This window comes from Leisingera sp. ABM4_101, assembly GCF_056158725.1.
In genome coordinates this window covers 3168903-3223697 of sequence record NZ_JBSWTV010000002.1, presented here as the reverse complement: position 1 = coordinate 3223697, position 54795 = coordinate 3168903, and the positions used below count along the sequence as shown (strand labels likewise).

Here is a 54795-nt window from a genome sequence, read left to right as displayed (position 1 = left end):
TCAGGGTGAGGCTCTGCCAGAACGGCGGCCAGTCTTTGGGCGTGAGCCAGCGAACCAGAAGTTCGGTACCGACGTTGTAAGGCAGGTTGGCAGCGATGCGGATCGGCGGCGTCAGGTGTTCGAGCGGGTCGATCTCTAGTGCGTCGCCGTTGATCACATCAAACCGGCCAGGGTAGGCCGCGGCGATTTCCTGCAGTGCGGGCAGGCAACGGCTGTCCTTCTCCACCGCCAGCACCCGGCGGGCGCCTTCGGCCAGCAATCCGCGGGTGAGGCCGCCGGGTCCCGGGCCGATTTCCAGCACGTCGCAGCCGCTGAGGTCTCCCGCTTGCCGCGCGATCTTAGCGGTGAGGTTCAGATCCAGCAGGAAATTCTGGCCCAGCGATTTACGGGCCGAGAGCTGATGCGTTGCGATCACTTCACGAAGCGGGGGAAGAGAGTCGATAGCACTCATGTCATCTGGGCCTTGGGGCTGGGCGCGGGCGGTGCGCAGAGGTTTTTTTGCCTCCGGCGGGGATATTTCCCGCCAGAAGAAGAATCAAGGGCTGGCGGCCATGGTCTGCGCGAGCTTCAGGGCCTCGATCAGGCTGGAGGGGTTGGCTTGGCCGGTGCCTGCGATGTCAAAGGCGGTGCCATGGTCGGGGGAAGTGCGGATGAAGGGCAGGCCGAGGGTCACGTTGACGCCGCGGTCGAAATCCAGCGTCTTGATCGGGATCAGCGCCTGGTCGTGATACATGCACACCGCCGCGTCATAGCGGGCACGGGCGGCGGCGTGGAACATGGTGTCGGCGGGATGCGGGCCGGTGACATTCAGGCCGCCTGATTGCAGCTGGCCGATCAGGGCGTTGATCCAATCGAGTTCCTCGCGGCCCATGGCGCCGCCCTCGCCTGCGTGCGGGTTGAGGCCGGCAACGGCGATGCGCGGCGCGGCGATGCCGAATTGCTCCCGCAGGCCCGCAGCGGTGATTTCTATGGTTTCGCGCAGGGCCTCTGGCGTCAGCGAGGCAGGAACGTCGGACAGGGCGATATGGATGGTGGCAGGCACCACCCGCAACTGTTCGCTGGCCAGCATCATTACAACGCGGCTGCGACCCGCCAAGGCGGCCAGAAACTCGGTGTGGCCCGGATAGGCAAAGCCTGCGCCGTCAATCAGTGCCTTCTTGTGGATGGGGGCGGTGCAGATGGCGGAGGCCTCGCCCGCCTGAACCAGATTCACGGCGGTTTCGATTGCCTGGATCACCCCGGCAGCGTTGGCTAAATCGGCGGTGCCTTTTGCAGCGCTGCCGCCAAAGGCCAGCGGTAATACAGGGAAACGGTCCGCACAGACGGCGGTTGTCTCAGTCGGGGCGGCGATTTCGCAAACCGGTGTGCCGGCAGGCAGATGGCGCGGGTCGCCGATCCAGAAGAACGGGCAGCTGCCGCGCAGGGCCTGCCAGGCCTTGACGGCGATTTCCGGGCCAATTCCTGCGGGTTCGCCGCAGCTGAGTGCAATCGGCCCGGGTCTGCTCATTTGATGTCAATCCGCGCATCGGCCCGCAGCTGTTCCAGGTAGCTGTCGACCAGCGACGTCATCCGCTGCGCGGTCAGCGCATTGGCAACAGTTTCGCGCGAGGCATCCTCGCCCAGATCAGCGGTGCGGCCGCAGAGCATCAGCACCATCAGCGTCTCGCCGTTGTTGCGGGTGAGCGCAGTGGAGGTTTCGTTCGGATCCAGCTTGGCCAGTTCCAGGGCGATGTCGCGCGGGATCTCGGACGGCGGCAGGCTTTGCACGTCCAGAACCGAAGGATCCTGACCCTGGGCGAGGCCATAGAAATCATCGCAGGTGTCGACGCGGTCCATCACGGAGCGGGCGGCTGCCAGGCCTTCGGGCGTGCGGCCGCCGGGCACGTAGTAGGCGGCGTATTCGATCGCGGTATAGCGCGGGGCGGCGCCTTCGACCTCGCGCACACCGCGCATCTGGAACAGGGCAACCGCGCTTTGCAGCGGCAGGGGTTCGGAGATCTCACCCGGTTTCAAGGCCAGAACGATCTCTTGCAGCTGCGGCGGCAGTTTGGTCAGAGGCATCCAGGGCAGGCGGCCGCCGTCATTGCGGCTGGCAGCGGCGGAATACTGGGCGGCAGCAGCGGAGAAGCTGTCGTAGCCCTTGAGCCGCGCCACCTGTTCGATCAGCTCTTCGACCTGGGCGGCGTTCTGTTCGTTGATCGGGACAATGAACTCGCTCAGCAGCACCTGGACGCTGCCGGTGCCGGCTGCGCCCATTGCACGGTCGATTTCATCCTGGGTCGGGCGGGCGCGGGACAGGAAACGGGCGCGGGAGAATTCGCGCCAGCCCAAGCCGATCCGGGTGAAGTCCCGAAGCGTTTGCGGCTCGACCCCCTGCTGGCGCAGGGCTGTAAGAAAGTCATTCAGCGACAGGTTGGCCCGTGCTGCCAGCTCTTCCATGCCGGCGGTGACATCTTCGTCTGCCGGTGTGATCCCCGCCTGCTCCAGGACGGCGAGCTTGAGGCGGTCGTTGATCAATTCTTTGCGGGCGGTTTCCAGCGGATCGCCCGGCACCCGCAGCGCGGCCTGAAAGCGGGCGCGCTGTTCCAGCTCGTAGCGGGTGATGACCTCGTCATTCACGGTGATCGCTGGGGCGAACAGGTTCTGCGCCCCGGCCGGCAGGCCGGTCCAGGACAGCCCCGCGGCCAGCGCCAGCGCGGCTGCGGATTTGAGAGCACGGGAAAGGAAAGGAGCCCGGAACCGGGTATTCACGTCTTGCTGCATGACCGCCTGTACTGTTTGCTGCCGCTCTTTACGGAAAATCCGCTGAGTGAGATGGTAAAGCCGAAATCTGTTGTCGGCTCAACACTTGTTGTTGAGGTATAACGGCGGTTGACCGAAAGGTCGACCGTTACGCATTCGTTCCTGTAGGCCACGCCAAGGCCTGCGCGGGTGGCCTGGGCGCCAGAGATGTCATAGCGCAGCCGGGCGCTGGCCGACCAGCTGGGGTTGATGTCGTAGCTGCCGTTGACCCACAGCTCTGAGCTTTCCTCTGGCCGGTCCTCGTCCGGATCGGTGCCCAGCCACAGGTAGGTGCCGGACAGGCTGGAGCGGTCCGTGCGCCAGTCGCCGCGGAGCTCTGCCTTTGAGAAATTCAGGGAGCCGTTCAGCAGGCCGCGGGTGGAAATTGCCAGACCGTCGCCGAATTTGATCTGGCCTGCGAGAAGCAGGTCCGATGACGTGCCGCCGAGGCCGGAGCTTTTGGTGAAGCGGTTGTCGCCGTCGCTGCGCAGCACCTGGCCGATGGTGGCAAAGGCCTGCCAGCCTGTTGGCGCATACCGGGCCCAGTTTGCGCCGTAGACCAGGGTAACCCCGTCCTCGCGCGCGTCGGTCGAGGGGAAACGCGACAATGACAGCAGGTTGCCCTGGTCAAACTCGACAAAACGGCTTTCTTCGCTGACCACATTGCCGCCGCCCTCGTCGCGCCAGCCCAGCTGCAGAATCGGTTCCAGGTACTGGGTGGCACCGCCCGCCTCGCGGCGGCTCATCGGCAGGCGCAGGGTGAGCGCGGTGCGCGGGGTGAGGCGGGTGATTTCCTCGGTGAAGAACGCCTCGTCATAGGCGCGGAAGGCATCGGCGGCGGCGCCCAACTCCCATTCCGCCAGGATGCCGTTGCCCAGGCGCCAGCTGCGGCGCCAGTCGATGTCAGCAGAGAGCCGGGCCAGGTCGCGGCCGTTGCTGTCGGTTGCCGTGCCTTCCAGGCTGGAGCTGCGGCGGTGCCCATGGCCCTGAAGCGTCAGCCGCAGTTCGCCGCCGGTCAGGGCCGGGAAATGGCGGGTCTGATAGTAGGCCTCGGCAATGCCGGAAGGGATATCGGCCTGGTTTTCGCTGGAGCGCAGGGTCTTGTAATGGGTCAGCGAGGTGCGGAACAGGCTGTCGCGCTTGGCCCGGGACAGCACCGCCTCTGAGCGCAGGCGGTCCAGGTCCGGGAGGCCGTAGTCCTCAAGATAGGCATCGTCGGAGACTGCCTTCACGTCGAAGGTGAACCGGAAATCGCGCGGCAAATCGAACTGGCCCTGGCCGAAGATGTAGCCGCGGTCCTCGCCCGAAAACAGGTCATCGCGGGTATAGGCGCCGTTGAATTCAATCCGGCCGCGGCGGAAGGCCTGGCGGTAGCGCACGTCCAGCGTCTGCGTGCTGGAGGAGATATAGGGCGCCAGTGTCAGGTCGCGGTGCGGTCCAAGGGTAAAGAAATAGGGCACCTTGATCCCGGTGCCGAGGTTCGAGGTGGAGCGCAGCGACGGGATCAGAAAACCGCTGGCGCGTTCCAGCGAGGGGTCGGGCAGGCGGATGGCCGGAAAGTAGAACACGGGAACATCCAGCACCCGCAGCTGTGCGCTTTCGAAATAAAGCTGGCGTTCCTGCTGGTCGTGGGTGACCCGTTCCGCCCGGATCTGCCACAGTGGCGGGCGGCCATCTTCGCAGACGTGGCAAGAGGTTACCGCGGTTTTGTAAAGCTGGGTGTAGCGGCCGCTGACCCGGGTCATCTGCAGTGAGGCCAATTGCAGCTGCTGCTGGAATACCATGCGGGCGCCGGTCAGCAGACCGTTACGCAGATCGCTGTCCATCTCGGCGGCATTGGCCAGAATGGTGATATCGCCATCCTGATCGATGCGGATTGGACCTTCGATTTGCAGGGTGCCAGTGGTCTGATCAAAGGTGATCTTTTGGGCGCGCAGGCGGGTGTTGCCCTGAAATGCTTCAACGTTGCCTTCAGCGATCAGCAGGCGGTCCGGGGTGATGAAGACCTGGTCGGCCACCAGCATCGCAGGCTGCGAGGCATCCGGCGGCGCCGCGGTCTGCGCCTGCGGCGCCGGGGCGGACAGCGCCAGCCAGGGCAGCACGGCGGAAAGAAGCAGCGCCCGGCGCAGATTACCCGTCTTCGGCATGGAGAAGCAGTCCCAAGGTCAAAAGTATTGCGGCAGCAGGCGGCGCCCAGGCAGCCAAAGCCACCGGAATTTGCCCGTTCTCGCCAAGGATTTGCGCGAAATTGCGGATGAAATAAAGCCCGAATCCAAGCAGTACAGCCATCAGCACCGCCAGGCCGGTGCCGCCAAAGCGCGCATGCCGCATGGTAAAGGACGCACCGACCAGCACCATAGCGATCAGGAACAGCGGCCGGGCCAGTTCCGCCTGATAGCGGACCTCGTAACGCTTGGTGGTAAAACCTGCGGCGGACAGCTCGCGGATGGTGGCGGGCAGGTCATAGATCGAAATGCCGCTGGCAGTGCCCAGCGTGTCGCGGATCCGGTCGGTGGTCAGCGTGGTCGGCAGCCGCAACTCCTGATGTTCCGCCGCGCTGGCTTCGGGGTTGATGCCTGCCGCCAGGGTCCAGGACTTGGCATTGGCCAGCACCCAGTTGCTGCCGTCCAGCCGGGCGGTTTCGGCGATGATCCGGCGCACCGGGCCGCCTGCATTGGTATAGGCGTGGATGGAGACGTCAAACAGGGTGATGTCGGCGGCGTCGCCGCTGTAACCTTTGGCATGGATGACCGATTGGCCGCGGGCGCCTCCCTGGCGCAGCCACAGCCCTTCACCGCTGAGCGACAGGGCCGAGGGGCCGCCATTGTGATAAGTCTCTGCCAGATCCTGGTACCGGTTGGACGTGGCCGCTGCGATCGGGTTTAGCATGGTAACGGCCAAGCCGCCGATCGCGGCGGCTGCCAGCACCGGCGCTGCCAGCGCCCGGATGCCGGAGCGGCCGATGGCGCGGGTTACCACCAGTTCGCTGCTGCGGGCCAGGCCGACAAACAGCACAATGGTGCTGAGGATCATGATCAGCGGCAGGAACTCGCTGAGGGCCGCCGGAACATTCAGCAGCGTCAGCCCCACGAGCTGCGCCAGGCTGAGGTCTGCGGCCTCGAACCGGCGGACCTGTTCGTTCAGGTCGATCAGCACTACCAGCGTCATCAGAACCGCAACGATGACCATGAACCATTGCAGAAAGCGGCGGGCGTAATAGAGATCCAGCTTCATGCCGCGGCCTCCTCAGCGCGGGCGCGGATGCGCTTGGGGCGGGCGGAAAGGATCAGGAAGATCAGAGCGACCGCAAGCCCCAGCAGTGTCGGGACATAGATCAGCGGCCACAGGCTGGCATCCTGCAGCACCGGTTCGGATACCACGCCGCGCAGGCCCTCGACAAAGATCAGAATGACAAAGGCCAGCATCGCCTGGCGCCAGACCCCGAAGCGGGAGAACGTGCCGAGCATCAGCGCCGAGAAGCCGATCAGCGTGACTGCAATGCAGACAAGCGCGCGGGCAAAGCGCAGGTGCAGCTCTTCGGCCTGGGCGCCTGCGGAATAGCCGTCGCTGCGGGTGATGGCCGCGCTTCGGGTCATCAGCTCCAGGCTGGGGATGGCGCGGATGTTGCGGGTCGGGTTTTCAGCTTGGCGGGCCAAAGCGCTGATGTCATAGGAAAAATCAGAAAAGAACGTGGTCGACAGCCGCTGGGTGTTATGGTCCAGCCGCTGTGCCATGCCTTCGACCATTATCAGATGGGCGCTGGTCTCATCCCGCACCAGAAAGGCGCGCGCGCCGGTATAGGTCACCGTCAATTCCGGGTCGCGCCGGTCCGACAGGAAGACATCGTTCAAGGTGCCATCCGGGTCGATCTGGCGGATATAGAAAGTGACGCCATCCGCCGGGTGCAGAAAATCGCCCTCACTCAGCAGTTTGGCGGTGATGTTGCGGGATACCTCGCCTTCGCGCACCTCCAGCTGGCTGATCGAGGCGGGCAGCAGATAGTGGGTCAGCGCCGACATCATCAGCGCCGTGATGACACCGAAAACCAGCGCTGGCCGCGCCATCTGCCAGGGGCTGGTGCCAGTGGCGCGCAGCACGGTCAGCTCGCTTTCGCTGTTGAGGCGGTTGGTGACCCAGACCGAGGCGCCAAAGGCGGCAATCGGCAGCACCATGCGGATCAGGTTTGGCAGGGTGAGCGCCGTGAATTCGAGAAAGACCAGGGCGGACTGGCCGTTGCCGATCAGGCGGTCAAACAGCACAACGGCTCGGTTGACCCAGAACACGGCCACCAGAATCAGCGCGAAGAAGCTGAAGAAGAGCAGATACTGTGACAGCACATACCTGTCGTAGCGTGACACCCGATCCCCCCAGATCTTGCCATTGTTATTTTGCCGGACCTTAGTGGATTTGCCCGGCGGGGAAAACTGCATTCTCACAAGGGGCTGCGATCGGCGGCGGACCGCGGATATGGCCGCGGTGTGCCCAGGTCTGGTCAAGCGCTTCCGCGCAGGATACCTCTTAGGCAAAGAACCGGATGAAACCAGCAGGAGCGCACCGAAAATGAGCAGCCTTACCCCGATCCGTTTTGCTGAATACGACCCCAAGGCGCTGTCCGCGATGACCGGCCGCGTGGCGGTGATGGTAACGCCGGAGGGCAGCATGGATCAGGCTGCGCGCACGGCCAACAGGCTGAGCAAGGGGGCAATCGCCCGGCTGATCGATTCGGATGGCTTCAAAAAGGTCAAGGCGGGGGATGTGATTTCGCTGGGCTGGCCTGCGGGGATGCAGGCGGAGGCGCTGGATGTGCTGGTGCTGCCGCGCAAACTGACCCCGGTTGAGGCGCGCCAGGCGGGTGCAAAGTTGATCAAGGGCGCGGCAGGCAAGCGGCTGACAGTAATGGCCGGCAGTATGAACAAGGCTGCGGACCTGACCCTTGGTATCGCGCTGCGGGATTACGGATTTGAAAATCACAAATCGCCCAAGGACGAAAAACCTGAAGGCGAAGTTGTGATTGCCTCCAAATCACCTGCGGATCTGGAAGTCGCCTGTGCGCCGCTTTTGGCGGTCGCCGAGGGCGTGCATATGACCCGCGATCTGATCAATGAACCGGCCAACGTGCTTACCACCACTGAATTCGCCCGCCGTATCGAAGAGATGAAGGCGATCGGCCTGGAGGTCGAAGTGCTGGAAGAGGCGGAACTGGAAAAGCTGGGAATGCGCACGCTGCTGAGCGTGGGGCAGGGTTCGGACAGCCCCTCTAAGGTGGCGGTCATGCAGTGGAAAGGCGGCGCCAAGGATGCGGCCCCGCTGGCGCTGGTCGGCAAGGGTGTGGTGTTTGACACCGGCGGCATCTCCCTGAAGCCGGCAGGCGGCATGGAAGAGATGACCATGGACATGGGCGGCGCAGGTGTTGTCACCGGCACCATGAAGGCGCTGGCGCTGCGCAAGGCCAAGGCGAATGTGGTGGGGCTGGTGGGTCTCGTTGAAAACATGCCATCAGGCAATGCCACCCGCCCGGGCGACGTGGTGAAGTCGATGAAGGGCGACACGGTGGAGATCATCAACACCGACGCTGAGGGCCGGTTGGTTCTGTGTGATGTGCTGTGGTACGCGCAGGAGCGGTTCAAGCCTGCAGGCGTGATTGACCTGGCCACCCTGACCGGCGCCATCATCATCGGCCTGGGACATGAGAATGCCGGTGTATTCTCCAATGACGATGATCTGTGCAATGCATTCCTGAAGGCCGCCAAATCCGAGGATGAGGGCGCCTGGCGGATGCCATTGGGCAAGGCCTATGACGACCAGCTGAAATCGCGCATTGCCGATATGAAGAACGTCGGCGGCCGTCCGGCAGGCTCGATCACCGCGGCGCAGTTTCTGCAGCGCTTTATCAAGGACGGTATGCCCTGGATCCATCTGGACATTGCAGGTGTGGCCTCCGTTAAATCCGATACCTCTTATGCGCCGAAGGGAGCCACCGGCTGGGGCGTGATGGCGCTGAACCGTCTGGTCGCGGATAAGTTCGAGACGGAATAACATCTGATGGGGGCTGCCTATTTCTATCATCTGACGCGCAGGCCGCTGGAGGAGACCCTGCCGGTTCTCCTGGATAAGGCGCGCGGGGCGGGCTGGCGCATTGCGGTGCGCGGGTGTGATCCTGAGCGCATGGCCTGGCTGGATGACCGTCTGTGGCTGGGACCGGAGGAGAGCTTTCTGGCCCATGGTTTGGCAGGCGGCCCTCATGATGCGTTGCAGCCCATCCTGCTGACGGCAGGGCCGCAAGCCGCCAATAACCCGGAATGCGTGATGGCGGTGGATGGCGCCGCCGTCAGCGCAGAGGAGGTGCAGGCGCTGAGCCGTGTCTGCATTCTGTTTGACGGCACTGATCCGGAGGCCGTTCAGCACGCCCGGACCCAGTGGAAAAGCCTGACAGAAGCGGGATGTTCGGCCCAGTACTGGTCCGAGGAAAGCGGGCGCTGGGAGAAGAAGGCAGAGAAATAGCCTGCCGTTTCAGCGCTTTCGGCGGTTTTTTGCCAATCTGCTCCGGATTTGTTTCAACTCTGCAGGAAATTCTCGCGCGGCGGCGCATTTCGCAGTATTGCTCCCGGCCATAAGAAAAGACGACCGGGGGATGGATCACCATGAAGCGTGCGTTTGCGCGGGCGCGGCGGTTGCCGCTTGTTGCAGCAGGGCTGCTGGTTTTGGCCAATTGTGCCGGGGCGCCGAACGGATCGGTGAGCCGGGCGGAGGTCGAGGCAGAGCGGCTGGAGTTTGCAGTGAGCCAGGTGGAGAACCTGCAGTCCAGCGGCAAGCGTGTCTGGTGCGTGCCCTTTGCCCGTAACGCCAGCGGTATTGAAATATACGGCAATGCTAAAACCTGGTGGGCGCAGGCAAAGGGGCAGTTCGCCCGCGGCAACGAACCGCAAACCGGGGCGGTGATGGCCTTCAGCGCCACGCGCTCCAACCCGCTAGGGCATGTCGCGGTGGTCTCCAAGGTCGAGGATTCCCGCCACATTGAGGTCAACCACGCCAATTGGCACCGCAACAGGATCTCGCTGGGGATGGCGGTGGTCGACGTCTCCCAGGATAACGACTGGTCCGCCGTGCGCCTGGAAAGCAATCCGGGCGCCTTTGGCCGGGTTTATCCCGTCAACGGGTTCATCCTGCCGTCCCAGGACGAAGGCTGAGGGCTGTCCGGTCCGCGCTCAGCGGTCCGGAATATTGCCGCGCTGGATCATCCGGCTGGAGATTTCCCCAAAGGCCCGGCGCCACAGTTTTTCCAGCTCCGGGGTGAGGCCGCTGCCCAGCGCATGGCGCAGCGTGTCAATCAGCGCTTCCTCCATCGGGGCGAAATGGGTGCTCAGCACGCCGAGGCTGGTATGCCGCTTGCCGAGCTCCTGAAATTGCGGATCAACGGCGGTTTCATCGTCCAACCGGGCCAGAATGACCCCCAGCGTTGTCATAAATTTCATCCCCTGGCCCTCAAGATCCTCGCGGAACATCTGGCGCAGGCCGGGTGCATGGCGGAACAGCGCATCATAGAAATACGTCGGCGTGCGGCCAGCGTCTTCTGTCAGCTTGCTGTAGCTTTCTCTGAGTTGTTCAAGTTCTGCTTCGGTCACGGGTTTGCCACGCTCCTTTCTGAGTGGAGTGATCCCCTCCAGACTAGGCACAGCGCCGTGGCGCGTCCTTGATCCGTCTCAAGGACTGCTGCCCGGGAAGGGCGGATCAGCGGGTCAGCACCAGCGCGCCGTTGCGGATTTCGATGCTGGACCAGCGCTGAAGGTAGCCCATGCCAAGCAAGGATTGATCCAGTTCCCCCTGGTTGACCCAGACGCGCACATCGGTGTCGGTAATCCCGCCGAGTGACATTTCATTGACCCAGACAGAAGCAGTACGCACTTCGCCGTTGGCCGTTTGCGCCCGGCCAAGGAAGGCGAGGTTTCCCGTATCAATGCCCGCGCGCTGGGCGTCAGCCGCATTCAGCACCACCTGGCTGGCACCGGTGTCGACCAGAAACTCGATGGCGGCGCCATTAACGTCCAAAGTCAGGTAATAGTGGCCGTCAGGCGCGCGCGGTACTTCGACCCGGCCTGCATCCAGGGCAACGCTTTGCTGCGGGCGGACGGTCTGGCGGATGTCGTCCCACAGCCCATAGGAGGCAATCACGCCAAGGAAGATGAAACCCCAGACGGCAAACATCTGCAGCGTTTTTCCGATGCTTTGGCGGTTCTGGACAAAGACCCAGGACCCGACCGCCACCAGCAGGATGATCAGATAGATAAACCGCCCGATTTCATATTCGCCCATATGCTCACCTCCTGATTATAATGTAGGCGGGCCGGGGCGTTATGCTAGCTGGCAAAGCCAAAAGCGCGCAATCCGTCCAGCACGAATTGTACCGAAAGCGCCGCCAGCAGCATCCCCAAAAGGCGGGTGACAACGGTAATGCCGGTCTTGCCCAGAAGCCGTTCAAACAGGCCAGAGAACAGGCACATCACCAGCAGGATCGCCAGCACCGCGGCCACCACACCCATCACCATAAAGAAACCGGCAATGCCGGGCTTCTGGCCGGACAGCAGAATGACGGTGGCAATCGACCCCGGGCCAGCGATCAGCGGGATAGCCAGCGGGAAAACGGACGGGTCGTCAAAATCATCTTCCTCGCTGCGGTCTTCACGGCGTTTGTTGCGGCGCTCAAACAGCATGTCGAGCGCGGTCAGGAACAGCAGCACGCCGCCGGCCACCCGGAAGGCGGGCATGGAGATGCCGATGAAGCCCAGCACCGCCTCGCCCAGGGCGGCGAAGATTGCCAGCAGCACAGCCGCCGTGATCGTCGCCCGCAGCGCGATGGAGCGGCGGCGCGCCGGGGGCGTGCCCTGCGTCAAGGCAATGAAGACAGGCGTCAGCCCGATCGGGTCGACGATGACAAACAAGGTCACAAAGGATGTGATCAGGAATGCGGTGTCGATCATTGTGCCTCTGCCTGCTCCAGCTTCTCCAGCGCGTCCATCCACAGGCCCTCGGCCCGCTCCAGCGCCTCGATGCATTCAGCGTGTTTCTTTTGCCAGACTTCGATATCGCCAGCCTTGCCCGGTTCGTACAGGCTAGGGTCGGCCAGCTTTTCGTCAAGCTTTTCACGCATTTCGCTGAGCTTCTCGACCCGAGCCTCGGACTTGCGGACCTCTGAGCGCAGGGCAATCAGCACCTCGCGGGAGGCGCGCTTGGGCTTGGCCGGCTTGGGCGCTTCCGCCTTGGCCGCGGGCCTGTCGCGTGCCAGCAGCAGGGCGCGGTAGCTTTCCAGATCACCGTCATAGGGTTTGACGGTGCCGTCCGAGACCAGCCACAGCCGGTCTGCGACCAGGCTCAGCAGATGCATGTCGTGGCTGACCAGAATGACCGCGCCGGAATAGGCGGTCAGCGCCTCCACCAGTGCCTCGCGGCTTTCGATATCCAGGTGGTTGGTCGGCTCGTCGAGGATCAGCATATGCGGCGCGTCGATGGTGGCGATCAGCAGCGACAGCCGCGCCTTCTGGCCGCCGGACAGACGCCCGACTTCGGTCTCGGCCTGTGCGGCGCCAAGGCCAAAGCCCGCCAGCCGCGCCCGCCATTTGGCAGGCGCCTCATCCGGGCGCAGGCGGCGCAGGTGGTCGAGCGGGGTTTCATCGACATAAAGCTCATCCACCTGATGCTGGGCGAAGTAGCCGATGCGCAGCTTGGAGGACCGGGTCATCTTGCCCGCCATCAGCGGCAGCAGGCCGGCCAGCAGTTTCGACAGGGTCGACTTGCCCTGGCCGTTCTTGCCCAGCAGAGCGATGCGGTCGTCCTGGTCAATCCGCAGGTTCAGCCGCTTCAGGATTTCGGTGTCGCCATAGCCGGTGATGCCGCCCTCGATATGGATGATCGGCGGGGACATTTCCTCTGGCTCCGGAAAGGTGAAGGCGCGCAGGGCGGCCTCTTGCGGGGTGGTGATCGGCTTCATCTTGGCGATCATCTTGAGGCGGGCCTGCGCCTGTTTCGCCTTGGTCGCCTTGGCGCGGAACCGGTCAACAAAGCTTTGCAGGTGGGCGCGGCGGGCCTCCTGCTTCTTGGCTTCCGATTGAGCCGCCAGAATGCGGGCGGCGCGGGTTTCGGCGAATGTGTCGTAATTGCCCTGGTAAAGGGTGAGTTTCTTGTCTTCCAGGTGCAGGATAGCGCCCACCGCGCGGTTCAAGAGGCCGCGGTCGTGGCTGACAATCACCACCGTGTGCGGGTATTTCGCCAGGTAGCTTTCCAGCCACAACGCGCCTTCAAGGTCGAGATAGTTGGTCGGTTCGTCCAGCAGCAGCAGGTCGGGCTGGGCAAACAGCACTGCTGCCAGCGCCACCCGCATCCGCCAGCCGCCGGAGAAGGCGGAGCAGGGGCGTTTCTGGTCCTCATCGTCAAAACCCAGGCCCTTGAGGATCGAAGCGGCGCGCGCCTCAGCCGACCAGGCGTCGATGTCCGTCAGGCGGGTTTGGATTTCGGCAATCCGGGCGGGATCAGTGGCGCTGTCCGCCTCTGCCAGCAGCGTGGCGCGCTCAGTGTCGGCAGCCAGAACGGTGTCGGTCAGCGACACGTCGGAGGAGGGAACTTCCTGCGCAACACCGCCGATGCGGGCCTTGGAGGGCAGAGATATGCTGCCGGTCTCCAGCGCCAATTCGCCCCGGATCAGCCGGAACAGCGTGGTCTTGCCGGTGCCGTTGCGCCCGACAAGCCCGACCTTGTGGCCGGTGGGAATAGTGGCGGAGGCGCCCTCGATCAGGGGGCGGCCTTCAACCGAATAGGTGATGTCCTGAATGCGTAACATGGACGGAGCACTGCGGCAGTGCTGCGGTGTTGTCAATGGGGGAGGGCGCTGGCGGCGGCTGGCGGCCCCGACAGGCGCAGGAATTAGTTCAGATGCTGCGCGATGTCGTCAAAGGAATAGGAGGCAAAGCCGACCAATGGGTTGCCGTCTTCACGGCTGAAAGCAAACACATGGATCTCGTCATGGCGCAGGGTTGCGCGGCAGAAGGTGTCCGGTTTGGCAAGCTGCGGCGGGCAGCTGTCCAGGTCGGTGTGGGCTACGGCTGTTTCGAATAGCCCGTAGGTCATTGGCAGGGGCGTTTCAGCGGCATAGGCCGGAGCAGCTGCGAGGCAGGCGATCAGAGCAAGAGCAGGTTTCATCATTCAACCTTGTTTCGAGTTTCAACCCTGTTCGCGCGCAATTACCTGATAATAATGGTCGGGCAATTGCAACCCCGAAACAGCAGCTGCGTCAAAGCTGCGCAATCCCCTCTTTATCCTGTCACAGAGCCATGCTATCGGGGCGGCAATTCGTAACGGGCCGGGCATGACGTCCGGCTTTTCAGCACAGGAGTTTGCCCCATGGCACTGGAACGCACTTTCTCGATCATCAAGCCCGATGCAACCCGCCGCAACCTGACCGGCGCAATCAACGCCAAGTTTGAAGAAGCAGGCCTGCGCGTTGTTGCGCAAAAACGCATCCACCTGACCAAGGCGCAGGCGGGCGAGTTCTACAAGGTGCACGCCGAGCGTCCGTTCTACGACGAACTGTGCGAATTCATGGCCTCCGCTCCGATCGTTGCTCAGGTTCTGGAAGGCGAAAACGCCATTGCCAAAAACCGCGAAGTCATGGGCGCCACCAACCCGGCAGACGCAGCTGCTGGCACCATCCGCGCCGAGTTCGCTGAATTGGTTGGCGAAAACTCCGTGCACGGTTCCGACGCACCGGAAACCGCTGCTGTGGAAATCGCCTACTTCTTCTCCGGCCTCGAGCTGGTCGGCTAAGCCGTCAGCTTTCCGGATGAATTGAGGCCGTCCCGTTTCGGGGCGGCCTTTTCTTTTGGGGCGGTCAGCGCGGCGCGGGTCCGGAAATTCTCAGATCCGCAGGTGTGGCGCGCACGCCGATGGCATCCAGTTCCGACAGCAGTTTCGAACTGTGCTGAGGGCGGACATCGGCCTTGATCATGTCGAACCGCTTGCGCAGCTCTTCCTTTTCCTTGCCCTTGCAATCGTTCCACGGCCGCCCCTGCAGCGCCATCACCAGCACGTAATAGCCGATGAAATGCGGCCGGGTGCCGGTTTGCAGCAGCCTGGCATAGGCCGCATCAGCGCCAATGGCGCGTAGGTCCTCGGCCGAAGTGATCCCGGCCCTGTGGCAGGCTTCCTCATAGGCGGGGCCAAGGTTGCGGATGGAGGAAATTGCTGTGTTCATGGTTTGTTTCTATCCGCGCGGCGGACGCATGTCACGCAGGAATCCAGCATCGCCGTAAATCTGCAGCCAAAGACTGACGCTGGGTTCCGGGGCGGCATGGGCAATTGACAGTCGCATTTGCGGCGGAAACGCTGTCTTGCGGAACCGGTGGGAGGATGACGGATGAACGGTGGAGCGCATGCGCTTGTAAATATTGAGGGATTTGATCTGGAAAACCCGCCGGAGGGCTTTGTGGAGGATCCTATTCCCTTCTACGACGCCTTGCTGCGCGGCGCTCCGGTGCTGCCGCAGCCGGACGGGTCCTTGCTGGTTTGCCGTCACGCGGATCTGGACAGGATTTACCGTGATACAGCTTTGTTTTCCTCGGACAAGAAACGGGTGTTTGCGCCCAAATACGGCGAAGGCTCCCCGCTGTTTGAGCATCACACTACTTCTTTGGTGTTTTCCGACCCGCCGCTGCACACCCGGGTGCGCAAGATCATGACCTCGGCGCTGACACCGCGGGCAATTGCGAAGATGGAACCTGGGCTGATTGAAACCGTGGATCACCTGCTGGCGGCGATGGCAGGCAAGGTCAGCGCGGATCTGATTGCCGATTTTGCCTCTACGATTCCGATCCAGATCATTGGCAATCTTTTGGATGTGCCGATGGAGGAACGGGCGCCGCTGCGGGATTGGTCACTGGCAATCCTCGGCGCGCTGGAGCCTGCGCTGTGTCCGGCGCAGCTGGCGGCAGGGCATCGCGCAGTGGAAGAGTTCAAGAGCTATCTGCAGGAGCTGATTGCACGGCGCCGGGCCAGGCCGGGGGATATCGAAACCGACGTGCTGACGCGGCTGATCCGCGGTGAGGGCGCGGACGGGGCGCTTAGTGAGATTGAGCTGATCCAGAACTGCATTTTCATCCTGAATGCAGGCCATGAAACCACCACCAACCTTATCGGCAACGGGCTGGCACTGCTGCACGATTACCCGGAGCAGCGGCAGCGGCTGCTGAAACATCCGGAGCTGATCAAGCCGGCGGTGGAGGAAATCCTGCGGTTCCGCTCCCCCAATCAGCTGGGCAACCGGGAAACCACCGCCGGGACCCGGATCGGCGGTGTGCGGATCCCTGCAGGCACTAACCTGCACCTGGTCATAGGGGCCGCGAACCGGGACCCGGAGGTGTTTGAAAATCCGGAGGTCTTCGACATTGGCCGCACGCCAAACCGGCATCTGGCCTTTGCCGGCGGGCCGCATGTTTGCGTTGGTTTGACCCTGGCACGGCTGGAAGGGAGAATTGCGATAGAACGCTTCCTGCGCCGCTATCCGGGCTACCGGCTGCGTTCCGGCAGGGTGCCGGGCGGGCGCATCCGCTTTCGCGGATACGCGGCGCTGCCCGCGGATCTGGGCTGAAGGCCGGGGCTGCGCCCGGGCGGATCAGAACAGCCCTGCCGCCTTGGCAGTCAGCGCGGCCTGGGTGCGGTTCTTGGCCTCCAGCTTGCGGCACAGCGTGCGCACATGCAGTTTGATGGTCACCTCCTGCAGCTCCAGCTCGCGGGCGATTTCCTTGTTCGAGAGGCCGCGGCACAGACCGTCCAGCACCTCGAGTTCGCGCGGGCTTAGCTTTTCGGCCAGCGGATGGGTGCTGGCGGCGGCTTCCTCGCGCATGAGGTCGACGGGCACGTAGATTTCGCCTGCGCTCATGAAACGCACGGCATTCAGCAAAGATTGCGCCCCCATGGTTTTGGGGATGAAGCCGATGGCACCGGCATCCAGGGCATCCTGGGCGGTGCGGGCCGGCGCGCTCCCCGACAAGATGGCGACGCCTTTTCCGCCGTTGGCCTCCAGCGCCTTGGCCAGGCCGTCCAGCCCCATCATGCCTGGCATGTTGTAGTCCAGCAGCACCAGGTCGAATGGCCCCTGCTCGCCAATCTGCGATAGGGCCCCGGGAAGATCTGTCGCCAGGGAAACCTCAGCGCCCCCTTCAGACTTAAGATAAGCGGAGATGGTTTCGCGGACCATGTCATGATCGTCTGCCAGCAGAATACGCATAAAACCCTTGGACCTGTTTCTGAATTCCCTGTCCCAGTCTACCGCGACAAGTGTTTCAAAACCGTCAACCCTCGATTGCGTTTTGGCAGCAGGCATCATCATAGCGGGCGTCTCCTGAAATCCGTTAGCATTTTTCAGATAATACCGCGGTGAATATGAGCCTGGTAAGCCAACATTAGGGTGCTGGAGCTACTCTGGCGGTTGGGCGCCCTATACGGAAGGTTAGGAACCTATCCTCCGGTGCCGGTTTCCGGGCGGCGCGGATGTGGCATTCTGCGTCCGGTTGTTGATGTTTGGCATGAAAAAAGGAGTGCCGGGATGAGAGGATTGATGTCGCGCACCGCGGTTTCGGCAGCGGTTGCGGTGCTGGTTTGGGCCGGGGGCGCGCTTGCAGAAGATCAGCCGGTGCTTTTGTCCGTGTCAGTTGAGAACGGTACTGAACCTGCTGCGGAATACACAATAGATGATCTCCGCGCTCTGGCTGCCGTCACCTTTGAAACAGAAACCATCTGGACCACCGGCCCGCAGCAGTTCACTGGCGTGCCGCTGGCCGCCCTGGTGGGGCAGATGGGGGCCGGCAGCGGCCGGATGGTGGCCCATGCGGTCAATGACTACTCGGTGGAGATTCCGGTGTCAGATGCGGTCGAGGGCGGCCCGATTGTCGCGTATGAGCGCAATGGTGCAGAAATGTCGCTGCGCAATAAGGGGCCGTTGTGGGTGGTCTACCCTTATGACAGCAACCCGGATTACCGGACCGAGGAGGTCTATTCGCGCAGCATCTGGCAGCTGGATCGGATCGTGATCCAGCCGTGAGCTGCCGTCGGGAGCGGTCCGGGTAGTGCTGCGCGGGTTTCCATCCATGCCGCGCTGGGTGCTGGCGCTGGTTCTGGCCATCGTAGCGGCGCTGGCGGCGCAATCCGTGCGGCTGGGCCACCAGGTGCTTCAGCAGCTGGACGGGCTGTCGACGGCTGCGACCGATAATATGCAGTGGAACCTGTCCCAAGCCGAAGTTGAGCATCTGAAGCTGGAAGTTGCAGTTCAGGCTGCACGCGCGCCGGGAGATTTGCGGCGCCTGCGGCGGCAATTCGATATCTACTACAGCCGGATTGCCACCTTCCGGGAAAGCCCGCTGTTTCGCGATCTGCGCAGCAGCGCGGCAGGGGCGGGCCTGCTGCAGCAGATGCAGGACCGGCTGGACCGCATGGCCTTGCTCATCGACAGCCCGGACACTGTGCTGCTGGGCGGATTGACGGAACTGGCGCAAGAGCTTTCAGGCAACAGCGCGGACGTGCGGGAACTGGCCCTGTTCGGGGTGGTCTTGCAAGTCGAGGACAGCAAGGAAAAACGGCTGAAGCTCTTCACCATCCTAAGCCGCCTGGGCTGGGTGGTTTTGGCGCTGGTACTTGCACTTGCGCTGGCGGCGCTGCTGCTCGGCCGTCTTTACCGTCAAGGGCGCAGGCTGGCGATGGAACGCAGCCGGGCCGCGGCGCGGATGGAGGCCATGATTTCCTCTTCGCTGGATGCCATTCTGGTGGTTGGTGCGGACGGGCGCATTCAGGCTTTCAACGGTGCCGCGGAATTGGTATTCGGCTACAGCCGCGCAGAGGCAATCGGGCAGCCGATGGTCAGCCTGATTGTCCCGGACCACCTGCAGGAAGCGCATCAGGCGGGTATGAAACGCTTTCTGCAAACCGGTGAAACCCGGGTCGCGGGCAAGGGGCGGCTGAAGCTCGAGGCCCGGCGTAAGTCCGGAGAGCTGTTCCCGGTGGAACTCTCGGTTTCGATCAGCCAGTCAGGGACGGAGATGGTATTTGTCAGCTTCCTGCGCGACATCTCCGAGCGGATCGCCGTGGAGGAGGAGCTGCGGCGGGCGCGGGATGATGCGCTGGCGGGGGAGCGGGCCAAGCAGAACCTGCTGACGGTGATGAGCCATGAAATGCGCACGCCTTTGACCGGGGTCTTGGGCGCCATCGACCTGATCGAGGGCACCGCGCCAACGCCCGAGCAGCGCCGTTACCTGCAGGCCATGCGGGTGTCCGGCGAGCTGCTTTTGCACCATATTAACGACGTGCTGGAGCTGTCGCGGCTGGAAGCAGGCGCCGAGTCCGAAAAACTGCGGATCTTTGATCTGGATGAGCTGGTCAGCGGCCTGGTGGAAAGCCAGCAGGCCAGTGCAAAGGGGCGCGGCATAGAGCTGTCGCTGCATTGCAGCCTGGGCGGCAAGCCGGTGGTGGCGGGGCGGCCGCGGGCGGTGCAGCAGGTGCTGCTGAACCTGATCGGCAACGCCCTGAAGTTCACCAGCGAAGGCGCCGTAAGCGTGGATGTGATGCGGCTTCCGGATGGTGAAACCGTTGAATTCAACGTCGCCGATACCGGCCAGGGGATCGGGCCGGAGGACATTGAGCGGATCTTCGAAGATTTCATCATGCTGGATGCCAGTTACCGGCGGGGCAGCGAGGGCACCGGGCTGGGCTTGTCGATCACCCGGCGCCTGGTGCAGGCCATGGGCGGCACAATTGCCTGCGAAAGCGAGCCGGGCGAGGGCAGCCTGTTCACGATTTCACTGCCGCTTCCGGCAGCCAAGCCGCCGCCGCGCCAGGCAGAGCAGGGCAGGCCGCGGAAAAGCGGCGCCAGCCGTCTGCTGATTGCGGAAGACAATGATATCAATCGCGAGCTTCTGGCCACCATGCTGCGTCAGGAGGGGCATGAGGTGTTGGCGGTGCCCGGCGGTGCCGAGGCGGTGCAGGCGGCCTCGGAAAACCGCTTTGATTTGATCCTGATGGACATCAGCATGCCGGAGGTGGACGGCATCGAAGCCCTGCGCCGGATCCGCAGCGGCCAGCTGGCGGAAGGCACCGACATCGTGGCGCTGACCGCACATGCCGCAGCCGAGGACCACGCCCGTATCCTGGAGGCGGGGTTTGCCGAGGTTCTGACCAAGCCGGCCAACAAGGCCGGGCTTGCCGATGTGATCGCGCGCCGGGCCGGCGGCGGCGTTAAGGTGCTGCCGCGGACACAATCTGACATTCACCAGTTCTTTGAGGCGCTTGGGCCGGAGCGGGCACGCAGTTTCCTGGCGTCGTTCTGCAATGAGGTGAACCAGCTCCAGGATGAGCTGCAGCAGGCGGGGCCGCTGGAAGACGGCCAGCGCAAGGAGGCGCACCGGCTGGCGGGGTCGGCTGCGGTTCTGGGACTGTCCGGCCTGCGCGCGGCCTTGCTGGCCATCGAAACGGCGGCGGGCCCGGAAAGGCCTCCGGATGCCCCATTCCGGCAGGCCTGGTCCGATGCAGTGGCAGCTTTGGCGCCTCATCTAAAGGGATAGCGGCTCTGGCCGGCCAAGGGGGGACTTCTGCCCGATCATCCAGCTGCCATAGCGCGGCGGAAAACGGCTGGCAGCGCAGCTCAGCGCTTGAAACTCGTCCGGCAATCGATGCCGTCGGCCGCCCGTCCCGGGAGAGTGCCGCCTCTGTTCCGATCAAGATGCTGTTTTTGCGCCGATTTATCGCCCCATGATTGGGGTGGTTAAGGCACTCTTAAGGAAGACGGATAAACCTTGGCGTGTGTAATTTTCGGTGAGGGCGCGCAATGAACGAAGTCATTTCATCTACCATCCAATCGCCGGGTGAAGGGCTGCGCGAGGCCTGGAGCTGGTTCGATATCAGCCAGGATGACCGGGCGCGGGTGTCGGATATGTCTTCTTTGGCAGAACAGAACGTTGATGCCATTCTGGAGGCGTATTACCGCCGCGACGGCGGCTTTGACGTTCCCGGTAGCGAAGATGCCCGGCACCGGATGGCGGAAGTGCGCGGCGAACAGCGGCGCCATCTGCTGGAACTGTTTGACGGCGGGCTGGACCAGAAGTTTTTCGAAGGCCGCAAGGAAGCTGGTATTTTCAACGAAAACTACGGCGTGTCGCCAAGCCTGTATTTAGGGTTCTACAGTTTCGCGATTGACCGGATCTGCGATCTGATCCGGGAGACCTCAGACGATCAGGCAGAGGCGCAGGCGGTTGAAGGTTCGCTGCGGCGGGTCGCTGTTTGCCATCAGGCGATCACGCTGGAGGCTTTTACGGCGGCCCGGTCCGATATGATTGAACAGCGGGAGCGTGAGATGAGCGAGCTGCCGACACCCGTTTTGCGGTTGCAGGAGGGGCTGTTGCTGGTGCCGGTGGTGGGAATGCTGGATAGCCATCGCTCGCGGCTGCTGACCATGCAGATTCTGGACGCGATCCGGGATCAGAATGCCCGCGCGGTGGTTCTGGACATTACCGGTGTTGCGGCCGTCGACAGCGCTGTGGCGAACCACCTGATGCAAACGATGACCGCTGCCCGCCTGATGGGGGCAAGTTCCGTGCTGACGGGCATCACATCGGAGGTTGCCCAGGCCCTGGTCAAAATCGGCGTGACTGGAGAGGCCTTGAACCCGGCCGGCGATCTTGAGCGGGGTGTCGCCACGGCCTGCAAGCTGCTGGAACGCTGAAGTGGCCCGGCGTGTGCCCATCATCAGCCAGGGTGATCTGCTGATCGCCTCGGTGCAGGAGGAGCTTTCGGACAGCGATATCCTTGAGATGCAGCGCAGTATCCTGGACGAGGTCTCCCGGCTGTCCGCGCAGAAGGTCATTCTGGATGTCAGCCTGCTGGATGTTATCGACAGTTTCGGAACCCGGATGTTGAGCGATATAGCCGCCTCGGTTGCCTTGCGCGGTGCGCGAATGGCGATCGTTGGCATCCAGCCGGAAATCGCCATGGCGATGGTGCTGTTGGGATTGCAGCTGAACGGCATTCCCACGGCCCGGGATCTGGAACACGGCATGGCGGTTCTGCAGGTGGAGGCATGAACGCTCCGGCCCGGGACACTGCCATGCTGGTTCAGCCGGTCCGGCGCGACAGCGATGTCGTGGCTGCGCGGCAGCAGGCGCGCCAGCTGGCTTCTGATCTGGATTTCAGCAGGCCTGATCAGGCCCTGGTTGCTACGGCGGTGTCGGAACTGGCCCGCAATATCGTAAAATACGCGCAGGAAGGGGAGATTGAGCTTGGCACCGTGACAGAGCGCTCCAGGACCGGCATCCGCATCACCGCCCGGGATCAGGGGCCTGGGCTGGAGGATGTCGAATTGGCGCTGCAAGACGGGTATTCCACGGGCAACAGCCTGGGGCTTGGGCTGCCAGGCACCCGGAGGATTGTTGATGCTTTCGAAGTCAACTCGGTGCCCGGTGAGGGGCTGGTTGTGATGGCGGTGAAATGGCGATGAGGGCAGATAGCGGGATAATTGCGTTTGACGCGGCGGGTGCGCGGCTGCACTGGGCCGCGGCACAGGCCGCGAAGATGGCGGCAGCCGATTGCGGAGACGGCTATCTTTTCAGGCTCGCGGGCAACCGGCTGCTGGTGGCTTTGGCAGATGGGGTCGGCAGCGGCGGTCCGGCCAGCGCCGCGGCCAGCGCCTGCCTGCAGGAGTTGTCTGCAGCGGACAGCGATGATCTGGAAACCTTGTTCGAAGCAGCGCACCGGCGCCTGCGCGGAACCCGCGGGGCGGCGCTGGCTCTTGCCCTTGTCGATCCGGCCCGGGAAACCCTTGGCTGGGCAGCACTTGGGGATGTCGAAGGGGTGATTTGCCCGCTTGACCCGCAGGGCCGCGACAAGGCCGGCATCATGCAAAAGGGCGGAACCCTTGGCGTGCACTACCCGGGAATTCATGTGCAGCAGCAGCCTTTCCCGCCGGATCACATGCTGATCCTCGCATCTGACGGTGTTTCGCGCAGGTTCCGGGATGCGGCGCTGTATAGCAAGCTGCAGCCGCAGGATTTTGCTGCGTCCTGTCTTGAGGTTTACGGCAAGTCGCATGATGACCGCACTGTTCTGGCTGTGACCCACCGGCGGAGGCTGTTGTGAACGGTTTGAGCGCGCCCCCCTTGCGTGCGGCGAAATCCCAGGCCGCCCAGCAATACCAGGCTGCCTTGCTGGCTTTTATCAAAAGCGGCCACGCCGCCCACATGGGCAAGGCATACGATGTTGCACGCCTGCAGTCGGCGCTGAGCGCCTATGTCGGTTCCGGCGAGGCGAGCCAGCTGAGCGAAGCCTATGAGGTTGCCCGGCAGGCGCTGCAGGCCAATGTGCCGCTGGCGGATTTCGGTGTTTATCATTTCAGCGTGCTGCGCGACTGCCTGAAAACGGGTATGCAGCCTACTGCCAGCCTGCGCCGGGTGGAGGATTTCTTTCTGCAGGGCATGGCGGTTTATGACATGGCGCTGCGTGGCTATGTCAGCACGATGGAAAGCCTGAAAAAGGAAGTCGCTGAGCGCCGCCGTGTTGAGCAGGAATTGCGCGATATCACCTTTGAACTTGCCCGCCAGCGGGACGAGCTGGATCAAAAGGTTCGCCAGCGCACCTCGGAAATCCGCCAGCGCGCAGATGAGCTGGAACTCATGAACCGGCAATTGATGCAAAGCAATCAGGATCAGTCCAACTTCAGCTATGCGCTGTCCCACGATCTGAAGACGCCGATCAACACCATTCAAAGTTTTCTTGAGGTTCTTCTGGAAGACCACGGAAACAGCCTGGACCCACAGGCGCAGGAACTCATTGGGGATTTGATTGGCACGTCTCAGCGGATGCGGCAGCTGGTCGACGACGTGCTTGAGTATTCCAAAGTTGTAAAACACCAGTTCACGCCTGAGCAGGTCGACCTGGATCAGATGGTGCATCAGATCCTAAAGGACATGGACGCGCTGATTTCCGGAACCGGCGCGGAAGTGCATGTGGACCCGCTGCCAGTGATCCTGGGCAGCCCGTTTCAGATGCGGGTCCTGATCACCAATCTCCTCTCCAATGCTCTGAAATACAAACAAGAAGGCGAGGCGGCCCAGGTGCGGCTGGAGTGCAAACCAGCAGACCGCAAGGGAATGGTGCGCCTGTCTGTCAAAGACCGCGGGCTGGGGATCCCGGAGGAGCTTCAAGAGCGGATATTCGGCTTGTTCAAACGATTGCACCGGCACGACGAATATCCCGGTTCGGGCATCGGGCTGGCCCTGTGCAAGCGGGTCGCGGAAAATCATGGGGCCCGGATCGAAGTTGTCTCTGAGGCGGGCCAGGGCACCGTTTTCAGCGTCGACCTGAAGGCAGTGAGGAAAGTATGAGCAATAAGGACAAGGTTGTCTATGTGATCGACGATGAAAGGATGGACAGAAAATATGCAAAGCGCATCATCGAAAAGTCCAACCTGTTTGGCCAAGTGGAACTGTTTGAGGGGCCGCAAGAGGCGCTCGGCCATCTCGCTGCCGGCGGCACCCCGCCCGGCCTGATTCTGCTGGACATCAACATGCCGCCGGTTACCGGCTTTGAGTTTCTTGAAAGGCACGGCGAGCGGATCAGTGCCTTGGATCCGGTGCCTGCGGTTGTGATTGTCAGCACGACGGTGAACCCTGCTGATCTGGAGCGGGCAGAGGCGATGCCGCTGGTCAAATCGTTCCTGTGCAAGCCACTGACACAGGAGCAAATGGCGCAGTTGGCGGCCCTCTCAATTGCCTAGATCCCGGGAACCGCTGGCGCGGCCGGCGCACGGCGGCAATTTGGGACCAGGCCCGCAGCTGCCGCGGGACGGCAGGGCGGAATACGGATGCAGATCAGGCAGGGCTGCCTCAGCCTGCCCGCAAAGGCAGCAGAGTTACAGGTTGCAGGGGGGGGGCGTCTGATACCGGATCAGGGAAGATTTTCCAACTTCTTTTAGGGAAGTTGGCTCCGGCGGTAGGGATCGAACCTACGACCAATTGATTAACAGTCAACTGCTCTACCGCTGAGCTACGCCGGAACGGTTTGTGCCGTATAGCGCCCTCCGGATTGGGCGTCCAGAGGGCGGGTGGCAATTTTCTGAAAAAAGTTCAGCGGCCGGTGCCGGCAAAGACTGCCCGGGCAGAAAGCGGCCCTTGAGGCTGGGCCAAACCGCGGCCCGTCAGGTCCACGAGATGGGCAAAAACATTGCGCTCGGCAGCCTTTAGCAGGGAGGCCGGCGTCTCGGTGTAAATCTGCCGGGCCAGATCAGCGGCCGTGGCCGGGGCCCGGGCAAGGGCCTCGAGAATGGCGGCCTCGCGGGAGCACCTGTGCGCAATCAGCCAGTCGAGACGGGCAGCAGGATCCAGGACAGGGGCGCCATGGCCGGGATGGAAGACGCGCCACTGGCGCTGGCGCAGGCGGCGGCAAGAGGCCATAAAATCTGTCAGGTCGCCATCCGGCGGCGACACCAGCGAGCTGGCCCAGCCCATGACGTGGTCGGCGGTGAAACAGGCATCGCCCCAGGCCAGTGCAATGTGGTTGCCCAGATGCCCGGGGGTGTGGATCACGTCCAGCTGCCAGCCGTCTCCCTGGATGGTTTCACCGTCTTCAACGGTGATATCCGGGGCAAATCCGGTGTCTATGCCTTCGCCGCCCCCGGCCAGGCCGTTCGCCGCGAGGTGAGACATCACCGCGCTGCGTCCCGCTTCCGGCCCGCCAAAGGCATAGACCGGCGCGCCGGTGGCCCGGCTCAGCCCGCGCGCCAGCGGCGAATGGTCCAGGTGGCTGTGGGTCACGATGATATGAGTGATCTGCTGACCGGGCTGCACGGCCGCCAGAATCGCCGCCAGATGATCCTGTGAGTCCGGCCCCGGATCAATCACGGCAAGCCCGGCAGTGCCCAGCAGGTAGGTATTGGTGCCGCGGTACGTCATCGGCGAGGGATTCGGCGCCAGGATACGGCGCAGGCCCGGCTCCAGGCCCTCGGCAGACCCGGCTGGCGGATTAAAATCATCTGGTGCTTGCATAGTCTTGCTCCGCTGCTGTTTTCCAGCCTGTGTTTTCCGGACCTGTGCGCGCCCGGAGCGTCTTCCTTCTTTCCCAAGCGCCCTATAGGCTTAGCCCATGTTCTTCAAATGGCTCAAACGATATATGCCGCGCAGCCTCTATGCCCGTGCGGCACTGATCCTGGTGGTGCCCATCGTGGCGTTGCAGATCGTGGTCTCTGTCGTCTTTATCAAACGCGATCTGGAGGATGTGACGGTGCAGATGACCGCCACCATCCAGCGGGAACTGGAGCTGCTGCGCCAGGTTGCCGACGGGACGCCGGACCAGGCGTCAGCGCTGGCGCAGATGGCGCCGCTGCTGCAGCCATTGAACATGCAGGCGCGCTATCTGGCGCCGGGAGCGCCGCTGCCGGAGGATCAGTTCAGCCTGATTGAGTTCTCCGGCCGGGTGGTGCGCGAGGAGCTGGAAAAGACCCTGCCGGGGTTCCTGGCGGCGCGGTTTCCCGCAGACCGGACGGTGCAGGTTTACTTCGGCACCCGGCATGGGTTGATGGAACTGAGTTTCGACCGCCGCCGCCTGACAGCTGCGGCGCCGCATCAGCTGATTGTCACCATGCTGCTGTTCGGCTTCTTGATGATGCTGATTTCCTTTCTCTACATGCGCAACCAGCTGCGTCCGATCAAGCGGCTGGCCAATGCGGCAGAGGCGTTCGGCAGGGGGCGGGCGGTGCCTTATTCTCCTGCCGGCGCGATGGAGGTGCGGGCAGCAGGCAGCGCCTTCCTGGACATGCGGGCGCGGATCGAACGGCAGATCGAGCAGCGCACCCTGATGCTGTCCGGTGTCAGCCATGATCTGCGCACGCCGCTCACCCGGATGAAGCTGGAGCTGGCCATGCTGGATGAGGAGGACGCGGCGCCGATGCTGCGTGACGTCGATGAAATGCAGGCGCTGCTGGACGCGTTCCTGGATTTCTCCCGCGGTGCAGCAGTCAGCGAGCCGGAGCAGGTGGACCCTCAGGAGCTTGTCCGCACCATCGTCGGCGACTGGCAGCGCCAGGAGAAACTTGTCACGCTGGGGGAAGTGACTGGCGCGGGCGAGGTCATGCTGCGGCGCCAGCCGATGCGCAGGGCCGTGGAAAATCTGATCTCCAACGCGGTGCGCTATGGCTCCCGGGCGCGGGTGTCTGTGGCGGTGACGGACCGTTCAATGCGGATCCGGGTGGAAGATGACGGCCCGGGCATACCCGCAGAACAGCGCGGCGATGCAATCCGCCCCTTTACCCGGCTGGACCCGGCGCGCAACCAGAACCGCGGGTCTGGCGTCGGCCTGGGACTGGCAATCGTGGCCGACATTGCGCGCGCCCACGGCGGCACCCTGCGGCTGGGTGAAAGCACCGATCTGGGCGGGCTGAAAGCGGATATCGTGATTGCCCGCTAGGCCCGGTGCGGGCCGGATCAGGGTGTTGCGCGGCAGCGGTGAGCGGCGCACGCCGCCTTTGCCGGATCTTCTTACTTTGCGGTTATAACTCTGTCCCCGGGCAGCTTGTTCTGGACTGAAACTCTGTTGGGAGACCTTTCATGCCTCAGATTGATCCTTTCTCCAGCCACCGCCGCGGATTGGAAAGCCCTGCCACCCACCATCTGGCGATCACGCCGCAGGATGGTGTCGACCTGCCGGTCCGGCCGCGGGTTTTGCGGGTGCTGAGCTCGGGCGACTTGTCTTTGCGGGATGAGGCCGGAACCGTCATCACCTATTCCGTGTCAGCGGGCGATGTGATCGGCCTTTCCGTCGCGGGGGTCGAAGCGACCGGCACAACCGCAACCGTGGCGGGGTGGTACTGATGCCGCGTCCGGTCCATCCAATCTGCAGCGGGGAGGTGGCGCCGCCACAGCCTCGGAGCAGGATAGGGCGTGGCGTTTTGGTAGGCCCGGCAGGATTCGAACCTGCAACCAAAGCGTTATGAGCGCTCTGCTCTAACCGTTGAGCTACAGGCCCGCCACTGGTTTTTGGTTAGGAAATGAGGCAGGCGAGGTCAAGCGGTGATTGCGGGCAGGAAGGCTGAATTTTCCTGGCGGCTTTTGGCGGGACGTTCAGCCTGGACATATTGGCCTGCCGGTCAGGCCAGCAGCGGTTTGAAAATGCGCTCTGGAAACCCGCCCGGTATGGCCCCGGGGGCTGGGATAGATTCCCTTGTTTCCTTCTGATGCGCCTTGCGCTAAAGGCTGCGCAACCGAGTTGAAGGAGCCAAGTGATGACCAGCGGCAAGAACGGCCTGACCTATGCAGACGCAGGTGTGGACATTGATGCGGGCAACGCCCTGGTCGACCGGATCAAGCCGGCCGCCAAGCGCACCAGCCGCTCTGGCGTGGCCAGTGGCCTGGGCGGATTTGGCGCCCTGTTCGATCTGAAGGCTGCCGGTTACAGCGACCCGATCCTGGTGGGCGCCACCGATGGTGTCGGCACCAAGCTGCGGATCGCCATCGACACCGGTGTGGTGGACGGCGTTGGCATCGACCTGGTGGCGATGTGCGTCAATGACCTGGTCTGCCAGGGCGCGGAACCGCTGTTCTTCCTGGATTACTTTGCGACCGGCAAACTGGAAACCGATGTCGCTGCCCGCATCATCGAAGGCATCGCCGAGGGCTGCGTGCGCTCTGGCTGCGCGCTGATCGGTGGCGAGACTGCGGAGATGCCGGGCATGTACCCGGAAGGTGATTTTGACCTCGCAGGCTTTGCCGTAGGCGCGATGGAGCGCGGCACCTCGCTGCCCGATGGCGTGGCAGAGGGCGACGTTCTGCTGGGGCTGGCGTCCGACGGCGTGCACTCCAACGGTTATTCGCTGGTGCGCAAGCTGGTGGAAGTCTCGGGCCTTGGCTGGGACGCGGACTGTCCGTTTGGCGAAGGGTCGCTGGGCGCTGCGCTGCTGACCCCGACGCGCCTGTATGTGAAGCAGTGCCTGGCCGCGGTGCGGGCAGGGGGTGTGCATGCGCTGGCCCATATCACCGGCGGCGGCCTGACCGAGAACCTGCCGAGGGTGCTGCCCGAGGGGCTGGGCGCCGATATCGACCTCAATGCCTGGGACCTGCCACCCGTGTTTAAGTGGATGGCGGAAACCGGCGGCATTGCCGAGGCGGAAATGCTGAAGACCTTCAACTGCGGCATCGGCATGATCCTGTCGGTCTCCGCCGACCGTGCGGATGAGCTGGTGCAGGTGCTTGAAGCGGAGGGTGAAACCGTGTCCCGCCTGGGCACCGTCACTGCTGGCGAGGGCATGCGCTACGCGGGCAAGCTGCTGTGAGCCACAGACGGGTTGCCATCCTGATCTCCGGCGGCGGCTCCAACATGGTGTCGCTGCTTGAGAGCATGACCGGGGATCATCCGGCGCGCCCCTGCCTGGTTTTGTCCAACACCTCTGATGCGGGCGGACTGGCCAAGGCGGCTGCGGCGGGCGTGGCAACGGCTGTTGTGGACCACCGGCCGTTCGGGGGCGATCGCGAAGCGTTTGAGGCAGAGCTGGTAAAACCCATTCTCGATGCAGGCGCGGATATTGTCTGCCTGGCCGGGTTCATGCGGGTGCTGACAGCAGGCTTCGTGTCGAAATTCGAGGGGCGGATGCTGAATATCCACCCGTCGCTTTTGCCCAAGTACAAGGGCCTGCACACCCATGCCCGTGCGCTGGAGGCCGGTGACGCAGAGCATGGCTGCACCGTGCATGAGGTCACCCCGCTGCTGGATGACGGCCCTATTCTGGGCCAGGCGCGGGTGCCGGTGCTGGCGGGCGACACGCCAGAAGTGCTTGCCGCGCGGGTTCTGGTTGAGGAGCACAAGCTCTATCCGGCGGTGCTGCGCCGCTTTGCCGCGGGAGATAAGACGCCGGTTCAGCTGGGCTGAGGCCCGGTTGTTTGCATTGCCCGGGACATGCGCGTATCACGTTCCGGCCCACATGAGATTGAAAAGCCGTAGTTGATGAAAACTCTGACCACCACCGAAGACCTGCAGGCCTTTTGCGAAACCGCAGCACAGCACCCCTACGTCACGGTGGATACCGAGTTTCTGCGGGAGCGGACCTATTATTCCAAGCTCTGCCTGATCCAGCTGGCCTATGCCGGGGATGGGGAAAACGACGCGGTCCTGGTCGACCCGCTGGCCGGCGGCATTTCGCTGGAGCCGCTTTATGCTCTGTTCCGCAATGAAAATGTGGTCAAAGTGTTCCACGCCGCGCGGCAGGACCTGGAGATCTTCTGGGTTGATGCGCAGGTCTTTCCGAAACCGCTGTTCGATACCCAGGTGGCAGCAATGGTCTGCGGCTTTGGCGAACAGGCAGGTTACGAGACCCTGGTACGCAAGATCGTCAAGCAGGGTCTGGACAAGACCTCGCGCTTTACCGACTGGTCGCGCCGCCCGCTCAGCGAAGCACAGAAGACCTATGCGCTGGCGGATGTGACGCACCTGCGCAAGATCTATGAGTTCCTGGCGGCTGAGCTGAAAAAGAGCGGCCGTGCCCATTGGGTGACGGAGGAGCTGCAGGTGCTGACCGATCCGGCAACCTATGACATCCGGCCCGAAGATGCCTGGAAACGGGTGAAGACACGGACCAATTCCGGCAAGTTCCTGGCCGTGGTGCGTGAGCTGGCGGCCTTCCGTGAGATCTATGCGCAGACTAACAACGTGCCCCGCAACCGGGTGTTCAAGGATGACGCGCTGGTGGAGCTGGCCTCGACAAAACCGCGCAGCACAAGTGAGCTGGGCGGCTCCCGTCTGCTGCTGCGCGAGGCGCGGAAAGGGGCCATCGCAGAAGGCATCCTGCAGGCGGTTGCCAAGGGCGTTGCCTGCGCGCCGGAAAATCATCCCAAGATGGACCGCAGCAAGGAAAAGCTGCAGGTGAACCCGGCGCTGGCTGACCTTTTGCGGGTGCTGCTGAAAGCAAAGACCGAGGCGGAGGGTGTCGCCGCCAAGCTGATTGCCCCCAGCGCTGATCTGGACGCCATAGCAGCGGGGCTGCGTGATGTTCCGGCCCTCAGCGGTTGGCGCCGCGAGGTGTTTGGGGCTGATGCGCTGCGCCTGTGCGAGGGAAAGATCGGTCTTGCTGCCAAGGGCCAGGATGTGAAGGTGGTTGAGCTCTAGCTCTGTGCTGGAGCTGGACCTGGAAGCAGAAACGCCCGCATCCGCGGGCGTTTTCTTTTTCAGCTTGATTTTCCCGGGGTCACCGGCGGCGGCTTTCCCGTGCGTTTTCAGCGCCGTTCACGCGCACGGTGCGAATGCCCTCCAGATCCTGGTTGCTGACCGTGTAGGCGGCATGGATGGTGCGGCTGAACTCGCTGCCGGTGGCGGTCCTGAATTCCGGGTAAACAACGCGGAAGTCAAAGGCCAGGACCTCGTCTTCGGCGCTTTCAACCGGGCGCAGCTCGACTTCATAGGCACCCTGGCGGCTGGCGACCGCGGTGGCATAGATGATCGCGCCGGAAGCTGTCCGTTCTATCCGCATGTCAGAGATCCGGCTGGCCAGAACCGTCAGGTCTTTGGGTTCCGGGCGGGCAAAGACGCCGCGGGGATTGCTGTCCTGCGGCAGCAGCGGATTCACATTCTCCGCCGCTGCGGTTTCGACCGGTTCGGAGCTGCCGAACCAGTTGGACGGGTTGAGCCGCGAGTTTTTCCAGCCGCACCCCGCCAGCACCAGCGCGCCGGCCAATGTGATCGCCAATGATTTCTGCATCTGTTCCCGCCCCAAACAAATTTCTTTGCAACGGATTACCCGATTGGGGGCGGCTTGAAAAGCGGTTGAAAAGGAACGGGCAGGGCCTTAGGTGCTGATTTGTCCGCAGCTGAGTGTTTGAGGAAGACCGAACCATGGCCACCGCCGCCTTTGAAGAGATCGTGGAAGACTTCGAGTTCATGGAGGATTGGGAAGACCGCTACCGCCATGTGATTGATCTGGGCAAGGCGATGGAGCCGCTGGATGAGGCGCTGAAGGTTCCCGCGACCAAGGTGGACGGCTGCGCCAGCCAGGTATGGCTTCACGCCACGATCGAAGGCGGCGCGTTCCGCTTTGACGGGGATAGCGATGCGATGATCGTGCGCGGGCTGATCGCGGTGCTGCGCTGTCTTTATAACGGGCTGAGCCTGGCCGATGTCACCGCGGTGGATGCCAAGGCAGAACTGGGCCGCCTGGGGCTGAACGAGCACCTGTCTTCGCAGCGCTCCAACGGTTTGCGGGCAATGATCGAGCGGATCCGCGAAACCGCGATGGCCCAGGCCTGAGGCGGGCGGGCCCTGAGGCAGGCGGGCGAGGGGCCGGCCCCTCGCGCTCCCCGGAGTATTTCTGGAAAGATGAAAAGAGCTACCGGGCCCAATTGGTCATGGCCGTTTCCAGATCACCATAGCCGGTGTGGCGGTGTTCAAACGCCAGCCCCATACGGTCTGCGCATTCGCGGGCCTTTTCAACCAGCTTAGGGTCGCTGATCTGCGACTGGTAGACCAGCTTGGTGTAGTTCCCGAACACCATGTCCCGGAGTTCGGGATTCTTGTCGAGGCCCATCGGGCGCCAGACAAAGGCATCGAACTGCTTGACCAGGAAGTCGGTCAGGTAAAAGGCGGTGATTTCGCCCTCATCCGCATGGCGCGCAAAGGTCTCGTTGCCCTCGAAGAAGGAATAGCAATGCGGGCCTGCCACCATTTCGACACCCAGCTCGGCGCATTTGCGTTCCAGTGCGCCGCCGGTGCCGCAGTCCGCATAGACCACGAAGATCTTGTCGTAGGCCGTTGAATGCTTGGCTACGGCGCCGTCGACGGCGTCAACGATCTGCTCTGGGTAGAGGTGCAGCTTGGCGGGCAGGCAGGTGAGGTCGATATGGTCCATGCCGTTTGCGTCCTTGATGGCAAGGATCTCGCGCGCAAGTGCGCCGCAGGCAATCAGCAGGATGCGGCCGGTTTTCTTTTCAGGGGCGGCCAGGCCCTGTTCGGTGAGGGAGCTTTCCTCGAGCGTCCGCCCGGTCGGGGGGCGGAAGGCAGCCCGCTCAGTCAAGCGGGCTGCACGTCCTTTGCGTGCCAAATCAGGCGCTCATCGAGTTGTGCTTGCGCGCAACGAAGTCTTTGGCCATTTCCACGGCCACGGCTGCGTCGCGGCAATAGCCGTCGGCGCCGATTGCCTTGCCGAACTCCTCGTTCAGCGGCGCGCCGCCAACCAGCACAATGTAGTCGTCGCGCAGGCCTTGCTCGACCATGGTGTCGATCACCACTTTCATGTAGGGCATGGTGGTGGTCAGCAGAGCCGACATGCCAAGGATGTCCGGCTTGTGCTCTTCCATGGCTTCCAGGTAGTTCTCGACCGGGTTGTTGATGCCGATGTCGACAACCTCAAACCCTGCGCCTTCCATCATCATGGACACCAGGTTCTTGCCGATGTCGTGGATGTCGCCCTTGACGGTGCCGATGACCATGGAGCCGACGCGCGGGGCGCCGGTTTCGGCCAGCAGCGGCTTCAGGATGGCCATGCCGCCCTTCATCGCGTTTGCGGCCAGCAGCACTTCCGGCACGAACAGGATGCCGTCGCGGAAGTCGGCGCCGACGATGGTCATGCCGCCAACCAGTGCTTTGGTCAGAATGTCGTAGGGCACCCAGCCGCGCTCGAGAAGGATGTTCACACCTTCTTCGATTTCCTCTTTGAGACCATCATAGAGGTCATCAAACATCTGCTGAACAAGTTCCTCGTCATCGAGTTCAGAGAGGATGATGTCTTCTTCGTCCGACATTCGCTTAATCCTTGCTTACAGGGCGGGATGCCCCGTGTTGGCCTAGTTTTGGAACTTTTGTGACAGAATGCCGCCCTGGGACTGCATTATTTGCGACATTGCTGCTGTCCGAACCGACGTATAGGAGGAAATTCGGGAATTTGATACTGCAGATTTCGCATGAAAATCTTCGGTTCTGCACATTTGTTCTTTATTTGTTCTCATCGGCGGCGCATAATCCTGCCATGTCTTACCATGATGGTTCCGTCCCGATGCGGCGCAAAGCGCGCGCAAGTCTCAGCAATGCGGCAGGGCGCTATGAAATGGCGCGCGATGCGGCGGATGACGGCTGGGAGCAGGAGCCGCCGCCGGCAGTGATTCCCACGGAAGTGCGGCAGGAAGCGGCGCGGTCGCTGATCAGCTACAACCGGTCGCCGGACCTGCCCTTCGACCGCTCGATCAATCCCTACCGCGGCTGTGAGCATGGCTGCATCTACTGCTTTGCCAGGCCGACGCATGCCTATTTGGGGCTGTCGCCGGGGATGGATTTCGAAACCCGGCTGGTGTCCCGGCCCAATGCGGCCGCGGTACTGCGGGCGGAACTGTCGGCGCCGCGCTATCGGGCGGCCACGCTGGCGTTGGGGACCAATACAGACCCTTACCAGCCTTGCGAGAGGGACTATGGCATCACCCGGTCCTGCCTGGAAGTGCTGCAGGATTACAATCACCCGGTGGCAATCGTGACCAAGGGGGCAATGGTAGAGCGTGATCTGGACATCCTGGCGCCGATGGCGGCCAAGGGCTTGGTGCGCGTCGGGATTTCGGTGACCACTCTGGATCCGGATCTGTCGCGGCGTATGGAGCCCCGGGCGCCGCTGCCCGCCCGCCGGCTGGCGGCGGTCCGGCGGCTGACGGATGCAGGCGTGCCGGTGCGGATCATGACGTCGCCGGTAGTGCCCGGGCTGACCGATCATGAGCTGGAGGCGTTGCTGGCCGCCGGAGCAGAGGCGGGGGCGGATGCCGCCAGCTGGATTATGCTTCGGCTGCCGCGGGAGGTGTCGCAGCTGTGGCAGGAGTGGTTGGCAGAACACGAACCAGGCCGCGCGGCCAAGGTGATGGCCCGGCTGCGGGAGATGCACGGCGGGCGCGATTACGACCCGCGCTGGGGCCACCGGATGCGGGGCGAAGGGCGCTATGCAGAGATGATTGCGCAGCGGTTCAAGGCGGCCTGCAAACGTTTGGGACTGCAGCAGCGCACTGCAGATTTACGCTGCGATCTGTTTGCCCGCCCGCCGCAGCCGGGCGATCAGCTGACGCTGTTTTGAGGGCGGATTGAACAGCGGTGGCGCGGCATTTGTGCTAAGCTTGGATCCTGAGTGACGGAAAGGAAGGTGTGCTATGACTTCTGTCGCTGTGAAGGCGCGCGTGACCGGGCGGGTGCAGGGTGTTGCGTTCCGTACCTGGGCCAGGTCAGAGGCCCTGCGCCACGGGCTCTCCGGCTGGATCCGCAATGAACCCGACGGCTCTGTGCGGGCTTTGCTGATGGGTCCGGCGCCCAGCGTTGCCGGTATGGTGCGCAGGCTGGGGCGCGGACCGGGCGCAGCATCGGTCAAGGATGTTCTCACCGAAAGAGCGGATCCGGAACCTGGGGTCAGCGGTTTTACGATAGTTGGCTAGGGACAGGCAGGCGTGATGGCCGGTCAGACTGTCCACCGGGGGGGGGCTGAGATGCCGCCGGAAGGGCGCACAGCGGCCTCTGCTGTGGCAGCGAGGGCCGTTGCAAGTCCCGGCCGCGGAAAGAATGCCGCCGCAGGTCCGGCCTGCGGCGGTTTTGATTTTGGTTTGAGACGGCCTGGAAGGCGGCCGCAAGTCCACCTGGGACCGGTCAGGCCCTGCGGCGGCGGCGGCTGCGGCGCTCACCGCCGGCTGCAGCATCCTCGCCGGTGCCGTCGCTTTCGGAGGTGAAGGGGCCCAGCACCTCGACGATTTGTTCCAGCGCCGGGCGGTCGCCGCGCGGACGGCTGTCCAGCGCGTCACGCATGGCGCGCAGATGCGCCGGCATGGTGCCGCAGCAGCCGCCGATGATCTTGGCGCCGGCATCACGGGCCAGGACCGCATATTCGCCCATCAGCTCCGGTGTGCCGTCATAGTGGATGTGGCCGTCGACATATTTCGGAATGCCCGCGTTGCCTTTGGAGATGACCGGGCGTTCGGTGCCCTGCGCGGCAAACCCCAGCACGGTGCGCAGGATGTCAGATGCGCCGGTGCCGCAATTGGCGCCAAAGGCAAGCGGAGCGTTTTCGAATTCTTCCACCAGCTGCGCCATATCTGCGGAGGTCACCCCCATCATGGTGCGGCCTGCGGTGTCAAAGCTCATGGTGCCGCACCAGGGAATATCCGCCAGCTTGAAGGCCTCAGCCGCAGCGCGGAATTCCTCCGGTGCGGAAATGGTTTCCAGCCACAGAACATCGGCGCCGCCTTCCTTCAGGGCGTCGGCCTGCTCGTGGAACATCTCAACCGCCAGGGAATGGGACATTTCACCAACGGGTTCGAAGATTTCACCGGTCGGGCCGACGGAGCCGGCGACCGCAATCTTGCGCTCAGCCTTGTCGGCAACTTCGCGGCCAAGTTCGGCAGCGATGCGGTTCAGTTCGCGGACACGGCCCTGTGCGTCATGCAGTTTCAAGCGCGCGGCGGTGCCGCCAAAGCTGTTGGTCAGGAACAAGTCGCTGCCGGCGTCGACAGACCCCTGGTACAGCGCCTTGATCTTTTGCGGCTCATCCGTGTTCCACAGTTCCGGCGCATCGCCGGATTGCAGACCCATGGCGAACAGGTTGGTGCCAGTTGCGCCATCGGCCAGCAGCACATCCTTGGAGTCCAGGAGCAGTTTGAAGGTGTTTGTCATTGGTCGCGCCCCTTGTCAGCAGGCCGCCGCGGCGGCCCGGGCGGCAAATCAGTCTATGTCCCCTGTCTCACGCCGGGCGGGAGAGGGCAATTTCATTTTCTTCATCTTCATTATGAGTTTGCGCCGCAGACGGTGCCGCAGGCAGGACGGCAGGCGGGCGATGCACCAGGCGCAGCAGCTCGGCAATGCAAATCGCCATTTGCAGCCAGCTGGGGGCGGCCATGTAGCGCGGTTCCCATTTGGGCGCGAAACAGGCCTTGAACCGGCGCAGACCCTTGTCGACGCCCTGGGCCAGCCTGTGGTCCGGCACAGCGGCCAGCGACAGGCGGCGAATGCCGTCTGCCGCTGCGGCGTCAAGGCCTGCACGGATCAGCGCATGCCCGGTGCCATCGGGCGCGTCCGGCCGCAGCCGGATCAGGTCCAGGCACCATTCCCGGGTAGAGCTGTGAAAACTGGCAAAGGCGATCAGCCGTCCCGCCTGGAAGGCCAGGACCACTTCTTGGCAGGCCAGGTAGCCAGGCTCGAAACGGCCCATGGTGGTGCCATAGGCGCGGCCATGGGCGGCCTGCCAGGCGGTGTCGACCTCCTGCATCTGGTCAAAGGGCAGGCGGTTTTCAGCGCGGTAAACTTCAATACCCGCCTTTTCCGCATGGCGCAGCTTGCGGCGCAGCTGGCGGCGGGAGGAGCCGGTTTCATTAAAGGTCTGCGGATCCAGCACGGCATCCTCAGCAATGCGCAGCACGCGCCAGCCCGCGGCTCTAGCCCGCACGGCGGTAGCTGCCCCGCACTTGTAATAGCAGGCGGCTGCATTGCGGCCGCGGGCATGGCGGGCAAGCGGCACAAAGGTCTCGGCGGCAAAGCCAGACAGCGGATCGAACAGCGCGATGGAGGCCTGGGCACTGTCCATGAGCGCAATCTGGTTCAATCCGAAGGCCTGCACCCGGCCGCCGTTCTGCCGGATGATTCCGGTTTCTGAGACGGGACGGTCTGCCGGCAAAGCCGCAGCGCTCAGGCTTTGGCTGCCTAGCAGGCTGGCATCTGACGGTAGGTGTTCGGACGGGCTCAGCAGCCTGGGAAAGATCATCAGCCCAGCCGCGATAATGGCGGGCAACGCGTAGTATACCAAACGGAAGGCAAGCAGCCCGGCGATCAGGCTTTGGTCCGGTACCATCGGCAGCAGCGCGCAAAGGGCAAGTTCAAACGGGCCGGCGCCGCCGGGTGCGGATGACAGGACCGCAGCGCCCAGGGCAATGGCATAGGCCGTGAGCAGCTGGGGCAGGGCGACGCCGGCGCCCTCCGGCAGCAGAAGCCACAGTGCCATGCCGGCCGCGGAAACATCCACCACCGCCCAGAACCCCAGTGCCGCCATCGCGGCCAGCGTCGGCCAGCGCAGTTTCAGGCCCAGCAGCGGTGCTTCAGGGTGCAGAAAGCAAAAAACAGACAAGCCTGCGGCGGCAAGCAGGATCAGGGCGCCTGCCCATTCCAGCCCTGGTGCGGGCGGCGCGACGGTCAAGGCAGCGCCGCAAAGGACAAACAGGGCGGTCAGGAAGGTTGCAGCAACCAGCGCCGTCAATTGGCCTGCCTGCAGCGGAGACAGGCCTGGCAGCAGGCGCCACCGGGCGTAGCTGCCTGTGAGCAGGCCAAATCCGGCCGTTTGGGAAAACGCGATGGCTGCCATGCCGGCCCGCCGCGCGGCCGGGCCGTCCAGGCCGGTGCCAAGATGGCGGTGCGCTACGGAATCATACCGCCCCAGCGCCCAGAAGCTGACTGCCGTAGCCAGCCCCGCTGCGCCCCATTTCCAAGCCGGCAGGCTGAAGGCGACGGTGCTCAGATCCCGCAGCGGCGGCAGTTCTGTCCGGGTTTGCAACAGCCAAAGGCACCCCCCCATGACCAGAAACGGGATGCTCATCCGGATCAGCCGCGCAGCCGGTTTGGTGGCGGAAGGTTTGGAAAACTGCATGATGGTTCCTGGCTGACGGCAAAAGCCCCTTTGGGCTCAGCCTACAGAAACCTGTTTGCGGATCAGTTAACCTGTAAAATTGTTCGTGACCGCGGCGCGGGCGGCCCGCAGTCAGGCGGAAGGGGACTCGCGGTTGCTACGCCCAGCCTCCGGCACGAGCCAGCGGATAGGTTCAGCCAGTTGGCAGCGTCCGGTTTCAGCCGGCCTCGTTCAGGATCTCTTCTTGCGCCTGCGGCATCAGTTCCCGCAGCTTGCTGCGGATCTGCTCTTCGCTGGTGTAGCTGCCCAGATCGCCCGTCAGCTTGCGCACGATGTCCTCATGGCCTGCCTCCTCCAGGTCGGCGGCTACCACGGATTGCGCATAGTCTTCAGCTGCAGAACCGGTTTTGCCCAGAAGCTCCGCCGCCCACAATCCGACCAGCTTGTTGCGCCGGGCGCGGGCCTTGAACTGCATTTCCTCATCATGCGCGAATTTGGCCTCAAACGCCTGTTCGCGTTCGTCAAATGTTGTCATGGCTGATCCTCATTAACCGCTTGTACCTGTCTAATGATAGGAGCATGATACGGCCTCAGGGCAAGAAAAAACTGTGCCTGACGAAGCCTTTGTGCGCCGCCCGCACAGGACCGGGGGCTGGTTTTGCCGGCAGCTGCCGGCAGGGTCTGCATACAAGGTTTGCGCAGCAGAAACCTATTGCCCCGCTGCAACCTTGCGGCAGAGGCCCCCTTGCACTATGAGAGCGGCACATCGCAGGGCCGGATTCCCGGCATCGACCCGAAAGGTTCCCAATGGCGCGTCGCAAGAAAATCTACGAAGGCAAGGCAAAAACACTGTATGAAGGCCCCGAGCCGGGCACCATCGTGCAGTATTTCAAGGACGATGCCACCGCTTTCAATGCTGAAAAGCACGACGTGATCGAGGGCAAGGGCGTCCTGAACAACATCCTGAGTGAGTTCTTCATGCTGGGGCTGGCGCAGATCGGCGTGCCGACCCATTTCCTGAAGCGCCTGAACATGCGCGAGCAGCTGGTGCGCAGCTGCGAAATCGTGCCGCTGGAAGTGATCGTGCGCAACTATGCAGCCGGGTCCATCTCCAAGCGCCTGGGCATCGACGAGGGCACCCAGCTGCCGCGCCCGATCGTGGAATACTGCTACAAAGACGACGCCCTGGGCGATCCGCTGGTCACCGAGGAGCATATTGCCGCCTTTGGGTGGGCCAGCCAGCAGGACATGGACGACATCCTGAGCCTGGCGCTGCGGGTGAATGATTTCCTGTCCGGCGTGTTCTTGGCCGTGGGCATCCGCCTGGTCGACTTCAAGATCGAGATCGGCCGTGTGTACGAGGGCGACTTCCAGCGCCTGGTGATCGCCGATGAGATCAGCCCGGACAGCTGCCGCCTGTGGGATATCAAGACCGGTCAGAAGCTGGACAAGGATGTATTCCGCCGCGACCTGGGCAGCTTGACGGACGCCTACAGCGAAGTGGCGCGCCGTTTGGGCGTGATGCCGAATAATCCGCCGGCGCCGGGCAAGCCGACGCTGGTGAACTGATCCGGTCCCGCCCTCCTGACAGGGCGGGATTTTGAGTATTTTTGGAAAGATGAAGCCCGGCAGGGCTTCGCCATCGAAAACCTGAGGGATGATGCGATGAAGGCACGGGTGCATGTGATGCTGAAGAACGGGGTTCTGGATCCGCAGGGCGAGGCGGTGCGCCACGCGCTGGGGGCTCTGGGCTTTGACAAGGTCGAAGGCGTGCGTCAGGGCAAGGTGATTGACCTGGATCTGGCCGAAGGCGCCACCGAGGCCGACGTGACCGCGATGTGCGAGAAGCTGCTGGCCAACACCGTAATCGAATCCTACAGCATCGAGATGGCCTGATGAAAGCGGCGGTTGTTGTTTTCCCGGGCTCGAACTGCGACCGCGATCTGGCGGTGGCGTTTGAGCAGGCCGGTTTCGACGTGTCGATGGTCTGGCACAAAGACAGCGCGCTGCCGGAAGGCGTGGACATTGTCGGCGTGCCGGGCGGCTTTTCTTACGGCGACTACCTGCGCTGCGGTGCCATCGCGGCCCAGTCACCAATTTGCAAGGCTGTGATCGAGCATGCAGACCGCGGCGGCTATGCCATTGGCGTCTGCAACGGTTTCCAGATCCTGACCGAAACCGGCGTGCTGCCGGGCGCACTGCTGCGCAACGCAGGCCTGAAATACATCTGCCGCACCGTGGACTTGAAGGTTGCGACCTCCGAGAGCGTCTTTACCCAAGGGTATAACGCTGGCGACGTGATCGGAGTGCCGATTGCGCATCACGACGGCAACTATTTTGCCGATGCAGAGACCGTAAAGGCTCTGCAGGACCAGGACCGGGTGGCATTCACCTATGAAGACAATCCCAATGGGTCGGTTGCGGATATCGCGGGCATTCTGTCAGCAAACCGCCGTGTTCTCGGCATGATGCCGCATCCTGAGCGCGCCGCCGACGAGGGTCATGGCGGCACCGACGGAACGGCCATGTTCCGCGCATTGGCGGGGATGGTCACCGCTGCGTGACTTGAGAAGGCGGGGCGGGCGCAATAGGTTTGCTGTATGACCGCCCCGCGCTTTGATGTGACCAAAGGCAAGTCCAAGACCGGCTCCCGCACGATTTCGTGGCGGGCAAGGCTGGCGCTTGTCCTGTTCATGGTAGTGGCCGCCGTCACGGTCTGGACCACCAACCGGGCCCTGACACACAGGTTCACCGAAAGCACCCGCAACCGGGCAGAGCTGCGGCTGGCGCTTTATTCCGGCAACCTGCTGAGCGAGCTGCGCCAGCACGCCATCGTGCCGCAGCTTCTGGCACGCGACCAGACTCTGATCTCGGCGCTGCAGTCCAACGACTTTTCCCTGTCGACCCAGCGGCTGATTTCTTTTGTGGATGAGATTGGCGCGGCCTCGATCATGCTGCTGGCGCAGGATGGCCGGACCGTCGCGGCCACCGACCGCAACCGGCTGGGCGAAAACCACCGCAACGCGGCCTATTTTGTCGATGCGGTGCGGGCCAAGTCGACTGTGTTCTCGGTAATCCCGCGCGAAGTGGGCGGTTACCGCTTTACCTACTCCAGGCGGATGATCGACGCGACCGGAGTGCTGGGCGCGATTGTGGTTGAGGTCGACCTGCAAAAGTTCGAACGCGCCTGGGCCGGGATATCCGATGCGGTGCTGGTCACCGACAGCACAGGCAACATTATCCTGGCGACCGAGGCGCGCTGGCGCGGCCTGCAAGAGGCGGATGCGCTGACCTTGCAGACACCGGAAGGCGCCATCCAGCGGGCGATCCGCGCCACCACCGACTGGACGGCGCTGCCACCGGACGCCTATCTGCAGGGCGAGGCGGTGATGCGGCTGGAAACCCGGGTGCCGTTCCAGGGCTGGCGGATGGCCTCCTTCACCACATATTCATCGGTGCGCGAGCGGGTGAATGCGGTGCTGGCGCTGGAAATCATGGGATTCGCCATCCTGCTGGCGCTGGCCTTTTATGCGCTCAGCCGAAAAACCGCGCTGCGCATGGCGCTGTTCCAGCGCGAGTCGGCAGAGCTTCGCGTATTGAACGCTCGCCTGCAGCGGGAAATTGCCGAACGTGAGCGCATGCAAAAGACCCTCGCCGTGGCCGAGCAGAGCCTGGCACAGAGCTCGAAACTGGCTGCTCTGGGGGAGATGTCCGCCGCCGTCAGCCACGAGCTGAACCAGCCTCTGGCAGCGATGAAAACCTACCTGGCGGGCGCCCGGCTGCTGCTCAACCGCAACCGCCCGGATGAGGCGCTGGCCTCCTTTGGCCGGATCGATGATCTGATCGAGCGGATGGGGGCGATCACCCGCCAGCTCAAGTCTTATGCGCGCAAAGGCGGCGATGCGTTCAGCCCTGTAAACTTGGGCGATGCGCTGGCCTCCAGCCTGTCGATGATGGAGCCGCAGCTGCGCCAGCGGCATGTGAAAATCACCCGGATTTTGCCAGAAGAACCTGTTATGGTGATGGGGGACCAGATGCGGCTGGAACAGGTGATGGTTAACCTCTTGCGCAACGCGTTGGACGCCACCAAATCGGTGCCGGATCCTGAGGTGGAAATCCTGCTGGCCGCAGGCGAGACCGCGACTCTGTCAGTGCGTGATAATGGGGTGGGGATCAAGGACTTCGACGAGCTGTTCGAGCCGTTCTATACCACCAAGCAGCCAGGTGACGGGGTCGGTTTGGGGCTTGCCATCTCCTCGGGGATCGTCAACGACCTTGGGGGACGGCTGACTGCCCGCAACGGCCAGAACGGCGGCGCGGTCTTTGAGATGCAACTGCCGGTCCTGGTGGACGGCATGGAAGCTGCCGAATAGGCAGCTCGGAGTGATTAGGAGAGAACGCGCATGGCCCAGGCTATGAAAATCGCGATCGTGGACGACGAACAGGATATGCGGCAGTCAATCAGCCAGTGGCTGGCGCTGTCGGGTTACGACACTGAGACCTTCTCCAGTGCTGAGGAAGCGCTCAAGGTGCTGGGCCCGGATTACCCGGGGATTGTGATTTCGGACATCAAGATGCCGGGCATGGACGGGATGCAGTTCCTGAAAAAGCTGATGGGCAGCGACTCGGCGCTGCCGGTGATCATGATCACCGGCCATGGCGATGTGCCAATGGCGGTGGAGGCTATGCGCGTAGGCGCGTTTGATTTCCTCGAAAAACCCTTTAACCCGGACCGGATGTCCGAGCTGGCCAAACGCGCCACCGGCGCCCGCCGTCTGACGCTGGATAACCGGGCGCTGCGGCGGGAGTTGTCGGATGGCGGCCAGATCATGAAAAAACTGATCGGCCAAAGCCCGGTGATGGAGCGGCTGCGGGAGGATATCCTGGACCTGGGCCAGGCCGACGGCCACGTGCTGATTGACGGTGAGACTGGCACCGGCAAGACGCTGGTGGCCCATGCGCTGCACGCGGTTGGCAGCCGGGCGGGCAAGAAATTCGTGCTGGTCTCCTGCGCAGCTCTGGAAGAGGAAGTGCTGTCCAAACGCCTGTTTGGCCCGATGCTGCCCGAAGACAGCATGCTGCCCGCAATCGAGGAAGCCCGCGGCGGTACTCTGGTGCTGGAAGACATTGACGCGCTGTCGGAGACGCTGCAGGCCAAGCTGCTGAGCGTGATCAACGAGCAGGGAACGCCTGCGGAAACCCGGATCATCGCGATCTCCAACCTGCAGGAAGCGGGCAAGACTTGCGAAGACGCCCTGCGGCCAGACCTGTTCTACCGCCTGGCCGCACTGCGCATCACCGTGCCGCCGCTGCGCCAGCGCGGCGAGGATATCCTGACCTTGTTCACCCGTCTGTCGGAGCAATTCTCCGAGGAATACGGATGCGACGCGCCGCAGGTGAGCGCCCAGGAGGCCGCGCAGCTGTTGCAGGCGCCGTGGCCGGGCAATGTGCGCCAGCTGATCAATATCGCTGAGCGCGCGGTGCTGCAGTCGCGCCGCGGCTCCGGCACCATTGCCTCGCTTCTGATGTCCGATCACGAGGAGATGCAGCCGGTGATGACCACCGAAGGCAAGCCGCTGAAGGAATATGTGGAAGCCTTTGAACGCATGCTGATTGACAACACCATGCGCCGCCACAAGGGCTCGATTGCCAGCGTGATGGATGAGCTGTGCCTGCCGCGCCGGACCTTGAATGAGAAGATGGCGAAATACGGTCTGCAGCGATCCGATTATCTGGCCTGAACTGCCGGCAGCCGTTTCCCGGCGCGGGAAACGGCCCGGAAACCACTTGTTTTCCGAGCCGGAATTCTTGCAGAACTCCGGATTTTCAGGAGAAATTTACCTGAAATTAACGGCTTGCCTGATACGGGCAGGCCGTTTGCATTTTCAGGCCCGGTGGTGACGAATGTCCATTGTCATTACCTATCCACAGGCCTTATGCTGGCGCAACGGGCCGCAAACCGGCAAGTGGTTCAGCCCGTTCTGATGAGTTTCGCTGGCTTCGGCTTTTGTCCGGCACGATCCGAGAAAGCAGCAGCCAGACCGATTGGCCCTCTTGAACCAAGAGGGCAGTTTAGCGCCCAAGCCGGAATTAAAGCCGGTAAAGGGATAACAAGGCAGCCGCGGGCACGCCCCGTCTGCCGGAGAAGAACCGCGATGACGCGCGCGAGAGCGAAGAGCACTGAGGCAGGAAGGCCGGGCATTGACCCCGGGACCACCTGCTGCACCGCGCCGTCCAACATCGCCCTGACAAGACACCACCCGAAACGCGCGCGGCCGCCTGGAAGCAGGAGGCTTGCGGGCGCACAGGGCAGGTGCACCAAGGACCCATGGCAAAGAAGATGCTTATTGACGCCACCCACGCGGAAGAGACCCGCGTTGTGGTGGTCGACGGAAACAAGGTTGAGGAATTTGACTTTAAATCCGAAAACAAACGCCAGCTCGCTGGCAATATCTACCTCGCAAAAGTAACCCGCGTCGAACCGTCCCTGCAGGCGGCCTTTGTGGACTATGGCGGAAACCGTCATGGTTTCCTGGCGTTTTCCGAGATCCATCCGGATTATTACCAGATCCCCGTTGCGGACCGCGAGGCCCTGATGGAGGAAGAGCGCGCCTATGCTGAGGCGATGCGCGCCCGCGATGAAGACGAGGAAGAGAAACCGGCCAAGCCCAAACGCTCGCGCCGCTCCAAGTCCTCGTCCAAGGCCGCCAAGGCGTCGTCCAAGGATGCCGTGGAAACCAAAGAGGTAGAGGCCTCTGAGGCGGAATCTTCAGAGATCGCCGGTATGGAAACTATTGATCTGACTGACGATTCCGACGCGGCAGATGTTCCGGCCGAGCTGGCGGAAGTGCCGGAAGGCTCTTCGCCTATGGAACGCGTTGCTGAGACCCCGGTGGAAGAGCCCCAGGAGGGTGACACCGCAGTGGCCGCAGCGGAGGCCGGGGCTGAAGGGCCTGCGGCCGCTGCGGATACGGACGCCGGGGCTGAAGAGCTTGCAACCGGTGACGAAGAGCCTTCAGCCGCTGCGGACGCAGAATCCGGTGATGAAGAAGCTTCGGAAGTAGAAGCTGCAGCAGAAGAAGCTGGTGAAAGCGGCGCAAAGTCAAAGGACACAGAGGCAGCAGCCGACGTGGAAACCGCTTCTGCGGATTCTGTTCCTGCGGCAGAAGTGTCCAAAAACGAAGACGGCGCGGAAGACAGCAAAGAGGACGACAGCGACGAGGAAGGCGATGACGAGGGCAAACCTGCCCGCGCCGATGCAACATCCAAGGATGACAGCATCGAGTCGGTTGCCGACGAGGATGACAGCGAGGACATCCGTCCGCCGCGCAAACCGCGTCCGCGCCGCTACAAGATCCAGGAAGTGATCAAGGTCCGCCAGGTTCTGCTGGTGCAGGTCGTCAAGGAAGAGCGCGGCAATAAGGGTGCGGCGCTGACCACCTACCTGTCGCTGGCCGGCCGCTACTGCGTGCTGATGCCCAACACCGCCCGCGGCGGCGGCATCTCCCGCAAGATCACCAACGCAGCCGACCGCAAGAAACTGAAAGACATCGCAACCGAACTGGACGTTCCGTCCGGCGCGGGCCTGATCGTGCGCACCGCGGGTGCCAAGCGCACCAAATCCGAGATCAAGCGTGACTACGAATACCTGCAGCGCCTGTGGGAGCAGATCCGCGAGCTGACGCTGAAATCCATCGCGCCGGCCAAGATCTATGAGGAAGGCGACCTGATCAAACGCTCGATCCGCGATCTTTACAGCCGCGAGATCGACGAGGTTCTGGTAGAGGGTGAGCGCGGCTACCGCATTGCCAAAGACTTCATGAAGATGATCATGCCGTCCCATGCCAAGAACGTGAAGCACTACCAGGAAGCGCTGCCATTGTTTGCGCGTTACCAAGTCGAAAGTTACCTGGCGGGCATGTTCAACCCGACGGTGCAGCTGAAATCCGGCGGTTATATCGTGATTGGCGTCACTGAGGCGCTGGTGGCGATCGATGTGAACTCCGGCCGCGCCACCAAGGAAGGCTCGATCGAGGAAACTGCGCTGAAGACCAACCTGGAGGCCGCCGAAGAGGTGGCGCGCCAGCTGCGTCTGCGCGACCTTGCCGGTCTGATCGTCATCGACTTCATCGACATGGACGAGCGTAAAAACAACGCCGCCGTCGAAAAGCGCATGAAGGACAAGCTGAAGACCGACCGTGCCCGCATCCAGGTGGGCCGGATCTCGGGCTTTGGCCTGATGGAAATGTCGCGCCAGCGCCTGCGCCCCGGCATGATCGAGGCCACCACCGCGCCGTGCCCGCATTGCCACGGTACTGGCCTGATCCGTTCGGATGATTCGATGGCGCTGTCGATCCTGCGCCAGATCGAGGAAGAGGGCACCCGCCGCCGCTCCCGCGAGGTTCTGGTGCGCTGCCCGGTGTCCATTGCCAACTTCCTGATGAACCAGAAGCGCGAGCATATTGCCCAGATCGAAGCGCGCTATGGCCTGTCCGTGCGCATCGAAGGCGATGTGCATCTGGTCAGCCCGGACTTCGTTCTGGAGAAATTCAAAACGGCGTCCCGCAATGTGCCCGCGGCCTCCGCGCCTGTGGTGTCGGTGGATACCTCGATCATGGATCAGGTGGATGCTGAGGAGGCCAAGCAGGACGAGGATGAGGTTCCATCCTCACCCGAGACCACGGATGAAGCCTCGCAGGAGGATAAACCCAAGCGCAAGCGCCGCCGCCGCCGCCGCCGTAAGGGGGGCAATGGCGAGCAGTCTCAGAATGGCGAGACCGGCGAGACCGGTGACGAGGCATCTGAGGATCAGGGGCAGCCCACGGAAGAGGCCGCCGAGGTGTCCGAGGCTGCTGCCGAAGGCGAGGACGCCCCGGTGGAAGATGTGAAGGAGAAGAAACGCTCGCGCACCCGTACCCGTTCGCGAAAGCCGAAGGCAAAGCCTGCTGAGGCAGAAGTTGCTGCTGATGAAGCGGCTGCTGCCGAACAGGCGGCACCGGCGGAAGCTGCTGAGGAACCTGCGGAGGCTGCCGAAGCAACTGATGCGCCGGCGGCTGAGGCCGCAGAACCTGCGGCGGAGCCTGCTGCCGAGGCTGAGGTCACGGCAGACGCCGAAGCAGCCACTGCGCAAGAGGAGGCCCCTGCAGAGGCTGAAGAAGCGCCCGCGGAGAGCGTTGAAGAAGCCGCAGAGGAAACTGCTGCTGCAGAGCCCGGGACGGAAGCAGAGCCCGCCGCTGACGAGCCTGCAGTAGAAGAGGCCGCACCTGCCGCACCTGCTCCGGTGCAGGAGGATAAACAGCCGGAGCCTGCAATGGCCGGTGCAGAGGCCGCGCCGGAACCGGAATCCCCGCCCAAGCCCAAGCGCCGCGGCTGGTGGTCTATGGGCGGCTGAGGCCGAAAGAAAAGACTTTTGGAAAGGCAGGCCGATTGGCCTGCCTTTCTTTTTGTGCGCTGCCTGCACGTTGAAATCGAAGACCTTGTTGCCCGCAGCCGTTTCCCGGCCCGGAAAACACGTGGTTTCCGAGTCTGAATTCCTGCAGAATTCAGGCGCCGCCAACTGCGGGTGCTGAAGAAATGTCCGGTTTAGCCGCCTTTGCGGATCAGGTAGATCTGATGCCCTGCACCATCGCTGTGGCCCAGGAATTCATGTCCCGCTTCATTGCAGAAATGCGGCACATCGATCACCGCAGCCGGATCATCCGCCAGCAATTGCAGCACATGGCCGGGCTGCAGGGATTTCAGCCGCTTGCGGGCCTTGAGGACGGGCAGGGGGCACAAAAGCCCGATGGCATCCAGGGTCTCTTTGATCTCGCTCATGGTTTTCAGATAAGCGTGATGTTTCATGCTGTCCACAAGGATGTGACCAGCCGCCCCCGTGACGCTGGCCTGCCGCTGACATAAGTGTTGGAACATGTTTGGAATCGAGATCATCGACGCAGGGCTGCTCCCTGCCATGCTGGTGGCGCTGCTGGGCGGCGTGATCAGTTTCCTATCCCCCTGCGTTCTGCCGATCGTGCCGCCGTATCTGGCCTATATGAGCGGCGTCACCATCGGCGAGATGCAGGGCACGGCGGCGGCGCGGCGAAAGGCGATTATTGCCGCGCTGTTCTTTGTGCTGGGGCTGTCAACGGTGTTCCTGCTGCTTGGCTTCACAGCCTCGGCCTTTGGCGCGTTTGTCCTGAAAAATCAGGAACTTTTTGCGCAAGTGTCAGGTGTTGTGGTGATCGTCTTCGGCCTGCATTTCCTGTCGGTGTTCCGCATTCCGCTTTTGGACCGCGAGGCCCGGATGGAAGCGGGCGAGTCCGGCGGGTCGGCGCTTGGCGCCTATGTGCTGGGGCTGGCCTTTGCCTTTGGCTGGACCCCCTGCATCGGGCCGCAGCTAGGGGCGATTCTGTCGCTGGCGGCTTCGGAGGCCTCCGTCAGCCGCGGCACCATCCTGCTGGGCGTTTATGCTGCGGGCCTGGGTGTGCCTTTCCTGCTGGCGGCGATGTTCCTCAACCGGTCGATGACGCTGATGAACAAGATGAAGCGCCACATGGGGCTGATCGAAAAGGTGATGGGCGGCCTGTTGCTGTTCGTCGGCATCATGCTGGTCACTGGCTTGTTCACCACCTTCTCCTGGTGGCTGCTGGAAACCTTCCCGGCGTTGGCGGCCCTGGGCTGAGACCGAAGCAAGCGAGGGGCCTTGGGGCCCCTTTTTCTTGGCGTTCTGCGGCCTTACTCTTGCCGGATTGCGCTGATAGTCTGATCGCAAAATGACAAAGCAGGTCAGCGTGGATAAGAGCGGTTCCCTTCCCCAGCAGGTGCGCAAGCGGCGGGTGTTCTACATCCCCGGCTATGACCCTATTCACCCGCGCCGCTACAGGGAGCTATACCGCAAAGAGGGTGCTGCACAGGCCCGGATCTCCGGCTACAGACTGACGCTGGCAGCCAAACAGGGCAAAGGCGCCTATGGCTGGCATGCCGCCGCGGAGATGGACGGGGCAACTTCCGAGGCAGATATCAACGTATTGGTCTGGTCCGATATCGTGCGCGGCAGTATGGAGGCCACGATTACTGGCACCTATTGGCAGCTTATACGCACCGCCTGGATCTATATCTCCACCGGCGCGCTCCGGCGGCTGATGCGGCTTCGCAAGGGGCCCGTGATTGCGGCGCTTTACCCGGTTGGAATGTTGCTGTTACAGGCCCTGCTGGCGCTGCTGCTGGCCTGGGGTTTGGCGCATGCCTTTACGCTAGCCGCCGGCGCTGCCGGGCTGAGCGGCGTCGTTGCCTGGCTGATGGGCTGGGCCTTGGGTCTTGGCGCGGGCTATGCGCTGCTGCACTGGTTCAAGAAACGCGATGGCAGCTTCTTCGCCTACTACCTGATGCACGACTATGCTCATTCGGCTGCGTTCCGCGGCGCCATCCCGCCAGAAATGGAGGCCAGGATGGCCGAGTTTGGCGCTTTGATCCGTGGGGCCTTGCAGGACCGAAGCCTGGACGAAGTGCTGGTGGTCGGCCATTCCTCGGGTGCGCATTTGGGCGTGTCAGTACTGGCAGACCTGATCCGCGGCGGGTTGCCGGCGGACCGGCCGGCCCTTGGCTTTCTGACTTTGGGCCAGGTGGTGCCGATGGTGTCCTTCCTGCCGCGGGCGCAGCGTCTGCGGACCGATCTGAGATACCTTTGCCAGCGCGATGAAATCACCTGGGTGGATGTCACCGCACCGGGCGATGGCTGCGCCTTTGCCCTGTGTGATCCGGTGGCCGTCAGCGGCGTTGCACCCCAGGGCAAGCGCTGGCCGCTGGTTTTCTCAGCCGCCTTCACCCAGACCCTCAGTCCTGAACGCTGGAAGCAACTGCGCTGGCGCTTCTTCCGGCTGCATTTCCAGTATCTCTGCGCCTTCGACCGGCCGGGCGATTATGACTACTTCCGGATCACAGCCGGCTCGCTGACGCTGGCAGAGCGCTACAGGGACCGCAAACCTTCGCAGTCACGGATCGACGTGCCGGTGTCGAAATTTACGTCGGTGGCCGCGGAATGACGCAAGTGCTGCCGCCGAAACCGCCGGCGCGCCCCGACCGGGTGTCGCTCTGGCGCTATGTGAGGCTGTTCCGGCAGGACATCCTCTCGGCCCAGCCCGCGCGCCTCTACCGCGCCTGGATGGCCGAGTTCCGCACCCCGTTTTTCCGCTCTTTCCTAGTCAACCAGCCGGATCTGGTGAAGCTCTTGCTGAAGGAGCGTCCGGACGATTTCCCCAAATCGGACCGCATCGCCGAGGGGCTGAAACCTCTGCTGGGCAATTCGGTGTTCCTGACCAATGGCGAGGCCTGGAAGCGGCAGCGGCGGATCATCGACCCGGCCTTTGAGGGCGGCAGGCTGAGGGACACCTTTCCGGCGATGCGGGCGGCGGCTGAGGCAGCGGTGTCGCGTCTTGAAGGGCGTCAGGGGCCTGTAGAGATCGAAGAGGAAACATCGCATGCAGCGGCGGACGTGATTTTCCGCACGCTGTTCTCAATCCCGATCGAACATGAGGTGGCCGGGCAGGTCTTTACCCGGTTCCGCGACTACCAGCGCAGCCAGCCGCTGCTGAACCTCGCGGCATTTGTGCCGCTGCCGCGCTGGATGCCGCGGTTCTTCCGCGGCGGCACCCGCCGGAATGCGGCGGAAATCCGGGCGCTGATCGCCCATCTGACGGCGGAGCGCATGGAGGCAATCAAAACGGGCACTGCACCCGATGATCTTGCGACCAAGATTATGACCACCAGTGACCCGGAAACCGGCAGTACTTTTGATGCGGCCGAGATGGTGGACCAGGTGGCTATCTTCTTCCTTGCGGGCCATGAAACCAGTGCCTCTGCCCTGGCCTGGGCGCTGTATCTGATGGCGCTGTACCCGGACTGGCAGGAGAAAGTGGCGGAAGAGGCGGCCGCGCTGGAGGATGACAGCTTTGCCGCGGTGTCAAAACTGAAGATCAGCCGCGATGTGTTCCGCGAAACCCTGCGGCTGTACCCGCCGGTTCCGATGATGGTGCGCGAGGCGGCCTGTCCGGAGCGCTTCCGGAACCGTGAGGTGCCGAAGGGCGCGCAGATGGTGCTGAGCCCCTGGCATCTGCACCGGCATGAGCGCCTGTGGGACAATCCAGACGGGTTTGATCCGGCCCGCTGGGGAACCGAGAACGGCAAGCAATGCCAGCGCGACGCCTATATTCCGTTTTCTGCGGGCGCGCGCGTCTGCACCGGGGCGGGGTTCGCCATGGTGGAGGGACCGCTGATCCTGTCGATGATCCTGCGGCGGTTCCGGATAGAGCCAGTAGCAGACAAGACGCCGGTGCCGGTGGCGCATCTGACGGTACGGTCGAAGAACGGGATTTGGCTGCAACTGATCACAAGGTAGCCAAGAAAATTCGAATTTTCTTGGCAAATTTCTTCGAAGAAATTTGCGTCACTGGATGATGCGCACAGCGTCCTGGTTGCAGAAAATGACGACCTGACCGGCGTTTTCCACCGCATGGAAACCACGGTGTTTCAATTCCTGCCGAAACCGGTCCCAGCCGAGCAGCCGCTCAATGTCGCGTTTCTGGCGGCGGAGCACACCTCCCCTTGCCGCAGCATGGGACTGGAAAAGCTGCTGCAGCCAAGCATCGGCCGAAAGAGGAACTGGCATCGTCATTCCGCAAGTGTACGGGATCGTGGTTAATGTCCCCTTAACCGGCGCAGCACGAATAGCCGGATCGCGGAGGCCAGGCCACAGTCTTCGCCGCGGGTTTCATCAATTTCCGCTGCCAAGTCATTGATTGCGCGGCCTTCCTTCGCGGCAATCTCGCGGAAGGCATCCCAGAATTCATCCTCCAAAGACACCGAGGTCCGGTGCCCGCGCAAGGTCAGGGAGTGTTTCTTGGGACGGGCGTTCATTCGTCGCGCTTATGCTCGTCCAGCCACCGGACGTCTTGAGCATTGCGTGCCTTGTCGAGATCCTTTTCCGCCTTGGTCCGCCCGAAGGTCACGGCGTTCCGGTCAGCGCGGGCCTTTTTCTCGGCCCGCGCTTTTTCTTTTCTGTACCGGTTCAGATTGACCGGCTTGCCCATCAGTCCTTGGGCCCGATCATCTGCTCCGGCCGAACCACGGCGTCAAAGGTGGCCTCATCGACAAAGCCAAGCGCAATTGCTTCTTCCTTCAACGTGGTGCCGTTCTTATGCGCGGTCTTGGCGACCTTGGTGGCGTTGTCATAACCGATGGTGGGCGCCAGCGCGGTGACCAGCATCAGGGATTCCTTCATCAGCTTGTCGATGCGCGGCTCGTTGGCCTGGATGCCGTTCAGCATCCGCTCGGTGAAGCTGTCCGCCGCATCGCCCAAAAGCTGGATCGACTGCAGCAGATTATAGGACATCATCGGGTTGTAGACGTTCAGCTCAAAGTGGCCCTGGGAGCCTGCAAATTTGATTGCAGCGTCATTGCCCATCACATGCGCTGCGACCTGGGTCAGCGCCTCTGCCTGGGTCGGGTTCACCTTGCCCGGCATGATCGAGGAGCCGGGCTCGTTTTCCGGCAGGATCAGCTCGCCCAGGCCAGAGCGCGGGCCGGAGCCAAGGAAGCGGATGTCATTGGCGATCTTGTAGCAGCTGCCCGCAATTGTCGCGAGCGCGCCGGACAGGAACACCATGGCGTCATGAGCGGCCAGCGCCTCGAATTTGTTCGGCGCGGTGACAAAGGGCAGGCCGGTGATTTTGGCCATGTTTGCGGCCACGGTCTCGCCCCAACCCTTCTGGGTGTTGAGGCCAGTACCGACGGCGGTGCCGCCCTGCGCCAGCTCATAGATGCCGGGCATCGCCGCCTCGACCCGCGCCAGGCCTTGGCGGATCTGATGCGCGTAGCCGCCGAACTCCTGGCCCAGGGTCAGCGGTGTGGCGTCCTGAGTGTGGGTGCGGCCGATCTTGATGATGTCCTTGAACTCCGCCGCCTTGGCTTCCAGCCCTTCGGCCAGCTTTGTCAGACCCGGCACCAGAACGTCGCGCACGGACATCGCGGTGGCGATATGCATGGCGGTGGGGAAGGTGTCGTTGGAGGATTGGCCCATGTTGCAGTGATCGTTCGGATGCACCGGGTCTTTGGAACCAATGACGCCGCCCAGGATCTCAATCGCCCGGTTCGCGATAACCTCGTTGGAGTTCATGTTGGACTGGGTGCCGGAACCGGTCTGCCAGACCACGAGCGGAAAGTTGTCGTCGAACTTGCCTGCGACCACTTCGCTGGCCGCCTGAATGACCGCGTCACCAATTTCTGCGTCCAGCTTGCCCAATTCCTTGTTGGCCATGGCACAGGCCTGCTTGATCACGCCCAGTGCGCGCACAATGGCGACCGGCTGCTTTTCCCAGCCAATGGGGAAATTCATGATTGAGCGCTGGGTTTGCGCGCCCCAGTATTTCTCTGCCGGGACTTCAAGCGGGCCAAAACTGTCGGTTTCGGTGCGGGTTGCGGACATCCGTCTGTTTCTCCGTTGAGTATGCGATTGTATGCCGTTTAGCCTGTGCCGGAATGCGGCGCAATTGGCCAGTTGCGCGCAGCATAGCCAAAAGGACCGCAAGGTATAGTGTCGAATTGGCGCAATCCGAACCGTGCCATTGCCTTGATCCATGCTATGCTTACAGTGCGGGGGATGGGCGATTCAGTATCCGGAAAGGAAAACAACGTGCCAATCCGCTTGTGTCCTGATCTGCCCGTGAAACTACTGGCACCGCTGCTGCTGGCAGGGGCTTTGCTTCTGGCCGGTGCGATGCCGGGGCTTGCGGCCAGTATCGCGCAGTTCACCGGCGCGTACTCCGGCAGTGTCGATATCGTCAAGGCCGACGGCGACACCGACCCCCGCGACATGAGTGTCGTCATCCGCGAGATGAAAAAGGGCTTCACGATCAAGTGGACATCGACCACGGAAAAAGATGACGGCCGCAAAAAGACCAAGACCTATGAAATCGAGTTCCAGAAAAGCGGCCGGAACGGTGTCTATTCCGCCGCGATGACCCGCAATGTGTTTGGCCATTCGGTGCCGCTCAACCCGATGGAGGGCGAACCCTTTGTCTGGGGGCGCATCACTGGCGACACGCTCACCGTGTTCTCGCTGTTTATCCATCCAAACGGCGACTACGAGATGCAGCAGTACGACCGGACCCTGGCCGATGGCGGGCTGGACCTCGTCTATATTTCCCGGCTGAACGGCGAGCCGCGCCGCCGGCTGGAAACCTTTCTCGCCCGGGAGTAAGCAGCATAGAAAAAGGCAGCCCGGCGGGCTGCCTGCAAGCCGCGGCGAGACAGCTTTGGCTTATTTACGGAAACTGTCGAGCGAGACGACGTCTGCGTCTTTCTTAGGTTCCGGCTGTTCCTCGGCGCTGTCCAATTCTTCAGCCGCATCCGGCACGGCCGAATAACCT

The 54795-nt window shown here is 63.0% G+C and carries 57 protein-coding genes and 2 tRNA genes (2 of these 59 running past the window's edge); 31 read left to right on the top strand and 28 right to left on the bottom strand.

Going from position 1 to position 54795, the window contains the following annotated elements:
• The 6 genes from rsmA to lptF all read right to left on the bottom strand — a co-directional run.
• On the bottom strand, positions 1-451 hold the 5' portion of the coding sequence (gene rsmA / locus ACXAEK_RS16930; RefSeq protein ID WP_475043651.1) for a 16S rRNA (adenine(1518)-N(6)/adenine(1519)-N(6))-dimethyltransferase RsmA. It extends 392 nt beyond the left edge of the window; 451 of the gene's 843 nt are visible here — the first part of the coding sequence; the start codon lies at positions 449-451; its stop codon lies off the left edge, out of view.
• An 84-nt stretch (positions 452-535) separates the two neighbouring features.
• Positions 536-1507 carry a 4-hydroxythreonine-4-phosphate dehydrogenase PdxA gene (pdxA, locus tag ACXAEK_RS16925; RefSeq protein ID WP_475043649.1) on the bottom strand — a complete coding sequence of 324 codons (972 nt, stop codon included), beginning with the start codon at positions 1505-1507 and terminating at the stop codon, positions 536-538.
• Complete coding sequence (locus tag ACXAEK_RS16920) at positions 1504-2763, bottom strand: peptidylprolyl isomerase (RefSeq protein ID WP_475043647.1); 1260 nt, start codon at positions 2761-2763, stop codon at positions 1504-1506. Before ACXAEK_RS16920 ends, pdxA begins: the two co-directional genes overlap by 4 nt.
• Positions 2748-4928, bottom strand: a complete 2181-nt coding sequence (locus ACXAEK_RS16915; protein ID WP_475043645.1) for an LPS-assembly protein LptD — start codon at positions 4926-4928, stop codon at positions 2748-2750. Before ACXAEK_RS16915 ends, ACXAEK_RS16920 begins: the two co-directional genes overlap by 16 nt.
• Entirely contained in the window at positions 4912-6015 is a 1104-nt protein-coding gene (lptG, locus tag ACXAEK_RS16910; RefSeq protein WP_475043644.1) for an LPS export ABC transporter permease LptG, read from the bottom strand. Before lptG ends, ACXAEK_RS16915 begins: the two co-directional genes overlap by 17 nt.
• Entirely contained in the window at positions 6012-7139 is a 1128-nt protein-coding gene (gene lptF / locus ACXAEK_RS16905; RefSeq protein ID WP_475043643.1) for an LPS export ABC transporter permease LptF, read from the bottom strand. The genes lptG and lptF overlap by 4 nt, the downstream gene beginning before the upstream one ends.
• Positions 7140-7341: 202 nt before the next feature.
• Here lptF and ACXAEK_RS16900 point away from each other — a divergent pair, with 202 nt between their 5' ends.
• The 3 genes from ACXAEK_RS16900 to ACXAEK_RS16890 all read left to right on the top strand — a co-directional run bounded on the left by ACXAEK_RS16900 (position 7342) and on the right by ACXAEK_RS16890 (position 9968).
• Complete coding sequence (locus ACXAEK_RS16900) at positions 7342-8817, top strand: leucyl aminopeptidase (RefSeq protein WP_475043642.1); 1476 nt, start codon at positions 7342-7344, stop codon at positions 8815-8817.
• Between the two features lie 6 nt (positions 8818-8823).
• Complete coding sequence (locus ACXAEK_RS16895; RefSeq protein ID WP_475043640.1) at positions 8824-9282, top strand: DNA polymerase III subunit chi; 459 nt, start codon at positions 8824-8826, stop codon at positions 9280-9282.
• Between the two features lie 140 nt (positions 9283-9422).
• The gene (locus ACXAEK_RS16890; protein ID WP_475043638.1) at positions 9423-9968 is read left to right on the top strand and encodes a CHAP domain-containing protein; all 546 of its coding nucleotides are present in this window, start codon (positions 9423-9425) and stop codon (positions 9966-9968) included.
• Positions 9969-9986: 18 nt separating this feature from the next.
• On the opposite strand, the gene ACXAEK_RS16885 is transcribed toward ACXAEK_RS16890, so the two are convergent.
• From ACXAEK_RS16885 to ACXAEK_RS16865, 5 genes are all read right to left on the bottom strand, one after another.
• Entirely contained in the window at positions 9987-10403 is a 417-nt protein-coding gene (locus tag ACXAEK_RS16885) for a globin domain-containing protein (protein WP_475043637.1), read from the bottom strand.
• A gap of 106 nt (positions 10404-10509) precedes the next feature.
• Complete coding sequence (locus ACXAEK_RS16880; RefSeq protein ID WP_475043635.1) at positions 10510-11091, bottom strand: retropepsin-like aspartic protease family protein; 582 nt, start codon at positions 11089-11091, stop codon at positions 10510-10512.
• A gap of 44 nt (positions 11092-11135) precedes the next feature.
• Positions 11136-11756 carry a MarC family protein gene (locus ACXAEK_RS16875; protein WP_475043633.1) on the bottom strand — a complete coding sequence of 207 codons (621 nt, stop codon included), beginning with the start codon at positions 11754-11756 and terminating at the stop codon, positions 11136-11138.
• Positions 11753-13609 carry an ABC-F family ATP-binding cassette domain-containing protein gene (locus tag ACXAEK_RS16870; protein WP_475043630.1) on the bottom strand — a complete coding sequence of 619 codons (1857 nt, stop codon included), beginning with the start codon at positions 13607-13609 and terminating at the stop codon, positions 11753-11755. The genes ACXAEK_RS16875 and ACXAEK_RS16870 overlap by 4 nt, the downstream gene beginning before the upstream one ends.
• 83 nt (positions 13610-13692) lie before the next feature.
• Positions 13693-13971: a hypothetical protein gene (locus ACXAEK_RS16865; RefSeq protein WP_475043628.1), complete on the bottom strand. Its 279-nt coding sequence runs from the start codon at positions 13969-13971 to the stop codon at positions 13693-13695.
• A gap of 198 nt (positions 13972-14169) precedes the next feature.
• Between ACXAEK_RS16865 and ndk the strand changes: the two genes are divergently transcribed.
• A complete protein-coding gene (ndk, locus tag ACXAEK_RS16860) occupies positions 14170-14592 on the top strand; it encodes a nucleoside-diphosphate kinase (RefSeq protein ID WP_475043627.1) in 423 nt (140 codons plus the stop codon).
• A gap of 64 nt (positions 14593-14656) precedes the next feature.
• Here ndk and ACXAEK_RS16855 read toward each other — a convergent pair whose 3' ends face one another.
• On the bottom strand, positions 14657-15019 hold the full coding sequence (locus ACXAEK_RS16855) for a TfoX/Sxy family protein (protein ID WP_475043625.1): 363 nt from the start codon (positions 15017-15019) through the stop codon (positions 14657-14659).
• A 162-nt stretch (positions 15020-15181) separates the two neighbouring features.
• On the opposite strand from ACXAEK_RS16855, the gene ACXAEK_RS16850 reads away from it, so the two are divergent.
• Positions 15182-16411 carry a cytochrome P450 gene (locus ACXAEK_RS16850; RefSeq protein ID WP_475043624.1) on the top strand — a complete coding sequence of 410 codons (1230 nt, stop codon included), beginning with the start codon at positions 15182-15184 and terminating at the stop codon, positions 16409-16411.
• 24 nt (positions 16412-16435) lie between these two features.
• On the opposite strand, the gene ACXAEK_RS16845 is transcribed toward ACXAEK_RS16850, so the two are convergent.
• Positions 16436-17050: a response regulator gene (locus tag ACXAEK_RS16845; RefSeq protein ID WP_475043623.1), complete on the bottom strand. Its 615-nt coding sequence runs from the start codon at positions 17048-17050 to the stop codon at positions 16436-16438.
• A gap of 318 nt (positions 17051-17368) precedes the next feature.
• Here ACXAEK_RS16845 and ACXAEK_RS16840 point away from each other — a divergent pair, with 318 nt between their 5' ends.
• The 8 genes from ACXAEK_RS16840 (at position 17369) to ACXAEK_RS16805 (ending at position 24574) form a co-directional block, all read left to right on the top strand.
• Complete coding sequence (locus ACXAEK_RS16840) at positions 17369-17863, top strand: putative pterin-binding protein (RefSeq protein ID WP_475043622.1); 495 nt, start codon at positions 17369-17371, stop codon at positions 17861-17863.
• Positions 17864-17909: 46 nt separating this feature from the next.
• Positions 17910-20372, top strand: coding sequence for a hybrid sensor histidine kinase/response regulator (locus ACXAEK_RS16835; RefSeq protein ID WP_475043620.1), 2463 nt, complete (start codon positions 17910-17912; stop codon positions 20370-20372).
• 263 nt (positions 20373-20635) lie between these two features.
• Positions 20636-21529 (top strand): protoglobin domain-containing protein, encoded by an 894-nt coding sequence (locus ACXAEK_RS16830; protein ID WP_475043619.1) that lies wholly within the window; start codon positions 20636-20638, stop codon positions 21527-21529.
• A gap of 1 nt (position 21530) precedes the next feature.
• Positions 21531-21887: an STAS domain-containing protein gene (locus tag ACXAEK_RS16825; RefSeq protein WP_475043617.1), complete on the top strand. Its 357-nt coding sequence runs from the start codon at positions 21531-21533 to the stop codon at positions 21885-21887.
• Positions 21884-22300 carry an anti-sigma regulatory factor gene (locus ACXAEK_RS16820; protein ID WP_475043616.1) on the top strand — a complete coding sequence of 139 codons (417 nt, stop codon included), beginning with the start codon at positions 21884-21886 and terminating at the stop codon, positions 22298-22300. Before ACXAEK_RS16825 ends, ACXAEK_RS16820 begins: the two co-directional genes overlap by 4 nt.
• Positions 22297-22938 (top strand): SpoIIE family protein phosphatase, encoded by a 642-nt coding sequence (locus tag ACXAEK_RS16815; protein ID WP_475043614.1) that lies wholly within the window; start codon positions 22297-22299, stop codon positions 22936-22938. Before ACXAEK_RS16820 ends, ACXAEK_RS16815 begins: the two co-directional genes overlap by 4 nt.
• Positions 22935-24182 (top strand): sensor histidine kinase, encoded by a 1248-nt coding sequence (locus ACXAEK_RS16810; RefSeq protein WP_475043612.1) that lies wholly within the window; start codon positions 22935-22937, stop codon positions 24180-24182. The genes ACXAEK_RS16815 and ACXAEK_RS16810 overlap by 4 nt, the downstream gene beginning before the upstream one ends.
• Complete coding sequence (locus ACXAEK_RS16805) at positions 24179-24574, top strand: response regulator (protein WP_475043611.1); 396 nt, start codon at positions 24179-24181, stop codon at positions 24572-24574. The genes ACXAEK_RS16810 and ACXAEK_RS16805 overlap by 4 nt, the downstream gene beginning before the upstream one ends.
• Positions 24575-24778: 204 nt before the next feature.
• Here the strand turns inward: ACXAEK_RS16805 and ACXAEK_RS16800 are convergent.
• Together ACXAEK_RS16800 and ACXAEK_RS16795 are read right to left on the bottom strand one after the other, a co-directional pair.
• Positions 24779-24853 (bottom strand) — tRNA-Asn (locus ACXAEK_RS16800).
• Positions 24854-24923: 70 nt separating this feature from the next.
• Positions 24924-25841 carry an MBL fold metallo-hydrolase gene (locus tag ACXAEK_RS16795; protein WP_475043610.1) on the bottom strand — a complete coding sequence of 306 codons (918 nt, stop codon included), beginning with the start codon at positions 25839-25841 and terminating at the stop codon, positions 24924-24926.
• A gap of 97 nt (positions 25842-25938) precedes the next feature.
• On the opposite strand from ACXAEK_RS16795, the gene ACXAEK_RS16790 reads away from it, so the two are divergent.
• Entirely contained in the window at positions 25939-27258 is a 1320-nt protein-coding gene (locus ACXAEK_RS16790; RefSeq protein ID WP_475043608.1) for an ATP-binding protein, read from the top strand.
• Positions 27259-27398: 140 nt separating this feature from the next.
• A complete protein-coding gene (locus tag ACXAEK_RS16785) occupies positions 27399-27662 on the top strand; it encodes a spike base protein, RCAP_Rcc01079 family (protein ID WP_475043607.1) in 264 nt (87 codons plus the stop codon).
• Between the two features lie 78 nt (positions 27663-27740).
• On the opposite strand, the gene ACXAEK_RS16780 is transcribed toward ACXAEK_RS16785, so the two are convergent.
• Positions 27741-27816, bottom strand: a tRNA-Ile gene (locus ACXAEK_RS16780).
• A gap of 256 nt (positions 27817-28072) precedes the next feature.
• On the opposite strand from ACXAEK_RS16780, the gene purM reads away from it, so the two are divergent.
• From purM to rnd, 3 genes are all read left to right on the top strand, one after another.
• Complete coding sequence (gene purM, locus ACXAEK_RS16775; protein ID WP_475043606.1) at positions 28073-29119, top strand: phosphoribosylformylglycinamidine cyclo-ligase; 1047 nt, start codon at positions 28073-28075, stop codon at positions 29117-29119.
• On the top strand, positions 29116-29712 hold the full coding sequence (gene purN, locus ACXAEK_RS16770) for a phosphoribosylglycinamide formyltransferase (protein WP_475043604.1): 597 nt from the start codon (positions 29116-29118) through the stop codon (positions 29710-29712). The genes purM and purN overlap by 4 nt, the downstream gene beginning before the upstream one ends.
• A 75-nt stretch (positions 29713-29787) precedes the next feature.
• Positions 29788-30945 (top strand): ribonuclease D, encoded by a 1158-nt coding sequence (rnd, locus tag ACXAEK_RS16765; RefSeq protein ID WP_475043603.1) that lies wholly within the window; start codon positions 29788-29790, stop codon positions 30943-30945.
• A gap of 79 nt (positions 30946-31024) precedes the next feature.
• Here the strand turns inward: rnd and ACXAEK_RS16760 are convergent, their stop codons facing one another.
• A complete protein-coding gene (locus ACXAEK_RS16760; protein ID WP_475043602.1) occupies positions 31025-31534 on the bottom strand; it encodes a hypothetical protein in 510 nt (169 codons plus the stop codon).
• 134 nt (positions 31535-31668) lie between these two features.
• On the opposite strand from ACXAEK_RS16760, the gene ACXAEK_RS16755 reads away from it, so the two are divergent.
• Positions 31669-32079 (top strand): SufE family protein, encoded by a 411-nt coding sequence (locus tag ACXAEK_RS16755; RefSeq protein WP_475043600.1) that lies wholly within the window; start codon positions 31669-31671, stop codon positions 32077-32079.
• 79 nt (positions 32080-32158) lie between these two features.
• Here the strand turns inward: ACXAEK_RS16755 and ACXAEK_RS16750 are convergent, their stop codons facing one another.
• Complete coding sequence (locus ACXAEK_RS16750) at positions 32159-32869, bottom strand: DUF1638 domain-containing protein (protein WP_475043599.1); 711 nt, start codon at positions 32867-32869, stop codon at positions 32159-32161.
• 1 nt (position 32870) lies between these two features.
• Positions 32871-33569: a corrinoid protein gene (locus tag ACXAEK_RS16745; protein ID WP_271905524.1), complete on the bottom strand. Its 699-nt coding sequence runs from the start codon at positions 33567-33569 to the stop codon at positions 32871-32873.
• Positions 33570-33793: 224 nt separating this feature from the next.
• Between ACXAEK_RS16745 and ACXAEK_RS16740 the strand changes: the two genes are divergently transcribed.
• The gene (locus ACXAEK_RS16740) at positions 33794-34873 is read left to right on the top strand and encodes a PA0069 family radical SAM protein (protein WP_475043598.1); all 1080 of its coding nucleotides are present in this window, start codon (positions 33794-33796) and stop codon (positions 34871-34873) included.
• A 73-nt stretch (positions 34874-34946) separates the two neighbouring features.
• Entirely contained in the window at positions 34947-35225 is a 279-nt protein-coding gene (locus ACXAEK_RS16735) for an acylphosphatase (RefSeq protein ID WP_475043596.1), read from the top strand.
• A 208-nt stretch (positions 35226-35433) separates the two neighbouring features.
• Here ACXAEK_RS16735 and bmt read toward each other — a convergent pair whose 3' ends face one another.
• From bmt to ACXAEK_RS16720, 3 genes are all read right to left on the bottom strand, one after another.
• Positions 35434-36453 (bottom strand): betaine--homocysteine S-methyltransferase, encoded by a 1020-nt coding sequence (bmt, locus tag ACXAEK_RS16730; RefSeq protein WP_475043595.1) that lies wholly within the window; start codon positions 36451-36453, stop codon positions 35434-35436.
• Positions 36454-36520: 67 nt separating this feature from the next.
• Positions 36521-38413: a phosphatidylglycerol lysyltransferase domain-containing protein gene (locus tag ACXAEK_RS16725; RefSeq protein WP_475043594.1), complete on the bottom strand. Its 1893-nt coding sequence runs from the start codon at positions 38411-38413 to the stop codon at positions 36521-36523.
• A 196-nt stretch (positions 38414-38609) separates the two neighbouring features.
• Entirely contained in the window at positions 38610-38927 is a 318-nt protein-coding gene (locus tag ACXAEK_RS16720; protein ID WP_475043593.1) for a DUF1476 domain-containing protein, read from the bottom strand.
• A 272-nt stretch (positions 38928-39199) separates the two neighbouring features.
• On the opposite strand from ACXAEK_RS16720, the gene purC reads away from it, so the two are divergent.
• The 6 genes from purC (at position 39200) to ACXAEK_RS16690 (ending at position 47783) form a co-directional block, all read left to right on the top strand.
• Positions 39200-39961 carry a phosphoribosylaminoimidazolesuccinocarboxamide synthase gene (gene purC, locus ACXAEK_RS16715; RefSeq protein WP_039125405.1) on the top strand — a complete coding sequence of 254 codons (762 nt, stop codon included), beginning with the start codon at positions 39200-39202 and terminating at the stop codon, positions 39959-39961.
• A 96-nt stretch (positions 39962-40057) separates the two neighbouring features.
• Positions 40058-40288 (top strand): phosphoribosylformylglycinamidine synthase subunit PurS, encoded by a 231-nt coding sequence (purS, locus tag ACXAEK_RS16710; RefSeq protein WP_019297460.1) that lies wholly within the window; start codon positions 40058-40060, stop codon positions 40286-40288.
• On the top strand, positions 40288-40956 hold the full coding sequence (gene purQ, locus ACXAEK_RS16705; RefSeq protein ID WP_475043592.1) for a phosphoribosylformylglycinamidine synthase subunit PurQ: 669 nt from the start codon (positions 40288-40290) through the stop codon (positions 40954-40956). Before purS ends, purQ begins: the two co-directional genes overlap by 1 nt.
• A 36-nt stretch (positions 40957-40992) precedes the next feature.
• A complete protein-coding gene (locus ACXAEK_RS16700; RefSeq protein ID WP_475043590.1) occupies positions 40993-42765 on the top strand; it encodes an ATP-binding protein in 1773 nt (590 codons plus the stop codon).
• Between the two features lie 30 nt (positions 42766-42795).
• A complete protein-coding gene (locus ACXAEK_RS16695; protein ID WP_475043588.1) occupies positions 42796-44133 on the top strand; it encodes a sigma-54-dependent transcriptional regulator in 1338 nt (445 codons plus the stop codon).
• Positions 44134-44720: 587 nt separating this feature from the next.
• A complete protein-coding gene (locus ACXAEK_RS16690) occupies positions 44721-47783 on the top strand; it encodes an Rne/Rng family ribonuclease (RefSeq protein WP_475043585.1) in 3063 nt (1020 codons plus the stop codon).
• Positions 47784-47974: 191 nt separating this feature from the next.
• Here ACXAEK_RS16690 and ACXAEK_RS16685 read toward each other — a convergent pair whose 3' ends face one another.
• On the bottom strand, positions 47975-48208 hold the full coding sequence (locus ACXAEK_RS16685; RefSeq protein ID WP_475045295.1) for a sulfurtransferase TusA family protein: 234 nt from the start codon (positions 48206-48208) through the stop codon (positions 47975-47977).
• A 94-nt stretch (positions 48209-48302) separates the two neighbouring features.
• Between ACXAEK_RS16685 and ACXAEK_RS16680 the strand changes: the two genes are divergently transcribed.
• The 3 genes from ACXAEK_RS16680 (at position 48303) to ACXAEK_RS16670 (ending at position 51767) form a co-directional block, all read left to right on the top strand.
• A complete protein-coding gene (locus ACXAEK_RS16680; RefSeq protein WP_475043584.1) occupies positions 48303-49055 on the top strand; it encodes a cytochrome c biogenesis CcdA family protein in 753 nt (250 codons plus the stop codon).
• Between the two features lie 91 nt (positions 49056-49146).
• Complete coding sequence (locus tag ACXAEK_RS16675; RefSeq protein ID WP_475043583.1) at positions 49147-50415, top strand: hypothetical protein; 1269 nt, start codon at positions 49147-49149, stop codon at positions 50413-50415.
• Complete coding sequence (locus tag ACXAEK_RS16670; protein WP_475043581.1) at positions 50412-51767, top strand: cytochrome P450; 1356 nt, start codon at positions 50412-50414, stop codon at positions 51765-51767. Before ACXAEK_RS16675 ends, ACXAEK_RS16670 begins: the two co-directional genes overlap by 4 nt.
• A gap of 48 nt (positions 51768-51815) precedes the next feature.
• On the opposite strand, the gene ACXAEK_RS16665 is transcribed toward ACXAEK_RS16670, so the two are convergent.
• The 4 genes from ACXAEK_RS16665 to fumC are packed head-to-tail and all read right to left on the bottom strand — an operon-like array spanning position 51816 to position 53852.
• Complete coding sequence (locus ACXAEK_RS16665) at positions 51816-52043, bottom strand: N-(5'-phosphoribosyl)anthranilate isomerase (protein WP_475043580.1); 228 nt, start codon at positions 52041-52043, stop codon at positions 51816-51818.
• Between the two features lie 23 nt (positions 52044-52066).
• The gene (locus tag ACXAEK_RS16660) at positions 52067-52285 is read right to left on the bottom strand and encodes a ribbon-helix-helix domain-containing protein (protein WP_475043579.1); all 219 of its coding nucleotides are present in this window, start codon (positions 52283-52285) and stop codon (positions 52067-52069) included.
• Positions 52282-52458, bottom strand: coding sequence for a DUF4169 family protein (locus tag ACXAEK_RS16655; RefSeq protein ID WP_475043577.1), 177 nt, complete (start codon positions 52456-52458; stop codon positions 52282-52284). The genes ACXAEK_RS16660 and ACXAEK_RS16655 overlap by 4 nt, the downstream gene beginning before the upstream one ends.
• A complete protein-coding gene (fumC, locus tag ACXAEK_RS16650) occupies positions 52458-53852 on the bottom strand; it encodes a class II fumarate hydratase (protein ID WP_475043576.1) in 1395 nt (464 codons plus the stop codon). Before fumC ends, ACXAEK_RS16655 begins: the two co-directional genes overlap by 1 nt.
• 237 nt (positions 53853-54089) lie before the next feature.
• Here fumC and ACXAEK_RS16645 point away from each other — a divergent pair, with 237 nt between their 5' ends.
• Positions 54090-54626 carry a hypothetical protein gene (locus ACXAEK_RS16645; RefSeq protein WP_475043575.1) on the top strand — a complete coding sequence of 179 codons (537 nt, stop codon included), beginning with the start codon at positions 54090-54092 and terminating at the stop codon, positions 54624-54626.
• Positions 54627-54686: 60 nt separating this feature from the next.
• Here the strand turns inward: ACXAEK_RS16645 and ACXAEK_RS16640 are convergent, their stop codons facing one another.
• On the bottom strand, positions 54687-54795 hold the final stretch of the coding sequence (locus ACXAEK_RS16640) for an SspB family protein (protein ID WP_475043573.1). The gene runs 365 nt beyond the window's last position; only the last 109 of its 474 coding nucleotides appear in the window; its start codon lies off the right edge, out of view; the stop codon is at positions 54687-54689.

Bases quoted from the DNA above. Each gene is read 5' to 3' on its own strand.
- purC (WP_039125405.1), top strand. From the start codon at position 39,200: ATGGCGCGTCGCAAGAAAATCTACGAAGGCAAGGCAAAAACACTGTAT.
- ACXAEK_RS16895 (WP_475043640.1), top strand. From the start codon at position 8,824: ATGGGGGCTGCCTATTTCTATCATCTGACGCGCAGGCCGCTGGAGGAG.
- ACXAEK_RS16720 (WP_475043593.1), bottom strand. From the start codon at position 38,927: ATGACAACATTTGACGAACGCGAACAGGCGTTTGAGGCCAAATTCGCG.
- purM (WP_475043606.1), top strand. From the start codon at position 28,073: ATGACCAGCGGCAAGAACGGCCTGACCTATGCAGACGCAGGTGTGGAC.
- ACXAEK_RS16760 (WP_475043602.1), bottom strand. From the start codon at position 31,534: ATGCAGAAATCATTGGCGATCACATTGGCCGGCGCGCTGGTGCTGGCG.
- ACXAEK_RS16660 (WP_475043579.1), bottom strand. From the start codon at position 52,285: ATGAACGCCCGTCCCAAGAAACACTCCCTGACCTTGCGCGGGCACCGG.
- ACXAEK_RS16675 (WP_475043583.1), top strand. From the start codon at position 49,147: ATGACAAAGCAGGTCAGCGTGGATAAGAGCGGTTCCCTTCCCCAGCAG.
- ACXAEK_RS16820 (WP_475043616.1), top strand. From the start codon at position 21,884: ATGAACGCTCCGGCCCGGGACACTGCCATGCTGGTTCAGCCGGTCCGG.
- ACXAEK_RS16835 (WP_475043620.1), top strand. From the start codon at position 17,910: ATGCCGCGCTGGGTGCTGGCGCTGGTTCTGGCCATCGTAGCGGCGCTG.
- ACXAEK_RS16735 (WP_475043596.1), top strand. From the start codon at position 34,947: ATGACTTCTGTCGCTGTGAAGGCGCGCGTGACCGGGCGGGTGCAGGGT.
- ACXAEK_RS16685 (WP_475045295.1), bottom strand. From the start codon at position 48,208: ATGAGCGAGATCAAAGAGACCCTGGATGCCATCGGGCTTTTGTGCCCC.
- ACXAEK_RS16920 (WP_475043647.1), bottom strand. From the start codon at position 2,763: ATGCAGCAAGACGTGAATACCCGGTTCCGGGCTCCTTTCCTTTCCCGT.
- ACXAEK_RS16870 (WP_475043630.1), bottom strand. From the start codon at position 13,609: ATGTTACGCATTCAGGACATCACCTATTCGGTTGAAGGCCGCCCCCTG.
- ACXAEK_RS16865 (WP_475043628.1), bottom strand. From the start codon at position 13,971: ATGATGAAACCTGCTCTTGCTCTGATCGCCTGCCTCGCAGCTGCTCCG.
- purS (WP_019297460.1), top strand. From the start codon at position 40,058: ATGAAGGCACGGGTGCATGTGATGCTGAAGAACGGGGTTCTGGATCCG.
- ACXAEK_RS16785 (WP_475043607.1), top strand. From the start codon at position 27,399: ATGCCTCAGATTGATCCTTTCTCCAGCCACCGCCGCGGATTGGAAAGC.
- lptG (WP_475043644.1), bottom strand. From the start codon at position 6,015: ATGAAGCTGGATCTCTATTACGCCCGCCGCTTTCTGCAATGGTTCATG.
- ACXAEK_RS16755 (WP_475043600.1), top strand. From the start codon at position 31,669: ATGGCCACCGCCGCCTTTGAAGAGATCGTGGAAGACTTCGAGTTCATG.
- bmt (WP_475043595.1), bottom strand. From the start codon at position 36,453: ATGACAAACACCTTCAAACTGCTCCTGGACTCCAAGGATGTGCTGCTG.
- ACXAEK_RS16655 (WP_475043577.1), bottom strand. From the start codon at position 52,458: ATGGGCAAGCCGGTCAATCTGAACCGGTACAGAAAAGAAAAAGCGCGG.
- ACXAEK_RS16805 (WP_475043611.1), top strand. From the start codon at position 24,179: ATGAGCAATAAGGACAAGGTTGTCTATGTGATCGACGATGAAAGGATG.
- ACXAEK_RS16700 (WP_475043590.1), top strand. From the start codon at position 40,993: ATGACCGCCCCGCGCTTTGATGTGACCAAAGGCAAGTCCAAGACCGGC.
- ACXAEK_RS16890 (WP_475043638.1), top strand. From the start codon at position 9,423: ATGAAGCGTGCGTTTGCGCGGGCGCGGCGGTTGCCGCTTGTTGCAGCA.
- ACXAEK_RS16745 (WP_271905524.1), bottom strand. From the start codon at position 33,569: ATGTCGGACGAAGAAGACATCATCCTCTCTGAACTCGATGACGAGGAA.
- ACXAEK_RS16725 (WP_475043594.1), bottom strand. From the start codon at position 38,413: ATGCAGTTTTCCAAACCTTCCGCCACCAAACCGGCTGCGCGGCTGATC.
- ACXAEK_RS16790 (WP_475043608.1), top strand. From the start codon at position 25,939: ATGTTCTTCAAATGGCTCAAACGATATATGCCGCGCAGCCTCTATGCC.
- fumC (WP_475043576.1), bottom strand. From the start codon at position 53,852: ATGTCCGCAACCCGCACCGAAACCGACAGTTTTGGCCCGCTTGAAGTC.
- ACXAEK_RS16665 (WP_475043580.1), bottom strand. From the start codon at position 52,043: ATGACGATGCCAGTTCCTCTTTCGGCCGATGCTTGGCTGCAGCAGCTT.
- ACXAEK_RS16880 (WP_475043635.1), bottom strand. From the start codon at position 11,091: ATGGGCGAATATGAAATCGGGCGGTTTATCTATCTGATCATCCTGCTG.
- ACXAEK_RS16900 (WP_475043642.1), top strand. From the start codon at position 7,342: ATGAGCAGCCTTACCCCGATCCGTTTTGCTGAATACGACCCCAAGGCG.
- ACXAEK_RS16740 (WP_475043598.1), top strand. From the start codon at position 33,794: ATGTCTTACCATGATGGTTCCGTCCCGATGCGGCGCAAAGCGCGCGCA.
- ACXAEK_RS16855 (WP_475043625.1), bottom strand. From the start codon at position 15,019: ATGAACACAGCAATTTCCTCCATCCGCAACCTTGGCCCCGCCTATGAG.
- rnd (WP_475043603.1), top strand. From the start codon at position 29,788: ATGAAAACTCTGACCACCACCGAAGACCTGCAGGCCTTTTGCGAAACC.
- ACXAEK_RS16690 (WP_475043585.1), top strand. From the start codon at position 44,721: ATGGCAAAGAAGATGCTTATTGACGCCACCCACGCGGAAGAGACCCGC.
- ACXAEK_RS16680 (WP_475043584.1), top strand. From the start codon at position 48,303: ATGTTTGGAATCGAGATCATCGACGCAGGGCTGCTCCCTGCCATGCTG.
- ACXAEK_RS16795 (WP_475043610.1), bottom strand. From the start codon at position 25,841: ATGCAAGCACCAGATGATTTTAATCCGCCAGCCGGGTCTGCCGAGGGC.
- ACXAEK_RS16845 (WP_475043623.1), bottom strand. From the start codon at position 17,050: ATGCGTATTCTGCTGGCAGACGATCATGACATGGTCCGCGAAACCATC.
- ACXAEK_RS16840 (WP_475043622.1), top strand. From the start codon at position 17,369: ATGAGAGGATTGATGTCGCGCACCGCGGTTTCGGCAGCGGTTGCGGTG.
- ndk (WP_475043627.1), top strand. From the start codon at position 14,170: ATGGCACTGGAACGCACTTTCTCGATCATCAAGCCCGATGCAACCCGC.
- ACXAEK_RS16830 (WP_475043619.1), top strand. From the start codon at position 20,636: ATGAACGAAGTCATTTCATCTACCATCCAATCGCCGGGTGAAGGGCTG.
- ACXAEK_RS16875 (WP_475043633.1), bottom strand. From the start codon at position 11,756: ATGATCGACACCGCATTCCTGATCACATCCTTTGTGACCTTGTTTGTC.
- ACXAEK_RS16670 (WP_475043581.1), top strand. From the start codon at position 50,412: ATGACGCAAGTGCTGCCGCCGAAACCGCCGGCGCGCCCCGACCGGGTG.
- ACXAEK_RS16915 (WP_475043645.1), bottom strand. From the start codon at position 4,928: ATGCCGAAGACGGGTAATCTGCGCCGGGCGCTGCTTCTTTCCGCCGTG.
- ACXAEK_RS16815 (WP_475043614.1), top strand. From the start codon at position 22,297: ATGAGGGCAGATAGCGGGATAATTGCGTTTGACGCGGCGGGTGCGCGG.
- ACXAEK_RS16695 (WP_475043588.1), top strand. From the start codon at position 42,796: ATGGCCCAGGCTATGAAAATCGCGATCGTGGACGACGAACAGGATATG.
- pdxA (WP_475043649.1), bottom strand. From the start codon at position 1,507: ATGAGCAGACCCGGGCCGATTGCACTCAGCTGCGGCGAACCCGCAGGA.
- ACXAEK_RS16850 (WP_475043624.1), top strand. From the start codon at position 15,182: ATGAACGGTGGAGCGCATGCGCTTGTAAATATTGAGGGATTTGATCTG.
- purQ (WP_475043592.1), top strand. From the start codon at position 40,288: ATGAAAGCGGCGGTTGTTGTTTTCCCGGGCTCGAACTGCGACCGCGAT.